We start from the raw sequence: 55,288 nt of genomic DNA, 5'->3' as shown, positions 1-55,288 counted from the left end.
GTGTCTCTACGGCCAACTCATCAAGTAACTTGTCGGGCAGGTAATTTAATAACTTCTTTACCCGGATACCTTTTGTGTCCATAGCAGTAACTAATTGATAACTATAGAATATACGGCAGGTTTCGGACAACAATGTTTTGTAAACCTACCGGGTTTTTTTATTTCGCTACAAACGAATAGGTACCGGAACCTACTTCAAACACCGCTCTGTCACCCTCCATGCGCAGGAACTTGACGCCAGAGGCAGATGCTGCTGCTTTACCGCCTTCTGTCACGCTTTTCTCAGAGCTGGCCGGGATGTACACAACAGCTTTGGTATTGCCGGGCACGGTGATGTTCCAGGTAAACCGCTTCTTCTCTTTTTTCCAGTCGCTTTTGATTTCACCGTGGATGGAATGGTAGCTGGCGTTTACAAAATCCAGTCCGTCTACCACCTGAGGCTTCATTTCCAGCTGCTTGAATCCGGTCTGTTCCCTGCTTGATTTGATGCCCGCCAGGTCTTCGAAATACCAGATTACCAGGTCGCCCAGCATCATGACATGGTTGTAGGAATTCATGTTGGGTGCTGCTGTATTGCCATTCCATAATTCCCAGATGGTGGTGGCTCCGTTGGCCACCATATAGCCCCAGCTGGGATAGGTGTTGGTGGTGGCAAGCTTGTAGGCGAGGTCAGGCCGCCCGTAATCGGTCAGGCTGCGCATCATCCACTGGGTTCCTACCACGCCGGTGCTTAAATGGCCTTTGTTCTGCACTTCAATTATGTTCACGATGTTGTTGAACAGGGCTTTCTCCTGCTCCTTCGGCACCAACCCGAAATAAAGGGCCAGCAGGTTATCCGTTAACAGATTTTCGCCATAGAAGCCTCCTTCGGCATTGTAGAATTCATCGTTAAAGCCTTCTTTCACCTTTGCTGCCAGGGCCTGATATTCTTTAATGTCTCCCTCATTGCCCGTGAGGCGGGCGAAGCGCTGCATCATCTGCAGATAGTGGTAATGATAGGCAGTAGAAATTAACTGGCTGGGGTTTTTCACATTCGCGTTCATGCCCCTGCCTTCTTCAATCGTAGCCGGAGGCGGACACCAGTCGCCATAGCTATCTTTCGTCATGATGTAATCCTCCGTCATGTACAGGTTCTGCATGTACTGCAGCCACTTCTTCATGGAAGGATAATGCTTCTCGATGGGCTTTACATAGCCGTATTGCTGGTACAGCATATCGGCAATCATGAGGTAAGTTCCCGCCCAGGACATGTTGTCGCTGTAGTAGCGCCAGAAGGCAGGGGCCACATCCGGAATAGAGCCGTCGGCTTTCTGGGCAAACTGGATATCATCCAGCCACTTGGCATACAGCTTCCCGTTATCAAAGATAAAGCTTTCACCGTAGGCCACGGTTGGTCGGTCGCCCAGCCAAGGCTGCCGCTCATTTCGCTGCGGACAATCTACCGGCATGCCTTTGTAATTTCCCCTGATGCCCCAGTAGGCATTTTTGTACACCTGGTTGATGATGGGATTGGAAGTCTTAAAGCTACCGACTGTTTTCAAGGCATCGTACACCACCCGGCCATCAAAATCGTTGACGGTAGGCTTGCCCGGATAGCCGCTCACTTCCACATAACGGAACCCGTGGTAAACGAATGACGGCTCCCACACTTCTTCTCCGTCCCCTTTCAGGGTGTACACATCGGTTACTTTTGCATCGCGGATGTTTTCCATGGCCAGTTCGCCTTTTTCGTTCAGGACCTCCGCATACCGCAGCGTTACCTGGTCGCCCCGCTTGCCATTTACTTTCATTCTCACCCAGCCCACCATGTTCTGGCCCATATCCACAATATGAGTTCCAGGCTTCAGCTGCTTCACGGAAACCGGTTTGATGGTTTCCATTACTTTCATGTTCTCATTCATCTGGGCTTCAATCTCGCCGGTAGGCTCCTGCACATACTCCGCCTGCTGCCACTGCTTGTCGTTAAAGCCTACCGTGTTCCAGCCGGGCATTTCTTTGCGGGCATCGTATTCTTCGCCGTCATACTCGTTGTTGGCACGGATGGGACCATCGGCCGTCATTTTCCAGCTTTCATCGGTACGGATGGTTTCCTTCGTACCGTCTTTGTATTCGATTACCAGGTTGAGCAGCATTTTAGGGTAGCCGAAGGTTTTGTTCTTATAAGGCTTGTACTGCCGCATGGTAAAAAACCGGCCGTTGCCTAGCACGGTACCAATGGCATTTTTGCCGGACTTCAGCTGCTTCGTTACATCGTAGGTGTTGTATTTAACATTTTCAGAATAGTCGGTAGGTGCCGGCGCCAGTACCTGGTCGCCGATGCGCTGTCCGTTCAGGTACAGCTCGTATAAGCCAAGGCCGATGATGTAGACTTTGGCCTTTTTAATTTCTTTAGGCGCTTCAAATTCCTTCCGGAAGTAGCGGGCAGAGAGGCGCGAAAACCTGTCTTCCTCATCACCTTCGGACAATTTATCCATCCCAATCCAGCGGCCTGCCCAGTCACCATAATACAACAGGCCCATGCTCCAGTAAGCGGGTTCACTCCAGGAGCTTTCGCCGTGGTTTGTCCAGGTTTTTACTTTCCAGTAGGCTTCTTTGCGGCTTTTAAGCGGAGCACCTGCATAGACTACATGTACAGACTGGTCTGATTGCACCTTACCCGAGTTCCAAAGGTCACCTTCGTTCTTCGCCAGCTTTTCCGGCGACGAGGCCACCAGCACCTGGTAGTGCGTCTGCATAAGCCCCCGCTGGTTGCCGGTGATTTCCCAGCTCAGGCGCGGCTTCACCACGTCGATACCTTCAGGGTTCTGCAGCATCTCGGTACGCAGGTTCTGCAGCTGCACCTGTGCCGCTACTTTTCCTTTGGATGAGGAAAGCAGTACCGCAGACAGGATAGTCAGGGTAAATAAGATGATACTGTTTTTCATGTATGATGAACTATGTTGTTAAACCCGGTAGGTTTTAAAAACCTACCGGGTTTTGTGTTTCTGTTTTGTCCCCCTTTAAGGACAGTCATATCATTCTCCAAAATTATCCCCTTGAGGGGATTATAGGGGTGTAAAGCTCGCAGGTACCATGCCTGTACTAAGTTTAAAAACGTTACTCGCAGGTGTAAACATCCCCCCAACCCCCTTCAAAGGGGGACTTTTCCTGCTACTGTACTTTTACTTCCTCTTCCACACCTCCGCATCGGTTCGGAACGGACGTGCCGGCAGGCCTTCTTTGTTGTAAAAGTTCGATTGTGCTGCCTCGTCCCACGCGAAGCGAACTGCCACCGGCTTTTTTACACCGGGTGCCGATACGATTAGTTTATCTCCTTTTATCACGGCGTTTGCAGGTACAAACTTTCCGTCGGCTCCGGCGATGGTGAACCAGGTAAGGGGTTTACCGTCGTTGCTCACGAGGCCGCTGCCGGTGTGTTCGAATTCTAGCACGGCTTTTTTGCCTTTCACCTTCATCTCCCTGAACACCGGGCCGGAATATACGAGGTTTTTGTCATAGCTTTTGCCCAGCGCCAGTCGTGCCAGCCTGCGCCCGATTTCCCACTTGTAGAGAGGGTGCAGTTCGTCCATGCTGTCTGTTAAATCCGTTGTCACAATCATGCCGGTATTCGGGATCTGCAGCGCCGCTGTCTGTGCCTCCCAGAAACGGGGCAGCGTTTCTTCGTTCAGCGGGAATTGGTTTTTGCTTTTTGAATACTCGAATGGCACAATTTGAACGAAGTAAAACGGAGCCTCCTTGTCGCGCCAGATGTGGCGCCAGGTGTTGATAAGCGCCTGCATTTTATTCGTGTATTCGAAGTGCTCGTTCTGGAAAGCGTTCGTTTCGCCCTGGTACCACAAAAAGCCGCGCAACGCAAAAGGCGCCAGCGGCTGAATCATGCCATAATAAAATTTGCCCTGGTTCAGGTCACCTACTGCTTCTTTGTCCAGGGTAGCCTGCACGTTGAAATCCGGAACACCTTTAAATACCTCCTCCGGCGCCCAACGCTCGATGTGGGTACCCGATACAGCTGCTGCAATCACACCCACCGGGATGCTCAGTTCTCCTTGCAATTTCTCTGCAAAGTAATAAGCCGGGGCAGAAAAGTCTTTTACCGACTCGAAAGTTGCTTCTTCCCAACCGGTTTGAAAACCGTTGTTCTTGTAGAGGTCCTTGCGCACGAGCAGCACCCGGATGTTCGGGTTGTTCACCTTTTGCAGTTCTTCCTCCGACATCCCTTTGCTGCGCTTGCCTACATTATATTTCGCGCTCTTGCTCACGGTAAATTCCATGTTCGACTGCCCCGAGCAAAGCCACACCTCCCCTACCAGGATGTTCTCCAGTTTCAGGGTGTTGGTACCGGCAATGGTCATTACCTGCGGCGTCGCGTTGGCGGTCAACGGCTCGAGTGTAACTTCCCAGCGGCCAAGGTTATTCGTGGTGGCGGTTTTCGACTGCTTGCCAAAGGTTACGGTTACCTTTTCACCCGGTGCAGCATAACCCCAGATGGGCACAGGCTTCTCACGCTGTAACACCATGTTGCTCGTCAGCACCTTCGGTAGCGTTACTTCCGCCTGCAGGTTAAGAGCCGCGAGCAGCAGGAATGCGGCCAGGAATATCCGTTTTATACTTTTGTTCATGCTCTGTTTTATCGAAACATCTTTCTGCACCTGCCACCACTACCTCTCCTGATGTGGTGAGGGTATGGTGGCAGGTGCAGAAGAATTTTAAGGTTAACTGCCGCAGGTTTAGCGTTAGCGTAACCTGTGGCTTTACATCAGGCAAGCTTTCAGCGAAAGTTGCCCTTTTGTACTACGCAAGCTGAAAGCTTGCAGGATAGTAACAACAAGCTGAAAGCTTGCGGTAGTAATGCATTTACTTGGCAGAAGTAGCCATACTTTGGTGGTCCTGTGTTTTAAGCGACTTGATGTAAAACTCCGCCCGCTCGTCCTGCTCGCCTGCCTGCGGCACATCGTAGTCCTGGTCGGTTGGTGTGTCGGCATCCGGGAAGCGGCGCACTTCGCCCGTACGGAACATGATGCGTTCAATAGAAGGAACCGGTGCAAAGAAGATGCGGGTAGTTACTTTTTTATCATCCACGAATACATGGTACATTCTTTTCGGCACATCCAGTTCCACACGCACCTTGTACTCCTTGTTCGGCTCGTACTTCATCATGCCGGACAAACGGTAGCCGGCTTTGTTCTTGAACATGCCGTCTTTATCAAAAATCAGGCGTACGGCTGGCGTTCCTTTGGCATCCTGAAACTCGATGTGCATCATGCCTTTGTTGTTTTGCGCAGGTACAATCACAAACTCGGCGGTCATTACTTTAGAAGCAGGCACCACTCTTTCAGCTTTGGCATAATCGAATTTGTCCCAGTCTTTCATGGCGAGGGCTTTGGTGCCATCGGCCATCTTCTCGATTCCAACCGGTGCCCATAACGGGCTGTATATATTCCACTTGTCCAGCTCATCGCCGGCAGGCATCTGCGCAAATACCTCATTGGCAGATGCGTCAGCCTTCGCTGTAATCGAAACCGGAATTTTCGATACCCACATATCTTCTTTGTTCATGCTGTAGCTTACCCACATATCGCCACCCGGAGGCGTACCGTTGCCAGGAAGGATACCGCGCACATACTGCGGGCCATAAGATTTGTAGTTACCGCCATAGCGCATGGTGGTAATTTCGCCGTTTATCAGCAGCAGGTCTTTGTACACCAGGCCATCGTCGCTTGTAGAAACAGCCAGCGGCCAGCGGAATTCGGACGGGTTATACACGGTGGCATAGCGGCCGTCGGAGGTGCGCTGTCCCCAGATTTTGGCGTTGCTGTTTACAAAACCGGGCGCCCTGGTTGGCGAGTACTCCCAGGTTTTGCCGCCATCTTTGCTGATGGAAGTCAGGGCGTGTTTCCACAAACCTACCACGCGGTTGTCAGGCAGAGAATAATAACTGAATGCTTTGTATTCACCTTTCAGGTTGATAAGCGGGTCGTTGCGGTCAGCTTCTTCCACCCACTGCTGCATCATGAGCGGGTCGGCCAGCAGTTCGTTGCAGGCCTTTACAAAGCCTTTGTCTTTGCTCTTGGTGTAGAACTTGTAAGCAGATTTTTTCTGGTCCCAGGAGGAGTTGTAGCGGATAAAGTAGATGGGGCCGAACTTGCCGTTTGGCAGAATTTCGCGCACCACGCGGCCTATGCCTTTGCCATCGTTCGGGTCGTCTTTCGCATCGAGGGCGATGCCGTAATACCCCAGCGCCAGCAGTCGGTTCGACTTGGATACATAAAAGCCCATGCGCTGGTGCATGATAGCATCGAGGTCTTTGGCTACACCTGGGTGACCTTCTTTGCGGGTGCCATCCGGAATGCGGTAGGGCGGAAAAAGGATTTCGGGTTTAGACCAGCTATAGCCGTCTTTCGAAGTTTGCAGGAAGGTCTGACTTGGCGGAATGTGCTCCCCCACCGGGTCGCTCAGGTAATGTAAATAGAAGCTCCCGTTCCAGTAAGCCAGGTTCGGTGCGTGGTTGTAGGTCCAGCCGTAAGCGTTTTCCTGTGTCGGATTTTCGCGATTCGCCCGCATTACCTGGATGTTGTGCACGCCCACCGCCGGGCTCAGCTGCCCGTGATGGTAATCAACATTTGACAACGTGTTACCGACATAGCGAATTGTATCCTGTGCCTGCACTTGCGACAGGCCTAGTCCTAACAGGGCAACGACAGTTACCTTCGAAAAAAATTTATGCATCGTAATCTAAGTTTTTTCAGATTCAGGTGTTACATGCAGTTGCACGACAGTAGCTTTTCCAGTTACTCCTCTTCCTCCTCTAAAAGCCTGCCTTTCCGGTTTTGCAACAACCTCAACAGCGTGTAACTAACATTTGTTTCAGCAGGAAAACAGGCTATTCCAGGCAAGACGACTTCAGGTTAATCCGGTTTTCTATCTCTGCAATACTCCGAAAGCGCAGCTGTTTTTTCTGTTCTATCAAGCTAATTTCCTGCCAGCATTCGGTTTTCCTACTAAAATACCTAAAAGTAGGCATTTTTAATCAAATATAAAATTATTATTCATATTTAAATAAACAACTGCTTATTTGCGAACATCCCGTAAGTTTTGCTTTGTTCCCTTTCTGGCCCTGAGGTAGGAAGAGCAGTGGCTGTGGTGGCAGGTGCAGCAAACATTTTTGGTGGCACTTTTCAGGATATGAACAAAAAAACTTGCCCCCATTGTGACAGTTTGTGTCGCAACGGGGGCAAAGTATAAAATCTGCAGACCTGTATTTTAACTGAAGTTAAACATAATCTACTTTAGCAGAGAAAGTCCCCCTTTGAAGCTAATCTTGTAGGGAAAATTTTGTACTATTTTAAATGCCTATTGGCTTTTTTATCTTTATATACCGCAAGTTTGAGCGCAGCGGTAACTTGTGGTTATTTATGGTGCCAGTTTGTAACTGGCGTGGCTGAATATTTGTGCTTTTGTGCACACGCCAGTTACAAACTGGCCCTATTTAGTACCACAAGTTACCGCTGCGCTCAAACTTGCGGCAGAAATCGATTAATAGTACCTTTTTTTCCCTACAAGATTAGCTTTGAAGGGGGTAAGAGGGATGAAGCAGGGGCTGTGTAAAAAGCAGCTTCCACTTCCGGTACAGGAATAGTTTATTCGCAGGTGTAAATCATCCCCCAACCCCCTTCAAAGGGGGACAAAACATTCTGCGTTACATCAGTTATCAACTGCAGCAAGGCATGTAATAATCACTGCACCTGCCACCATTGCCACTGCACCTCAGAAAGAAAAAGCTTCTATCCTTTCACCGTCTCCAGCCAGGCATTGGCCATCAGGCGGTTCCCGGCGATGGTCGGGTGCACGCCGTCGTAGGTCCAGTAGCTGCCGGGGGCATCTTTCTGGGCTTTGTCGAAAATGCTCTGATACGGGATAAAAGCCGCATCGTATTTATCGGCTATCTCGCGGGCGGCTTTCTGGTAGTCGTTGAAGGCCGGAAACCAGCTCTCGTCTACTGACTTGATTCCTTTCACCGCAAAAGGCTCTCCGATGATGAACTTCACCTCCGGGAACTTCTGCTTGGTGCGGTCGAGCAGGGTGGTGTAGTCTTCTTTATAGGTTTTGATGGTCCCTTTGTAGTCGCGCACCAGCGTGTGCCAGAAGTCGTTTACCCCAATCAGGACGCTGAGTACGTTTGGCTTCAGTTCCAGCGCATCGGTCTCCCAGCGTTCTGCCAGTTGGTATACTTTGTTGCCGCTGATGCCTTTGTTGTAGATGTTCAGGCTTTTGCCGGCATATTTGCACAGTAAGTCCGAAGCGGCCATAAATGCATAGCCGGTTCCTAAAGCTGAAGCACCGTTTACCGTCAGGTCGTCGCGTTTGCGGCGTGCATCGGTAATGGAATCGCCCTGGAACAGGATAACATCGTTTTGCTGCAGCTTTACTGTTTTTCCCTTATGAGCAGCCAGGGCATCGGTGACAATGGCAGGAATGCTGAGCGCTGCTAATCCGCTTATCGACGCTTTCCTGATAAACCCTCTGCGGCTGTTGTTTTCTTCGTGCATTTTCTGGTGTTGTTGCTTATGTTCTTGTTTTAGCTGCTGGTTGCGTTCTTCTGCTGCTGGTAATGTCGGATTGCAAATCCGACGGCCCAGTTAAGACGGGATTGCAAATCCCGTCAAGCTATGTTACATCAAGCAGCATTAAATTCACTGTCTCCGGTTATTGTGCGTTTGATTTAGTCGCTTGCTGCTGCGCTGCGTGCTTCTTCACGCCTTCCAGCACTTTTTCATTAGACTTAAAAATCGTGCCATGCTTGTGCCCCACCGGGAACGACATCTGGTCGGTTACGTCCGTGAACGTTTTAAAGTCTTTGGTTTTGGAAGCACCGTAGATTTTCTTCTCGTACACATCGTAGTAAATATGATACTCATCTCCCAGCTTCAGCACCGTTGGCCCTTCCACAAAGTTACCGGTAAACGGCTCCGACACATTTTTCCAGGGACCGAGCGGAGTATCTCCATAAGCTACTTTCAGGTTCCGGTTAGGCCGGGTGTTGTCTTTCAGCACCAGCACATAATCGTCTTTCTCCCGCTTCACAATCACGGCATCGATGATGCTGAACCCGGGATCTGAGAAAAGTTTTGTTTCGGTAAAGGTATTAAAATCCTTGGTGGTGGTGTAGTACATGCGGTGGTTGTTCTTCTCGTCTTCCACGCCACGTTCAAAACGATTTGGAATGGTAGAGGCCCAGATGATGATGTACCGCTCGTTTTCTTCGTCGTAAAACAGCTCCGGCGCCCACACATTCACGGTTTCCGGCTCGTGTGCCATTACCTCCACAAACTTCTGGTCCGACCAGTTGATCAGATCTTTGGAGCTGGCATAGCCAAAGCCTTTGTCGCCGCGCCAGGCGGTTGTCCAGACCAGGTGGTAGGTACCATCCGGTCCCTGCACCATCGAGGGATCGCGCATCAGTTTGCCTTCGCCGGCATTTGGTTTCAGGAAAACACCGCCTACGGAATCCCATTTGTAGCCATCGTAGCTGTAAAGCAGGCGGAGTCCTTCATCGGCAGGTTCGTGAAAGGAAGTAAACATGTATACTTCTTTTGACTCCGCACCTTCAACGGCTACACCTGTGTTATCTGCATTGCTGTCGCTGGTTGTGGAACTGCACGAAGCCAGGAGTACCAGGCTCAGCAGTAGCAGGGAGAATTGTTTGATCATATCGGTTGTTTGGTTCTTTCGTTTTTTCAGCGTTTCTACCGGAAGACGCTGCGAGGTCAGGGCCGTCAGAAACTCGCAGGAGCTGCGCACACTGCGAGGTCACGGCCTCAACCTGCACTCTTAACTCTTAACTAACATTAGGTTTTGTCCAGTACCAGCACCCAATCGTTGCCGTTTTCTTTTTCGCCTGGTGGGTTAAACTCCTGCACGCCTTTGTTCGGGAAAGTGCCAATTTCGGTATAGGTTCCGTTGCGCGGGTTGTACCAGGAGGCTTTTACATTTTCGCCTTCTATTTTGCCCATATTTATCTTCATGTCACGGCCGGTGTAGGTGTAGATAAAGGCGTAGTCTTTGCCGCGGGTAGCCATGAGTCTGTCGTACTTCTCGCCCTGTTCGCCGGCTATCAGCGACTGGTCCGGCACCCGCTCGAAGTATGGTCGGGAAAGCATCAGTTTTTTCAGGTGTACCATTTGTGCTGCTCCCGGGTGGTCGATAGCATCGTTCCAGACGCCTTTGGCTCCGAAGGCGCTGCCTTTGTCGGATGGCTTGAGCATCTGCATCACGGTGTTGTGCCCATACGTGTAGCCGCTGCCACCTGCAAACACAGACCAGTAGCCATAACGGCGCACGTCGCTGGCGTTCCAGTAAGGCTGTTCCGGGTCGTGCAGCCCCTGCGGAATCATTTCATAAGAAGGCTCGCCGTCCAGGATCGGCTTAACAGGCTTCATGCTATAAGCTGCATTAATGAATTTCCAGTTGTCTTCGCCATAGTGACGTTCTTCGCCTGCGGAGGTGTCCTGGGCGTAGTTGCGGTGGCCTGACTGGAACATGTTAAAGTCCAGCCATTCTTCATTGTGGAACCAGTCCGTGGAGGATGTCCTGCCACGCGGGTGGAACGTTATTAAATGGTTAGAATCATGCTGGCGCAATGTTTTACCGATCGTATTCCACACCTGCAGCGAATCAGAGCCTTTGATATCGCCGCCATTCAGCCAGATGATGTTTTCACGGTCTTTGTACCTGTTGGCCAGGAAAGTAGCATACTGCTCGGCCTGTTCCTGCGTAACCATACCGCCTTTCACGTCGGTTCCCCAGATAGGTACCATGGCCATGTAGATACCTCTTTTGGCTGCATTGTCTACGATGTAATCCACGTGATCCCAGAAATCGTATTGCGTGGAATCTTCGGGGTTGTTGCCTTCTGTAACTTTCGGCTGGCCCAGGTTTTTGTTTACCAAAGCCGTATCGCCATACGCGTTCACGGCGCCAACGGTATGCAGCGTCATGACCTGCACCACGTTAAAGCCTTTCTGCTGCCTGTTTTCCAGGTAAGTGTCTGCTTCCTGGCGGGTTAGTTTGGAGAACAGCAGCCAGCCGGTATCGCCCAGCCAGAAAAAAGGTTCGCCATCGGCCTTCATGAAGTAACGGCCGTTTTCCGATATCTTCAGTTTGCCAACCTCACCCCCGTTTTCATTTTCAGCCGTTTCTGTTTTTTTCTGTGTGTCGCAGGCCGTAAAGAGCAAAGCCAGCAGCAAAAAAGAGCAAATGCTTTTAAACATGTTGTTAAGATTCATCTAAGGAATATATGCTTATTAAATTTTTAAATTTATTTCGTCACCCACACAACGGCAGCACCTGCTTTCGGGCTTTGCAGTTGCAGCACTTTGCCAGCCTTTACACGCTCCGCTTTATCAAGAAGCTTTCCGGTTTCGGCATCAAACCACTGCACTTTGTAATTACCTGAATTTCCTGATAAATCGAGTTGCACCGGCTTACCGGAAGCACTGTACACAATGTAACCTTTGCCTCCGTTTTGCAAGGCCCACTGCCCTTCCGGTTTGCCCGGCAGGTCGGCAGGTTTCATGGTAGCGGCATCGGCCAGGAGAGCGGCAGGAACATCTGCTGCAATTGTCGCCAGGGAGCCGCCGGCCATAAACACAGGCCAGCCATACGCATCGTAATTGCCTTCGGAGAAGATAACCGGTTTGTCCGGATGCTTGTCGCGGTACTCCCGCACCGCCCGGTACACCTGCTCCGCAGAACGCTTACCTGGTTTTACCTGGCGTGCGTGCTGCCTTGGCGCCAGGTTTACCCCTCCGGCAGGTGCATACAGGCTGCCATCTTCGCGGTAGCTCCAGTACCGGATGTCAATCAAATCCACTACAGCAGCACGTGCCGGGTCGGCTAAAATGGCATCCTGCACATCTTTGGTCGTGCTCAGGCAAACCAGCGCATTCTTGCCGGTTTCCTTCTCCCATTCTTTGATGGTATCGAGCCAGAATTCCACGAAATGCAAAGGCCCTGTATATTCGGCACTGATGAGTTGCAGCACGCCTGTGTTACCTGAAAAATTATCGAGGCATTGGCGGATGTAAGCTTTGTGCAGCGCGCGGCGTGTCGGGTGTGAAATGTCGTAAAACTGCTCGGCCAGGAAAATGCGTTTGTCGCCGGCATAGGGCGGCGGTTCCGGGAAACCGGTTTCGTTTACGTTGTTGGCTGGTCGCCAGGGAGAGTCGGCCCAGTGTGCGCCTGCTTCCAGGATGTTGTGCTGGAAATAGTTCTGATGCACCAGCAACAGCCCCTTCTGGTCAGCCAGGTTGGCAAACTCTTTCAGGCGGCTCCAGTACCAGTGGTTATACTTGGTGAGGTCGTAGCGGCTCAGTCCATCCCAGGCGGTGCCTTGTCCGCTGCGGGCAAAGGGCTGCTCATAAAAGGGCGCCCACACTTCGCCGTCCATTCTGCGCACGCGTTCGTGGTCGTCGCGGCGCCGTTCGTACCACAGGCCGTAATTATGCTCCAGCGCCACTACCTGCTGCTGTTGCATGAGGTCGGTTACTTCTTCCAGGTCGTCGGTAAGCCCGGTACCAGTGCGGCCCGGCACATAGCGGGTAACGGCAGGCTTAGCCTTTGGCAACTCATAATAGCGCACATCGCCCCGCCACCAGGGCACATCAATTCTCTTGCCTGTCAGGATGGTATTGCCACGTACCAGCCAGCCATTTTCGATGTGCAACGGTGCACCTGGTTTAGCCGGAACCGGCGCTTTGTATTTTATCTTATCAATGGATTTCACGTTGGAAGTCTGCACCGGAATGGGATGGCGTTTAGGGGCCTCCATAATCCAGTCGGGGAGCAAAGGCAGCGCACTTGCTGCCAGGGCCGTAAGTGCCATCGCCTGGTCTACCGTCGGGCTGCTGGTGGCTTCGGAATCTACGGGCAGCAGGAAATGGCGCGGCGCTACCTTTTTCTCGCCGATGCGGTCGCTCAGTTGGGCATAGTACAGGCTGCGGGGTTTTACGTGGCTGTTCACGCTGCCCCAGTAACCGTTGCCGCCAAACTGCGACCAGGCGCCAATGGCCCAGTTCATGGCACCAGGCGGTGCGTAATTTTCAATTAATGCGGCAGAACATTGCCAGAACATGCTGTTGGCGGCACTCCAGCCTGCCCCCTGTGCATCCTGCGACCTGTTCCGGAAACGGAGGGCATTGCCATCTACATTCACAATATCAAACAGCACACCGGAAGCCCAGCTGTCGATAGCGCCGCTGAAGCTGTAAGGCAGCGACGATTCGCACTGCACAAAAGCATTGGGTCCGGCAGCCATAAAGCCTACGGCAAAATCGTGGTAGCCATTCTCGGCAAAAAGCCGTTCAAACAGCGTTTGCTGCCCGTTCGTCAGGAAGGTGTAGCGGCGGTGTCCGCCAATTTCGGAAACCGGATTAATCGATTTGCAATCTTCTACCGTTACACGTTTGGCTGTGGCGAAAGCTGCAACTGCCGAACCTGCAAAATGCTCGAACACCACCTGGCGCACCCAGGCGTCGCTTACATTTTCCAGCGTAATCGCCATCCAGCGGTGGGCTTCGTCTTTCGGATTGTTTTTGTTGTAGGTTGACTCAAGTTTCAAATTTTCAACCCCGACCTGCGAAATACGGCCCGGCCAGGTGTACGTGGCAACGTTCCCGCCGCCATAGTTGGCATCGAGGGCCGTGGTGATGGGCGCATCGAGCGTGATGGTGTTCCCGTTAACAGCTACCACCGTTCTGTCCCAGAAGATGTCGCGCTCACCGGGCTTCCAGCCGATGTAGCCAGTCTCGCCGCCAAACTCCTCCATCTGCAGCAGCTTGATCCACTCTTTGGTACTCGGGCGCTGCACCAGCACTTTGTCGCCTGCTTTAAATGAACCCGGCGAAGCGACGTTCATTTTCATGGCGTTGACCGGCACATAGGTATCTGTAACCTTTACAGAGGGCTTTACCTGCCTGTCGTTCTTCCCTTTAATGGTGATGAGCGTGTGGCGGTCGAGGCCGCTGCCCAGCAATACGGTACCGCCTTCGCCCATGCCGCTGCCGCGCAGCACCACACCGGAGGTGTTGATGAAGAGATTTCCGTTAACCTCATAGGTACCTTTCTCCAGTTGTACAGCACCTCTTATGCCACTTGCATCTGCAGGCAATGAGCCCACATAATCGAGGGCAGCCTGGATGCGGAGGGTGGCATCGCCTTTGGTAAGCGGCACCACCACCTTTACCGGCGCATCCGGAATGGGCTGTTCGCCTGCCATGTAGCCGCTGTAAGAGAAATCCGGCACGCGGTTGCCCTGTGCATCGGGAACATAAACCAGCTTTCCTTCTTTGTTCAGCGAAACGGGCGGCGGAGCTTCCTGTGCCCGGGCAGCCACATTTATCACCATAAACGCAGCAAAAAAGCATGCTGCTACACAAAAATGGAATTTTAACCTTAAGTCACTAATCACGGAACGGTTACTTTTCAGCACTTTTTAGAGGGTATGTTTCAGGAAGCCCTGCTGCAGGTTTTACCTCACAGCAGGGCTTGTTTAAATTTTACTGATTCGGAAACCGGCGCTGCGCTTATTTTCTGGCGCTGGCCAGTGTATCAAAATTGTTTTTCGGATCTTTCCAGTCTACTTTTTTAGTTGGGTCGATGCCGTTGATGTATTTCTCGATGTTGGTATAACCGTCGCCGTTAATGTCGCCGTTGGCGTCGGAAGCATCGTTCGGGTTCAGGTTGTATTTCTTTTCCCAGTCGTCGGGCATGCCGTCGTTGTCGGAATCTTTGTAGGGTTTGCCTTTGTATTGCGGATAACCGCCCACCTGGCTGACGTGCGTGATAATGCCTTTCTTATAGGAATCTTCCGGCAAACGACGCTTGATAAATTCTTTGCCAACACCGGTCTGAATGTTTTTCTCCTTGTACTCTATCTTCCCGGTTCGCACCTGCCGCACAATCCGCTCGTCTACCGGGTCGCGCTTCGGCAAGGTGGCACCTGCGTTGGCCAGCACATACTCGTAGGCATCTTTGGTGGGCACAATGGTTACCGGAGCCATCGGGAAAGGCTTCTTCATCCGGATAAGCTCTGTGTATTTACCGGCATTGGCCTGGTCGCCTACCTGCACGCCGCCATCCCAGTTATCTTTGGTCACACGTTCGTTGCCTTCCATAATGTTGCCTGTTACATACGCGCGCCCGTATTCCTGCACACCTTTTGCTGCCCTGTTCGACTCCGGCTTCAGGATACGGAAGCCTTCGGGCTCGTTGGTTGGCGTGATCGGACCCGGCTTGTAGTAGTTGTTGATAAAGTTGAACTGTGAGCGGTGGTCGCCGCCGTCGGCAGAACGGTTCCACCAGTTAAACACCACGTTGTTCACAAAGTTAAAGCTGCCATACATCCCGATAGACGGGTTGCGGGAAATATTGCTGGCCCACAGGTTTCGGGCAAAGGTGCTGTTCAAGCCACCAATGGTGCTGCCAAAGGCGTGGTTGTAGGTATCGAGGCACTCGGAGGAGATGCAGTTCTGGAACGTAACGTTTACCGTCGGCAGCTTCTGCAGCTTCCCGTCGCCGGCATCGTACTGGTGGCGGTACATCGAAATATTTTCATCCAGTCCCCAGCTGGCCGACACGTGGTCCACCATCAGGTTGCCGATCGGGTTGCCGCCCAGAGCATCGTCGCGGCGGGTAACGTCTGTTCCGCCTCTGCGGAAGCGCATGTGGCGGATCACCACATCGTGTGTGTCAATCCACACTGTCTCCCCGGCAATACACACCCCGTCGCCAGGAGCCGTTTGTCCGGCAATGGTAATATAAGGCGCCCGCACAATAACCGGGCTTTTCAGGTTGATAATACCGGCTACGTTAAACACCACAATGCGCGCGCCGCCCTGCTCGCAGGCTTCCCGGAAAGAGCCGGGACCGCTGTCGTTGAGGTTGGTTACGACAAACACTTTACCGCCACGGCCACCAAAGGAGTACATGCCCCCGCCTTCCGCTCCCGGGAACGCCGGAATATCAGCCTGTGGCAGGTCGGATGGCACAGCAGCCCATGGAATATACGGTTTGCCTTCCAGCGCTTCTTTTTGAATGATGGGCAGCGCTTTTTTCCAGGCCTCGTCGGAACGGCGTTTTACTGCGTCCAGGTCAGCTTCTGCTTTCGCCTCCATTTCCGGCGGAATGGTGGGATATTGGGCAGTGGCTGCAGGAGCAGCACCCAAGATGGCGGCAATGCTTAAAAAGGGAATGAAATACTTTTTCATATATGACTTTTTACTGATGATCAGTTGTATTGCTCAACTTAAAACATTCAATTACAGCTGCTGCACTACCCGGTGAACAGCAGCGGCTGTGGTGGCAGGAGCAGTGGCATAATTTCGGTGCGATGCAGGCACTTTTTTTTCTGCTGCCCCTGCCACCACAGCCGCTGCACCTCTGCTAAAGCTGTTAGGCGCTTGCTGCCAGCTAGTACAGTTTAAATACTGTACCGTGAAACTGATAACGGAGAAACCTCACTGCAAAACAGCGAGGCATCTCCCAACACTTCAAAACAGCTAAATTAAAGTAGTGTTATCAGTAGTAACTATTGGCTTACTTGCGGGCCAGTGTATCGAAATTATTTTTCGGATCTTTCCAGTCTACTTTTTTAGTTGGGTCGATTCCGTGGATATATTTCTCGATGTTGGTATAACCATCGCCGTTGATGTCGCCGTTTGCATCGGAAGCATCGTTCGGGTTCAGGTTGTATTTCTTTTCCCAATCATCCGGCATACCGTCTTTGTCAGCATCTTTGTAAGGCTTGCCTTTGTATTCCGGGTAACCGCCCACCTGGCTGATGTCGGTAATAATACCGATTTTGTAAGAATCTACCGGCAGTCGGCGGTGCTTGAAGTTCGTTTCAGGCAGTTTCACTTTCTTTTTAGGATCGATCTCACCGGTTCGCACCTGCTCAACCACGCGGGCATCTACCGGGTCGCGCTTCGGATGCGTGGCGCCTGCATTGGCCAGCACATAATCATACGCTTCTTTGGTTGGCATAATGGTCACATTGGACGGCATCGGAAGCGGGCTGGTGGTACGCATCTTATCGCGGTATTCGCCGGTGTTTGGCAGATCTTCTACCTGCACGCCACCGTTCCAGTTGTCTTTGGTTATCTCCGGATAGCCTTCCATGATGTTGCCATTCACATAAGCACGACCGAACACCAGGTAACCCAGCTTGCTGCGTCCCGACTCCGGCTTCAGGATACGATGTCCTACCGGAGAATCTTTCGGAGTAGCAGGTCCCGGTTTGTAATAGTTATTGATGACATTATAAAGGGCTGTATAGTCGCCGCCGTCAACGGAACGATGCACCCAGTTAAACACAATATTATTCACGAAGTTAAAGATACCGTTCCAGCCGATAGAAGGGTTACGGCCGGCATTGTTGGCCCACATGTTGCGCATGAAGGTACAGTTCTCCCCGCCCAGCGTGCTGCCGAAGGCGTGGTTCCAGGTATCGAGCGCTTCCGAGAAAATGCTGTTCTGGATGGTGATGTTCACCGTAGGAAGTTTCAATTCTTTGCTGCCATCACCCGGATCGTACATATGGCGGTACATCGACATGTTCTCATCCAGTCCCCAGCTGGCAGACACGTGGTCGATCATGATGTTGCCCACCGGATTGCCCCCAATGGCGTCATCGCGACGACCCACATTTTTTTCGCCACGGCGGAAGCGCATATGGCGGATCACCACATCGTGCGTATTGATCCAGAACGATTCACCAGCCACGCAAACACCGTCGCCAGGAGCAGTCTGTCCGGCAATGGTAATGTACGGCGCACGCACGATCAGCGGGCTTTTCAGACGGATAATCCCGGCTACGTTAAACACCACGATACGCGCGCCACCCTTTTCACATGCTTCGCGCAAGGTACCCGGACCGCTGTCTTCGAGGCTTGTTACTACATATACTTTACCACCACGGCCACCGAAGGAGTAAGAACCACCACCCTCAGCTCCCGGGAAAGCCGGGATATCCGCCTGCGGCAGATCGGTTGGCCTGGCAGCCCACGGAATGTAAGGCTTGCCTTCGCGTGCTTCTTTTTCAACGACAGGAAGCGCTTTCGCCCAAGCCTCGTCAGAGTGACGCATGGCTTCTTCCATCATTTTGTTCGTTGCTTCCTGCACTTCTTTAGGCACGTTCGGATATTGTGCCGAAGCTGTTGGAGCAGCCCCCAACAGCGCAGCTAATGCCACAACCGGGATAAAGTATTTATTCATATCATGAAGGTTAATTAATACAAACAGCGGCGATTCAGAAACACACTTCCGGAACCAGCTCAACTAAATTCCTGACAAGAAGCGAACAGAACTGCATAAATCACCGAAAACATCGCAGCCTGACCTGCTCCATAACGTGTCTCAAAATCGTGTTACCGCAAAAACACCCATCATCAACACGCCCTAACAGTGGCTGTTTATTTAAATATAAATATGATTTTCAAATATACAAAAATAAATTCACAATCATTTGTTAGCGCACCAGAAATTTTCCATTTTTTCAGGTGGCAAGGCTGTGGTGGAAGCAGCAAAAAAGCTGCCACGCCCAAACAATATCTTTATATTATAATATTTACACCAAAATACGCAAATCGGAGAGGTGCAAAAAAATAGGAGGAACAGTTACATTCCCCCTATCAGTATTTTCCAGGATACAGGATAGCACCTGCAGCTAACAGCATACAGCTGTTTATTCCTTTGGACACTTACCTGTTTAAGTGACCCTGTTGTTCCCGGGTCGTTTGTGCGCAGCGGCTCATTTATTTACAAATAACCGGCCGCTTTACGTCATGTTTTATATTCCTGATACAGAGCCTCCTGTAAAAGGCTTGCAGATGTATTCTGGTTATTCTCATATGTTACACCAGGCAGCAACCTTCTATTTTTTGGCGGCTTCTTTCGCAGCAGCTTCCGCTTTGATGCGCTCCTGCCACTCATCGCCTGCTTTTTTCAGGTCGTAACCGGCAGCAGAGAGGTAGTTGTTGATGCGGCCTTTGTACTTACCAAACCAGCCATGCTTTTCGTGCGACGAACCGGCATCCATGGCATGCTCACGTGCCTCTACCAGCCAGTCCCAGATCTGCTTTTTCTGCTCCTCGGTCAGGTTGGGCAGCATATCCTGGTAACCTTTGTAGGTGATAGGAACCACACCGTAGGTCATGCCATCCTTTACCCCGTCTACCTGCTTGGGCGTCAGTTCCGCCTGCAGGTTGGCCACGTACTTTTTGTGCAGTTTTTCCAGTTCCTGATTGGTAAATGCTTCAATCTCTGTTTTGCGTTCTTCAGCTGCTTTTTTGTTTACGCCGGCACCCTCTTTGGCCGCTTTTACGCGTGCATCGCGGAATTCATGCAGGTAACTCAGGTCGCGGTACTGCTGCGCGATCAGGTTGCGCACGCGCAGGGCTTTGGCTTTATTTTTTACGCCCAGGTTGGCCACAATTTTATCGGCCCGTTCGTTTGTAACCCGAATGTACGCTGCCTCTTGTTCTTGTTTCGTTGGTTTAGCTTCTTTCTGTGCCATGGCCGGCGCAGCAGAAAACAACATCACCCCCAACAAAAGAGAGCATCCTTTTAATTTCCAGTTTACATTCAGGTTCATCATTATTACTATTATCTGGTTAAAAAATATTTTTCTAAAAAAGAAGTACGGTAAACTACCAATAGTAAGCAACAAGCTGCAACAGCAGGCTTCGCGCCCATTTGCTACCTCGCTACTAAGTTACCATATTTATATATAAAAACAATATTCAAGAGCGAAAATCATTTCTAGCGTAACAGCTGTTCCGGCAGATTAATTTCATTGGGCTGTAAATTATCCGTCATTTCCACCAAAAACTCCTGAAGAATTCATCACCGGATAGCTCGTCCGGGCATAAAGCAGCAGCAGCGGGTTTGGTGGCAGCAGCAGAACACTTTAAAAACGACAAAAGCCCGCTGCGGGATCGGGCTTTTGTATTGGCTGTACAATTTTACTTTTTACGTAAACTCGGGAATGAAAAAATTTTAAACCAAACTGTGACTGTTCATCCGGTGTCCTCTTACCTGCCTGTTTCATAGTAAGCCTTGTGCGCTCCTCGGCCGTGGGGCCGCGTTTTCGCTTCCGTCGCTGTCTATGTGAACCTGCCCTTCGCTGCGCTGCGGGCTGCTGAGCAGAGCTCAGCACCGGAACACATAGAAGGCTCCTCCTGCGAAAACTGGAAACTTTTTCCTTCGAGCATAGAACAAAGAACTACTTTATTTAACTTTCTTATTATAAGAACACTTTATACTTAGTTTAATTTCGAGTTCACATTAACTTTTTACCAACCACTTTTTCAGGAGCAGCGGCTGTGGTGGCAGGAGCAGCAGACTTTTTAGCAGCTATTTATCCAGTACTAGGGTCTTGGTTCTGCTTCCTTCCTTACTGTGCAACCTGACGATGTAAAGTCCCCTGGCTAATTTACTACCATCCACTTCTACCTGGTTGCGGGCGCCCGGTTCAGCTGTTCCATTTTTCAGCAAGGTGACCAGCCTGCCTGTTGCATCGTACAACTCCACCACATAGGCTCCGCCCTGCTGCAGCGTGAAGTTCACCGAGGCTTTTTGCACGAACGGGTTCGGGTATACCTGCAGCGCTTCCTCCGGCTCCGCTACCTGTAACTTTTGCGCTGAAACGGCTGCCGCCTCCGGGGTAACAATAAATTTCGCTTTGCTGATATCCGTGCCGTCTTTGGTGCTGATACTGATCTTGCTGCTTTTGGCGCCTTTTGGAATTATCACCAGTACGGTGTTATCATCCACTACCTTTACCTTGGCAGCCGCCACACCATTAAAGGAAACCGAGGTTGTATGCTTTAGGTTGGCCCCGATCAATGTCACCTCTGCTCCTTCCGGACCTGCGGCTGGTGTAAAGCTAACGATTGCAGGCCCCGATTTGGTGACTTTAAATTTCTTGTCACTTTTTGAGTTACCCGAAGCTGTCGCTACTACAATGTTACCGGTTTTGGCACCCATGGGCACGTAGGCTTTGATGGTGTACTTGTCTTTGACATAGAAACTGGAGGGAACTCCATTAAAAGTAACCTGCTGCACCTGGTTAAAGTTTTTCCCTTTGATGGTCACCCTGGTATCCACGATGCCTGCAGCCGGGCTAAAGGAAGAGACAACCGGGGCTGCACCAGGCGTGAGAACCGACACAGTTAATTCAGCACTTTCGGCACTGCAGCCGCCTGCAGATGCAACCAGCACTTTTATCCTGGCCTTGTCGGAGAGACCGGAGGAGGACCAGGTATTATCTTCGGAGGCTTCCTGTACCACCTCGCCGTTGAGATAAAAGGTATATGCTGTGCCGCCGCCTGCCGTAAACATCACTTCGTCTCCGGGGTTGATAACATTATCGGCATCCGAACTGACAAGGGAAGGCACCGGCGACTCCAGCACTTCTACCTGCTGCATAAAACGCTCTTCGCAGCTGCCCTGCCGGATGGTGAGCTTTGCGGTATAAGTACCTGCCGTGGCATAGGTGTGACTGATGTTGCCCCTGGTGGTGTAGTCGGTAGTGCCGTCGTTGTCTACGTCCCAGGCATAAGTTGCTCCGGCAGCTACATTAGCTGAGGCATCGGAAAAGACAGTAGCGCTACCGGCACAAAGCGGGGCGGCTGTGAAGGAAGGAGCGGGTGGTGTGCAGCTGATCGCTTTCAGCAACACAAGGCTGCCTTGCGGATTGACGCCATCTTCAGGGCTAAGGTGCCTGAGGACAGAGAACTGAGAGCCATCGGCACTGACTTTAAAAATGGTACCAAAGCCATTGCTGCCACCATTCGGCGTCATCCCGTAGAAGCTACCATCCGCACCTTCCACTAAATCACTTAACGGACCATTTCCATCTGTGGCAGCGTTGAAATGCCGGAGAATTGCAAAGTCTGTGCCGTCACTGTTAATTTTGAAGATGGTACCCCCCCAGTACGTTCCGCCTAACTGCGTCATGCCATAGAAGTAACCATCGCTGCCTTGTACCAGGCTGCCGTAGGAAGTAAAACCTTCCTTCGCAGTATCCATTTTCCTGATAACAGTATATTCCGTCCCATTGGTATTGACTCTAAAGATAATTCCGGACTGGGCCATACCATAAAGCTTGCCATCCCGACCTTGCACCAGCCCACCTTGCGGACTACCTCCGTCAGTGCCGCCTGTAAAAGCTTTAAGAACAGCGAAACCAAAGCCGTCGCCGTTTATTTTAAAGATGGTTCCATCATGAAGGTTATTGTCATCATCACTTGTATGTGTCATTCCATAGAAGCTACCATCTGCACCCTGAATCAGCCCGGCATGCGGAAAACTGCCGTCTGTTGCATTGTTAAATCTTTTCAAAACAGAAAAGCCTGTGCCATCGGCTTTAATTTTATAGATCGTCCCATGGCTGTTAGTACCACCGCTGGCTGCTGTCATACTGTAGAAATAACCGTCCGTACCCTGCACCATTTTACTGTTGGGGTAAACACCTTCTTCGGGGGTGAAGTTTTTAAGAACCGCTATCACCGTACCATCGGAACGCATTTTTAAGAACGTACCAAACCCGGACGGTCCGCCATATGTGGCCGTGCCGTAGAGGAAACCATCGGCACCCTGCATCACACTTTTATCGGGCCTTAATATATCTTCGGGAGAAGGAATAAAGTTACTGAGCAACGTAAAACCAGACCCGTCGGTGTTTATTTTAAAAACAGTTCCAAAACCTGCCCCCCCTCTGCTGGTCATCCCGAGCAGGCTACCACTTAAATCCTGCACCAGGCTACCATATGGACTAGCACCGTCGGTGGATGCATCCAGGTGTTTTAAGACTGTAAAATCATTCCCATCACTTTTAATTTTGAAAACTGTCCCACCGCCCTTAGTACCACCAATCCACGTCATGCCATAGAAGTAACCATCCGATCCTTGTAACAAATCTCCAAAAGGACTACTCCCATCTGTTGCGGAATTGAAATCCTTGAGAACGGCAAAACCTTTTCCGTCTGTCCCGATTTTAAAGATAGTACCACCTTCGTTACCCTGCAGGTTTTCACCATAGGCCCCTCCTGCTTCTCCCATGCCATAGAGGTACCCATCAGCCCCCTGAACCAGGCTACCTTGTGGATAGGCTCCTTCTGCACTGCTAAGGTTTCTGAGAACAGTAAACTCGGTGCCATCAGAGTTTACTTTGAAAACAGTACCCCGGCTCTTACTACCGCCAGCACTTGTCAGGCCGTAGAAGTAACCATCGCTAAGCTGCAACAAACTGCCATAGGGAGCCCGGCCATCTGTGAGCGATTCAAAGTCCCTGAGCACCTTATAGTCTGTGCCATCACTGCTAATTTTAAAAATAACTCCACCACTGTGCTTGCCACCGAAAGAGGTCATACCATAAAAGTAACCGTCTTTACCCTGCACCAGGCTTCCGGAAGGATAGAAACCATCAGCAGCCGGATCAAAACTTCTGAGGACTGTAAAACCCGAACCGTCGCTTTTTATTTTAAAAGCTGCCCCTCTGTCGTATTTACCTCCAGAAAAGGTTAAACCGTAGAAGTAGCCATCACTGCCCTGCACAAGGTTTCCTTTGGGACTACCGCCATCTGTTGGTGCGTTAAAGCTACGGAGCACAGTCAGGCCGGTACCGTCTGCCCCTATCCTGAACACCACACCGGCTCCTGTACCACCCGATCTCGTCATGCCATAATAATTTCCGTCCGCACCCTTTACCAGGCTTCCCTGTGGAGAAGAAGGCGGGCTTACATAGGCTTTGTGAACGGTAAAGTTTTCGCCATCACTGTTTATCGAAAAGAAGGTTCCGGCACCGCCCGGGCCTAAGCGATTCGTAAGCCCCCACAATTCATCCTGCGCAGAAGCAGAATCGGAAAACAGGCAGCCCAAGCTTACCACCAGCACCCACACCCGCAGGCAGGACACCACAGATCCGGGCACCTTAACGGGCGCTACGGGTATTTGAAGTTTTGTATCCATACAGAATAAGTTTTAAGCTTTATAGACTCTTGACAATAAAAGCGATAAGCAGGCTTTTACCGGGAAAAGGTAAAATGCAGCATTGAAAAGGCAACAGAAAACGCGTAAACAGGCGCCAGCACAGAACCAGCCAGAAGCATCAACTGAGAAAACACCAGCAGTTAAAACTAATACTATTTTTATATTTTTTTGTTATTTAAAAACACAAAATACAATATAGCAACAGCAGTAAAATCAGGGTAAGCAGCAGGAAAAGGCGGGTAACACGTCTGTAATAATTAGTAAAAAGCAGCACACCCGGTATAACAGGCAACCCCACCAAGCGGCATCCGAAACACCTGCACCCGGAAAAGGGGAAGTACTTCCATTTTTCCAACTGCCAGGCCTCTTCCACGGGATCGAGGCATGTTTTAATCTGTACCCGCACCCTCCATTGCCACAGCACCTCCTTCGCCCTGCTTTCCGCACCATTGGCTAAAAATTTCTTTCATTTTCAGAAACAATTGCTTAGCTTAATTACTGAAAACGTTTTCATAAATAATAAAAGCAGCAGAAACAGCTTTTCAGCAGCCAAAGCAGGCCAGGCCATGTAAACGTTTCCAATAATTTTCCCTTTGCCCATGACCAAACTGATTGATGTAGCCAAAGCCGCCGGCGTTTCGATAGCCACTGTTTCCAGGGTGCTCAACAACCCCGAAACGGTGAATGCCGACACGCAGCAGCGCGTGCAGCAGGCCATCAAGTCGCTCAACTTCCGTCCAAGCCGGGTGGCGCAGCGGCTGCGCAGCAAGGGGGGCAACAGCAAAATCATCGGGCTGGTGCTGCCGGATATTCAGAACCCGTTTTATGTGGATGTGATTCGCGGCATAGAAGAAGTAATGTATGAGCATGGCTACGCCGCCATTATGTGCAATTTCGCGCAGGACGAGAAACGGGAGCGGCTCTACCTCGACATCCTCAAATCTGAATCGATTGACGGTCTGATTGTGGCGCCGGTGCACGGGCGCGACCAGAAAGTGGCCGGACTGGTGCTGAGCGGTCTGCCTATCGTCTGCATCGACCGCGGCCTGACGGGCGTGGAAGCTGACGTGGTGCTGGTAGACAACCAGCAGGGCGCTTACGATGCGGTTAGTCATTTAATCAAACTGGGGCACCGGCGTATTGCCTATATCTCAGGGCTGCCGCAGATCCCAACCAGCAGAGCCCGCCTGGCCGGTTACGAAATGGCTTTCCGGGAGAACGAGCTCGTGGTGGACGAGGAACTGATAAAATACGGCGACTCGAAACACGAAAGCGGCATGAAGCTCACAGAAGAGCTATTAGCACTTCCCACCCCACCCACTGCACTTTTTACGGGTAACAACCTGATTACCCTGGGCGCGCTGGAGACGATACACCGGCAGGGTCTGAAAATTCCGGAAGAAATAGCGCTGGTAGGTTTTGACGATATGTACTGGTCCATCTCGCTCAATCCGCCGCTGACCGCTGTAAAGCAACCAGGCTTTGAGATGGGCAAACGGGCAGCCGAGCTGCTCTTCCAGCGCATCAAAGACCCGTCGCGGCCAACCGCAAAAGTAGTATTCGATGCCAAACTGCAGGTAAGAAGCTCCTGCGGGGCAACAACCATAAAAACATCCTAAAATTCCAGGTATGGACAAAACTATAACAGAACAGCAAACAGCAGCTCCCGAAGCTGCCTTCGTCAACACACTCCCCCTGACCATCGGGTTTCCGGGCAAACTGGTATTCGGCAAAGGCGTACTCTCCCAACTAACCGATGAAATCAGCAGTCTTGGTTGCACCAGCGTCTTCATCGTCACCATCACACCGCTCCTCCCGCAACTGGAGAGCCTGCTGCAGCAGCTCGGGCAGCAGGGCATCCGTGTCGGCACCGACACCAGCATCGTGCAGGAGCCGTCGTTCAGCGATTTTGAGAAGCTGATGGTGCAGGCAAAGGAGGCAAACCCGGACGCGGTGATAGGCATTGGCGGCGGCAGTGTGCTCGATGTGGCCAAACTCGTAGCCGCGCAACTCGATAACACGCAGACGCTGCAGGAGATAGTAGGCATCGGCAACCTGAAAGGCCGCAGCTGCAAACTCATCTGCCTGCCCGCCACCTCCGGCACCGGCAGCGAAGTATCGCCCAACGCCATTCTGGTAGACGATTCCGACAACCAGAAAAAAGGCATCATCAGCCCATACCTGCTGCCCGACGTGGTGTACGTAGACCCGCTGCTGACCATGAGCGTGCCGCCGCAGATTACTGCCGTTACCGGTCTCGACGCCCTCACCCACTGCCTCGAAGCGTACACCAACAAGTTTGCGCAGCCATTCATCGACATCTTCGCCCTGGAAGGCATCCGGTTAATTGCAGCACACCTCACCACTGCCGTACAGGACGGCGCAAACGAGGAAGCACGCACGCAGGTAGCCATGGGCAGCATGCTTGGCGGCTTCTGCCTCGGCCCTGTAAACACCGCCGCCGTACACGCTCTTGCCTATCCGCTGGGAACCTCCTTCCACATCGCCCACGGACTCAGCAATGCGCTGCTCCTCCCCTTCGTGATGGAGTTCAACTTGCCTGCCGCTCCCAAACGCTACGCCGAAGTGGCAGTAGCCCTGGGCTGCGAACGTGCCGCCACCGACGAGGCAACAGCCCAACGCGGCATCGAAAAAATCCGCACTATTATAAAGGAATGTGGCGCCCCGGCAAGACTCCATGAAGTAGGTATTCCGAATGAAGCGATTCCGCAAATGGCCGAAGACGCCCTGAAGATTCAGCGGCTGCTGAAGAACAACCCGCGGCCGGTTACGCTGGAAGATGCGGTGGCGATTTATTCAGCGGCTTATTAAATGTAGGAAAAAGTCCCCCGACGCTAGTGCGAGCTTGCAGCTCGTACTTTCTGACCATAGCTGCGAACAGGCAGCTTAATAAATAGAAAAGGTACGAGCTGCAAGCTCGCACCAGCAAAAGATAATGGCAACAGCAAAAACAATGAAAAGACATAGCAAATACAACGGCGTGGTAGTCCCCACTGTCACACCACTCACCGCCGACTTTAAATTCGACCAGGAGGCGTTTGAGAAGATGGTGACGAACTTCCGGCAGCACAATACCATGCCCTTCATCCTGGGCACCACCGGCGAGTCTGCCTCGCTCCCTTTCTCCCTGAAGCTGGAGTACATCAAGTTTGCCGGAAGCATCAAGCAGCCGGGCGAAGTGTATTACGCCGGCATCGCCTCCAATGTACTGGAGGAATCGGTGGCGCTGGCACACGCGGCGTTTGAGGCAGGCATCGACGTGGTGGCAGCCAACCTCCCCTCCTACTACGCCCTCACCGAAAAGCAAATGTTTACCTACTTCGAACACCTGGCTGACCAGGTGCAGGGACCGCTTATCATCTACAACATCCCCGCCACCACCCACATGTCCATTCCGCTGCACGTGCTCGACAAGCTGAGCCAGCACCTGAATATTGTGGGCGTAAAGGACTCGGAACGAAGCGAAGAGCGCCTGCAGGAGTCGCTGGAGCTGTGGGCCGACCGCGAAGATTTCTGCTACTTCCTGGGCTGGGCAGCCCAATCGGCCGAAGCGCTGTTCCGTGGCGCCGACGGCCTGATCCCCAGCACCGGCAACTTTATCCCGGGCATTTACCAGGACATGCTACGAGCCGTGGATGCAGGAGACCGGGAGAAGGCGTTCCATTACCAGCGCCTGTCGGATGCTTTTGGTGCCCTGTACCAGTCCGGCCGCACCCTGGGCGAATCGCTGTGGGGCCTGAAAAAACTGATACAGGAAACGGGACTTTGCCAGCCCTACATGATGTCGCCGCTGTCGCTGGGCACGCATGAGGAGGGGGAAATGCTAAAGCAGAATCTTCACGACCTGCTGCGGAAGGAAGGGATTCAGCTGTAGCAGAGAAGCACTGACCTCGCAGCGTCTTCAAGACCTGCGAGCGTCTAAATTGTCAGAACCAGGATTAAGCAGATTTTAGGATTAACAGGATTTGAGTTTTTGTGATTGATTAACGTTTCAGCCACCAGACACTCGCAGGAGCTGCGCACACTGCGAGGTCTTTTGTAAACCTTTTTCACAATCTCTATACTTTTGAATCAGCAAATTATTCAATCCTGTCAATCCTAAAATTCTGCAAATCGTGGTTCAGACGAAAAAGACCTCGCAGTGTGCGCAGCTCCTGCGAGTGTCTGAAGAAAAGAACCTCACCTGAAGCAGAAGACTTAATCACACCAAATCATTTAAATCAAAAAAATCACAGTTCAGACAAAAAATATATGTCACAGAAACCAATTATCGGCGTAACCATGGGCGACCCGGCGAGCATCGGCCCGGAAATCGCCGTAAAAGCATTGCTCGACAAGAATATTCACGCCATCTGCAAACCACTTATCGTAGGCGACGCAGGCGTGTTCCGGCACATCATCCAGAAGCTAAACCTCGATGCTAAAGTAAATGCGATTCATGACGTGAAAGACGCGAAGTTCCAACTCGGACTGCTGGACGTGTACGACCTGCAGAACGTGGACCTGGAGCAGCTGAAGTTCGGCGAGATTTCCGCCATGGCAGGCGAAGCTTCTTTCCGGGCAGTGGAGAAAGTGATTCAACTGGCCTTAGCGAAAGAAGTGGATGCTACGGTTACCGGACCCATCAACAAGAAATCCATCAACGAAGCGGGCCATCATTTTGCGGGCCACACCGAGATTTACGCCACCCTTACCGGCACAAACAAATACGCCATGCTGCTGGCCGAAGACAACCTGCGCGTCATTCACGTGTCTACGCACGTGTCGCTGCGCCAGGCGTGTGATAACGTAAAAAAGGCGCGAATCCTGGAAGTTACCGAGCTGCTGCACAACGGACTCAAAAGCCTGGGCGTGAAAAACCTGAAAATCGGGATTGCCGGGCTGAACCCGCATGCCGGCGACTCCGGCCTGTTTGGCACCGAAGAAGCGGATGAGATACTGCCAGCCGTAGAAGAAGCCCGTCGCCTGGGTTACGATGTGGAAGGACCGGTACCGGCCGATACGCTGTTCTCGAAGGCAGCAACCGGTTACTACGGCGGTGTGGTAGCCATGTACCACGACCAGGGCCATATTCCGTTCAAGCTCACCGGCTTTAAGTGGAACGCCGAAAAGCAGCAGATGGACAGCGTAAAAGGCGTAAATATCACGATGGGCCTGCCAATCATCCGCACTTCCGTGGACCACGGTACCGCTTTTGAAATTGCCGGAAAAGGCGTAGCCAGTCCGGATGCAATGATTCTGGCCATTGAAAATGCCGTGCAGTTGGCGCAGTATCGGTCAGTAGAAAAAGAGACTGCCTGATGATAGCCGTCATAGCAGATGATTTAACCGGGGCGGCAGAACTCGGCGGTATCGGGCTGCGGTACGGGCTAGAGGTGGAGATAAATTCGGAAGTAGACCCGCAAACAAAAGCGGACCTGCTCGTTATCTCCACCGACACCCGCTCCAGAAGCCAATCCGAAGCGGAAGCCATTATGGCCAAAGTCACCGAAGCTATAGCGAAATTACAACCGCGCCTGCTCTTTAAGAAAACGGATTCGGTGCTGCGGGGCCACGTGCTGGCCGAAATGCAGGCGCAGATGCGGGTACTCCACCTGCACCGGGCGCTGCTGGTGCCCGCCAACCCCGCCCTGGGCCGCACGCTCACCGACGGCACCTATTACCTGCACGGCACGCCGCTGCACGAAACCAGCTTTGCCTCCGATCCGGAGTTTGCTATTACATCGGCAAGTGCAGTGGCTATGGTGAGAGCTGCAGCAGGTCAGGTACAGGTCCTTAAACCTTCGGAGCCGCTGCCACCAGAAGGAATTGTGATAGGCGAAGCCAAAGACACCGCCGACCTCACGGCCTGGGCGAGTCAGTTGGATGAAACCGTGTTTGCAGCTGGTGCTTCGGGTTTCTTTACAGCCATTCTGGATACGTTGCAGGTGAAAAAAGCTACTGAAAAGTCGACTGCACCTGCCACCATAGCCTCTCCTGCTCTGTATGTGTGCGGCAGCACCTTCAGCAACAGCCGCGATATGGTTCGGGCAGAAAAAAAAGCCGGCGGACCGGTTGCCTACATGCCCGCCGCTATTGCACAGGAAGAAGCACCTTCAGAAGAAAGTTTTGCGGCGTGGCGCGAAGAGGTGGTGGGATACCTGCAGGAGCGCGGGAAAGCCATCATCGCCATCGACCCGGCCACGACTGGACCGGCAGCCACCGCCGATGCCTTACGCAAAAAAATGGCGGAGGGCGTGCAACTGATGCTCGAGAAAACGGAAGTGCGGGAAATTGTACTGGAAGGCGGCGCTACGGCAGCAGCCATTTTCGACCGGCTCGGCATGCACCAGTTCTACCCTCTCCACGAATACGCCACCGGCGTCATCCGGATGCAGGTAGCGGCCAAACCCGGCCTTTGCGTCACCCTCAAACCCGGCAGCTACACCTGGACGCCGGAGATATGGGATTTTAAGGGGACTGCTGTTTGAAGTTGGATTTGTGGGATTGATGGGATTGATTAGCCTATGCACAGGTTCAATGCCTGTCCCTGTGCATAGGCTAATCTTGTAGGTAGATAGCCTACACCTGTTACCATTGTCTTTGCTCCTCAAGAAGAGGAAAATACTGCTACTTCGGATTTCTTAATCCGGAGTATTACTGTTGCGGGTCTCCAGACCCGCGTGCCACAGCAGCTGGTCAACGGGGATTAAGAAATCCCCAACCATGTATTTCCGGATTGATAAATCCGGAAAAGCGATAGCTGGTAGCGTCAGCCACGAAAACTAAAAGCTTTCCTCATAAAATGAAGCAGGTTGAAAGTTTGAAAGAGAGGCTTGTTTAACTCCTGGAAAACTTTCTCTGTGACAATAATTTGTGCATAGATTTTTTGCAACAGTTCCAACTCTCCAATCTTATAGAAGAGTATAAGGCAGCTGGTATCAGAGACTATGACGGGAGGCGTTCCTGAAATCTTCATCTAATTCGTCTGCCGGGTAATTAAAAAGAGACACACCGTAGTCCGCTAACAATTCCATAAATGTTTCTTTAGAATAACCTGCCATCTCTGCACCCTGCCCCAGCGTCAGCTTTCCTAGCTCATACAGCTTTGAAGCCAATGCCATTCTTGCCTCTTTGTCACCTAAATCGACAGTACCGGGTATTTGTATCGTAAGCTTCCTCATATCCCTAAGTTAATCATTTTCTATAAGAACGTTAGCTTCCTGCATGCAGTTCTTTTGACATGGCTATGTTGCTGATTTAGGCTGCCAACGAGATGTCAACAAGTATGAATCCTATGTCATAACCAGATAAACTTATTCTATTTTATTATTACCTTATAGTCAAGTTGCTCCAACTCGCCAACAGTTAAATCTAACTTTTTGTATATATCACTTGGCTGTAGGGAATCCCCTGGCAATTTAGCTTCAATTTTTTCCCTCAAATACGAAGTTATTGTTAGTCCGCCATACTCGCGAGAAAATTGCCTGAAACTTGTATTGACTATACAATCGACTACTGTATCACCTACACCGAGAGCATAGGGATTATTTTCAAAATCTAAGTACTTTTCAGCGTATTTTGGGTCATTAGAAATATTATGCTTATAGGCTATATTGTAGGACCAAGAATTTTCTTTATTCAAGGGATGTACATAGAAATACAACTGGTGTTCAGTTGAATTGATAATGGTTAAATCACATTTAGTAAAGTCGCAGGAGCTAAGAATAAAAAGTACTGTAAAAAATGGCCAGTTTCTCATAATACAAATTTTGAAACACTTGAAATAAAGACTTAAAAGAACACCACAGCACCTGTCACCACAGTCATTGCTCCACCACCCCACCTATTCATAACCTCCCCAATAACCAATAACGAATAACCAATAACTAATTCACGGCACCGGATCATACCCGCTCCCGCCCCAGGGGTGGCAGCGGCCAATCCGCTTGAGTCCCATCCAGCCGCCTTTAAACGGGCCGTACTTTTTTACCGCATCCCGCGTATACTGCGAGCAAGTCGGGGTATAGCGACAACTTGCTGGGGTTAAAGGCGATAGCAGGTGCTGGTACATCCAGACTAGGCCTAATACTAATTTCTGTAGGATCCAGGTCATAATTTTATGTTTTTGTTTCTGCACCTCAATTGCATATGCTTAACAGAAGATGTGCAGTTTTTACTAAATTTGCATTACTAACCTAATCTAAACAACATCTATGCTCAAAAGAATTCTTTCACTCCTCCTTTTTGTTTCGCTGAGCCTGCCATTCGCAGCTAAAGCAGATGAAGGAATGTGGCTCCCGATGCTGATTAAGCGTCTGAACCATACCGATATGCAGAAGCAGGGACTCCAGCTGACTGCCGAAGAAATTTACAGCGTGAACAACTCCAGCCTTAAAGATGCCATCGTACAGTTCGGCGGCTTCTGTACCGGCGAATTTATTTCTTCGGAAGGTCTGCTGCTCACCAACCACCACTGCGGCTACAGTTCCATCCAGTCCCACTCCACCACCGAACACGATTACCTGACCGACGGCTTCTGGGCCATGGCCAAAGAAAAAGAACTGCCTAACCCGGAGCTATTCGTTGACATACTGGTGCGCATGGACGATGTAACCGGCCAGGTGCTTGAAGGCATCAGCAACACCACCTCCGAGCAGGAACGTGCCCAGAAAACGGCGCAGCGCATGCAGGCCATCGCCCGCGAGGCCAGCAACAACGGCCAGTATGTGAGCTATGTGCGCGACTTCTTTAACGGAAACGAATTTTACCTGTTCGTATACGAGCGTTTCTCTGATGTGCGCCTGGTAGGTGCCCCGCCTTCCTCTATCGGCAAATTCGGCGGCGACACCGACAACTGGATGTGGCCCCGCCACACCGGCGACTTCTCGCTGTTCCGCGTGTACATGAGTCCCGATGGCAAACCGGCTGACTACAGCCCGAACAACGTGCCTTACAAGCCAAAGCACCACCTGCCTGTGTCTATCAGCGGCAAAGAGCAAAGCGACTTTGCGATGGTGTTCGGATTCCCGGGCCGCACCAAGCGCTTCATGACCTCGCACGGCCTGAAACTGGAGGTGAACCAGCTGAACAAATCACGCATCAAGCTGCGCGAGAAAAAGCTGGGCCTCTGGAAAGAGGAAATGGATAAAGATCCGGCTACCCGCATCAAGTACGCTTCTAAATACGCCTCTACGGCCAACTATTACAAGTACTCCATCGGCCAGAACGAAGGCATTGAGCGCATGAAAACCATGGAAGGCAAAATAGCCGACGAAGCCAAATTCCAGACCTGGGTAACGGCCGATGCGCAACGCAAGGCGCAATACGGCGATGTGCTGAACCAGATCGGAAATGCCAATAACCAGATCGAAAAATATAACCTGGGCACCGTTTACCTCAACGAGGCTGTGCTGGGAACCGAAGTGCTCCTGCTCGCTTACCGCATGACGCCGCTCTACAATGTTCTCAAACTTAGCAATGCTGAAGCCGCCAAAAAAGCAGCAGAAGACCTGGAGTCAACGGTAGAATCGCACTTCAAAAACTACTATGCCCCTGCCGACAAAAAAGTGTTTGCTGCACTGATGAAATACTATTCTGAGGATATTCCGAAAGAGCAGCAGCCGGACGCTTTCAAAAGCATGGTGAAAAAGTATAACGGCAATTTTGAAAAACTGGCCGACTATGTGTTCAACAATTCGTTCCTGGTGTCGGAAGAAAAAACAGAAGCGTTCCTGCAAAACCCGGCGCTGAAGAAACTGGAAAACGACCCGGCTTTCCAGATCGTGAACAGCATCATCGACAACTATAGGAGCAACATTGCCCCAAGCCTCGCCGAGGCCAATGCGAAGCTGGCACAAGCGAACCGCCTGTACGTTGCAGCGCTGCGCCAGATGAACCCGGACAAAGTATATTATCCTGATGCCAACTCTACCATGCGCCTGAGCTACGGCACCGTGCAGGGCTACAGTCCGCAGGATGGCGTGCGCTACAACTACTACACCACCCTGGAGGGCATCATGGATAAAGCAGACTCGACCAACGAAGAGTTCATTGTGCCGGATAAACTCCAGCAACTGTACCGCACCAAAAACTACGGCCGCTACGCCAACGAAAAGGGCGAACTGGTCGTGAACTTCATCACCAACAACGACATCACCGGCGGCAACTCCGGCTCTCCGGTGATCAACGGCCGGGGCGAACTGATTGGCGTGGCCTTCGACGGCAACTGGGAAGCCATGACCGGCGACCTGGTGTACGACCCCGACTACAAACGTTGCATCAACATGGACTCGCGCTACCTGCTGTTCATCATCGATAAGTTTGCCGGCGCTACCAACCTGATAAACGAAATGACGATCGTGGACAACGGCAACCCCGATGCAGGCGACGCCGCATCAGCCGCCATCCCGAACGTTACCTCTGATTTGTTAGAGGCCGCCATTGAAGAAGCCAAAGCAGAGCTAAAAGAAGGCGAGTCGAAGGTGAAAGTGAAGAAGAAGGAAGGCAAGAAAAGCGTGAAACTCGAAATAAGAAATTAACTCTATCTTCATAAACAACAGTAACGGGGCAGCGGCAACAGTCGCTGCCCCGTTTTTTTTTGCTGCACCTGCCACCACAGCCTCTGCTGCTCAGGCACAACACATAAAGTAAGGACAGGTCGCGATCCAATGCCGTCAACTTAAGAGTAACATGGCGCGAGCGTCCTCGCTCGTGCCGGCTATTTTGCGGCCTCTGGCCGCCGTGAACCACGAACAGACCATTAACTGCGGCCAGAGGCCGCGGAATAGTAAACACGAGCGAGGACGCTCGCGCTATAAATTTCCTTAAATTGACGGCATTGGGTCACGACCTGTCCCTACAAAATTTTCAAAAAATAAAACAAAAACACGAACAGTCCTCCCACAGCACCGTAAACCTCTCCATAAAATGCAATTCAACTCACCACTATGCCGGGACTGCTGCGTTACACACCATTGCTCTGCCTGCTGCTTCTCCCCTGCCTGGCCACGGCACAGGCCGACGTACCTGCCGGTGCGCGTGCCGCTGCCGTTGGCAATGCCTCCGTTACCTTCCCCGGGCTATGGGCGCTGAACAACAATGTGGCAGGCGTGGCAACACTCGAAAAAGCAGCGGCAGGCGTGTATGCCGAGAACCGCTTCGGAGTCCGGGCCTTTACGACCATGGCCTTACTGGCTGCTTACCCCACTCCCAAAGCTGGCACCTTTGGCCTGAGCATCAGCCGCTTCGGCGACGAACTCTATAGCCGACAGTCGCTGGGACTGGGGTACGGGCACCGGCTGGGGCAGTTCAGCCTGGGCGCCAAAGCCGATGTGTGGCAGGTGGCAGCGCAGGGACTGGGAAGCCGGAAAGCGGTGGCCTTGTCGGTAGGCGTGCAGGCAGAGGTAACGCCGGAGTTGTTCTTTGGCGCCTATGCCTACAACCTGAACCAGGCAAAGCTGTCGGAATTTGCAGACGAGCGGCTGCCTACCGTCATGAAAGCCGGGCTGGCCTACCGCCCTTACCAGAAGCTACTCCTGAGTGCCGAAACAGAAAAGCACATCGACTTTCCTGCCGAACTAAAGGCGGGGCTGGAATACAAGCCACTGGAGAAGTTTGCCCTCCGCACCGGCTACGCCACCCAGACCAGCACCATTTCGTTTGGCACAGGCTTCCAGGCACGCCAACTGCAGGTAGATTACGCGCTGGGCACGCACACGCTGCTGGGGCTGAACCATCATCTTTCAGTTTCCTATCAACTTAACTGATCTGCATGAGAAGGCTGTTGCTACTGCTATGTATCCAGTTGCTTTGCCTCCGCCTGCAGGCACAGGACTACCAGCGCCGTACCTTCGATTTTGACTTGTTTGTACAGGAACTGTTTGCCCAGCAGGAAGACGACACTGTACCCTACGAAGACCTGTACGAAACGCTCTTCCAGTACTACCAAAACCCCATTGACCTGAACAACACCACACCCGAAAAACTGGCTTCGCTCTACATCCTGTCACGGCCGCAGATCATGGCTTTTTTTGAGCACCTGAAGCAAAACGGGAAGCTGCTGAGTATTTATGAACTTCAGTCGATCGAAGGATTTGACCTGCCTACGATTTACCGGCTCATTTACTTTGTGCGGGTGAGCGATGCGGGACTCAACGCCGACCAGCGCCCGCTCTGGCAGCGGATCGTGGGCGAAGACAACAACGCGCTCATCTTCCGTTACGAGCGCACGCTGCAGCAGCGCCGTGGCTACACCCCCTCCACCAGCAGCCGCTACCTGGGCGGCCCCGACAAACTGTTCATGCGCTACCGCGTCAGCCACACCCGCGACTACAGCCTGGGCATTACTGCCGAAAAAGATGCCGGCGAACAATTTACCTGGGACGCCCCCACCCGCCGCTACGGCTTCGACTACTACACGGCTCACCTGCAGCTTTACAACAAAGGACGCTTTAAAACCATCGCCCTCGGCGATTACCAGCTGCAGTTCGGGCAGGGGCTGCTGCTTTCGTCGGGCTACAGCGTAGGCAAAGGCAGCGAAACCATTAACACCGTCAGCCGCGCCAACCTCGGCATCCGCCCCTACAGTTCGGTATTGGAAACAAGTTTCTTTCGGGGAGCTGCCGCTACCTATGCCCTCAGCAACAGCTTCACCGCCACCGGCTTCTACTCAAACAAACGCGTGGATGCCAATCTGCAAACTGTTGCTGACACGCTTACCGAAGAAGATGTGTTTGCCGCTGTTCAGGTTTCCGGCTTCCACCGCACCCCTACCGAACTGGCCAACAAACATGCTGTGCGGGAGCAGATCGGCGGCGGGAACATCAGCTTGCAGAGCCGGAACAAGGCTTTTGCTGCAGGCATCACAGCCTTAGCTACACATTATAGTGCAGCCATGCAAAAGACAGGCGCACCCTATCAGCAGTTCGAGTTTGGCGGCACCACCAACTACAACCTCGGCGCCCACTACAGCTATACCTGGCAGAACGTTTATCTTTTCGGGGAAACAGCGGCATCCAAAAGCGGCGGCGTGGGCACGGTAAACGGCTTTATGGCCAACTTGTCGAACAAGGTGGAAGTGGCCCTGCTCTACCGCCACTACGACCGTCACTTCCACTCTTTCTACGGCAACGCCTTTGGCGAAGGAACCCGCAACCTAAACGAGGGCGGCCTGTACACGGGCATCAAAATCAAACCTTTTCCGAAGTGGGAAATTACAGCTTACTACGACCGTTTCCGGTTCCCGTGGCTGCGTTACCGCGTAGATGCCCCATCGTACGGCGACGAGTACCTGCTGCGCCTCTACTACCGCCCCAACCGGCAGACATCGCTCTACGCCCAGGTGCGCCACGAAAGCAAAGGCCTGAACGCTCCCAACAACACCACGGCACTCGATTATGTGGCGCAGGCCGAGCGGCGGCATTACCTGCTTTACTATGATTTTGCGCCCTCGCAGGTGGTGTCGCTCAAGTCGCGGGTGCAGTTCAGCAGCTTTACCCACGAGAACCCCACCACCACCGGCTACCTGATTGCCCAGGACATCAACTTCACTTTCCGGAGCTTCCGGCTGAGCACCCGCTACGCCATCTTCGACACCGACAACTACGAGAACCGGCAATATACCTTCGAGCGCGACGTGCTCTACGCCTTCTCCATTCCTGCCTTCTACGGCCGCGGCACCCGCATCTATGGACTGCTGCAACTGCGCCCCCTGCCCCGCATGGATTTGTGGGTAAAATACGGCATCACCCACTACCGCAACCAGCGCACCATCGGCTCCGGGCTCGAGACGATAGAGGGTCCACGAAGGGCGGATGTGAAGGCGCAGGTGCGGTACAGGTTTTGAAGTAACGCGGCTGAACCCGCAACAATGCGGTGCAACAAGTGTGGTGGCTGTGGCTGCAGAAAAACCGTATTGCCCGAACATGGAACCGGCCTGCACCTGGCCTGCCTTATTTCTGCAGCCACAGCCACCACTGCCTCAGAACCTCTGTAGCAGAAACAGTTAAGCAGCCGGATGCAGCCAAAGCTTCTTAAAATTAATTACTAATGAACGTTTGTAAAGTAAAAAATAAATACTAATATCGAACAATCGATTGCGCATTCAACCGATATCTTTCATTTACTTTCTAAATTTTCACCCTATGAAGAAATTCTACTTATTGCTGGGCATGGCATTCTCGTTCTGTTGCCTGCTCAATTTTTCATTTGCCCAAGGCACGCCTGCCTCCGCCACCTGGCCGCTGACCGACCCTGGCACAGGAGGCACAGGAAAGGCTGTGATAACAACCGGTCAGATGCAGGCGTCGACAGAGCGCCTGGTAAACATGAACATCAACCAGTATACCGGAACCGAGGGCAGCCAGCGTGTGCGTATAGACAATAACAACTGGCCGCTTTCGCAAACCGATACTGTTGCGGGCACTTATGTACAGTTTGCAGTAGGGCCAAGCCCAAATAGTAGACTTACTGTACGCTCCATCGCGCTTAAACTGGGAGCACACAGTACCAATGCCATGAAAGCAAATGTGTACTATTCCACTGACCGCAGATTTAAAAATGTTACCCAGATAGAATATTCTACAACCCTTACGAACAACGTGCTGAGCACATCGGCACTTACACCTGTTTCTGCAACTACTGCTATAACTTTACAGGAAGGAGACAGCCTCTATGTAAGAGTCTACCCTTGGGTAAACAACGCGACAACCACACAATCAGGCAAGTACCTTACCCTGAAGGATGTTACAATAACAGGCGAAAGCGAGGCAACTGCCGTACCATCCAGTATCGTATGGAACAGTGACCAGACTTTCTCTACTACTGGCGCAGTAGTTGGCACCGCTCCAGCCTACAGCCCTGCCATGCAATATTACGGCACAACCAACCTGCCTACAACCGATACAAACGAGAATGTAACGGTAGCCGCTATCCAGACTGTGTCGCAGGACTGGCAGGCGGAGCCGAACCCGGTGGAGTCGCTTTATTTCCAGTATGCCGTTTCGCCTAAAACCGGCGCTACACTTAACATTACCAACGTTTCGCTTTATATTGGCGGATGGTTTTCTTCCAACCTGAGAGCAGCTATCTATTATTCTAAAGACCCGACTTTTGCCGAGCGTACGCTGCTGGTGGAAGACATGGACCTGGTGGGTAATAAAGTGGCGCCTGTTAGCGCTACCTTAAATGCTACTATTAATTCAGGCGAAACATTCTACCTGCGCATTTACCCGCACAATAAAAATGCAGAGGGCTGGGCCAAGTTAGTGGCAGTATATAATGTTACCCTCTCCGGTTCTGCTATCGGCGTTACATTTGATCCTCCAGCTGTAACTACTGTTACGCCTGCATCAGACATCTCCACAACTTTTGCTACTGTAAAAGGCAATATTTCTTCTGACGGCGGTGCTGCCGTTACAGCCAGAGGTATTGCTTACGGTACCAGCGAGAATCCGACAGTAGACGGCACCAAGACAACTGCAGGCGAAGGTTCAGGCGCTTTCTCCAGCCAGCTAACCGGCTTAACCCCGGGCACTACCTATTATGCGCGTGCCTACGCCACCAACACCGCCGGCACTTCGTACGGCGAGCAGGTAAGCTTTAGCACCCTGGCCGAACTGGCCGTTCCTACGGTAACCACAACAGCTGCTTCCGGTATCCTTGCCACATCGGCACAAAGCGGCGGTAACGTAACGGCATGGGGCGGCGTAGATGTAACTGCCCGTGGCCTTGTGTGGAACACCACCGGCAACCCAACGCTTGCGGATAATAAGTCGGTAGACGGTGCCGGTCTGGGAAGCTTCAGCAGTCAGCTGCACAGCCTGACGGCAAACACCACCTACTACGTGCGCGCCTATGCCACCAACAGCCAGGGAACAGGCTACGGACCTGAAGTTACGTTTACTACCCAGCAACAGGCTCCTGATGTAACCAAGGTGGTTGCCAAAGACGGCTCCGGCGATTATACGACGGTACAGGCTGCCTTCAATGCTGTTCCTGATTTCTACACCGGCAAGTGGACAATTCTGGTGAAGCCCGGAACGTATAAGGAGAAGCTTATTTTGGAACGTAACAAAGTAAATGTAATTCTGCGTGGCGAAAATCCTTTAAACACCATTCTTACCTACGACGATTACGCCGGTAAAAACAACCTCGGCACCTCCGGCTCTTACAGTGTAGCCATAGAGGCTGACGATTTTATTGCCGCCAACATCACATTCCAGAACACCAAGAGAAATGACAACACGGCACAAAACGAGCAGGCTGTAGCCCTCCGCGTAAACGGCGACCGCCAGGCTTACTACAACTGCCGCATCCTGGGGTACCAGGACACATTCTACGCCTGGGGCGGACGCGTGGTAGGCCGTATCTACATGAAAGACTGCTACATCGAAGGTTCTGTCGACTTCATCTTTGGCAGAGACATTGTAGTGTTCGACAACTGTACCATTAATGTAAACAGAAACGGCGGCATGCTGACAGCAGCTTCTACAGAAGCGAACACCAGGCACGGATTTGTGTTCCTGAACTCTACTGTTACGGCTGATGAGGTTGGTTTCGACGGAGTTCCGATTACAAGCTTCCACCTGGGCAGGCCATGGCAGGCAGCCCCGCGCACAGTCTTCATGAATACATTCCTTCCTGCTTCACTTAATGCAGCCGGCTGGCAAACCTGGAATGTGACACCTGCGCTCTACGGCGAATACAACAATTCAGGTCCGGGTGCGGCTACAGCCAGCAGGATTTCTATTTCAAGAGTATTAACGGCACAGGAAGCTGCTGAGCACACCATTGCCAATATCTTCTCCAAAGAAACGCACCCTGCCTTCAGTTTCGACTGGATGCCGGAGAATGTAAGCTTCCCTGTAACCGGCCTTGCTGCTGATAAAAGGAATTCCAGCTTTAGCCTGGAGCAGAATTACCCGAATCCGTTCCATACTGCTACTACCATTGCGTTTGAGCTGAAAAAAGCAAGCCATGTTACATTAGAAGTGTATGACATCACCGGCAAGCGCGTAGCGCTGCTGGCCGAAGGCTTAAAAACGGCCGGTGTACACGAGGTAAAGCTAGACAGCAACACGCTGCAAAACGGTATTTACTTCTATAAGTTAAGTGCCGGTGGCGCTACAGCTACCCGCAAAATGGTGATAACCAGGTAAACAGTTCAGGTAAACCAACATCAAAAAAACGGGTCCGGGAAAAAATTCCGGACCCGTTTTTTTGTGCTCCAGCAGTCTCTGAGCACAGAAAAATATGCTTTTTTTAGTAACAATCAGCCAACTCAGCAGAGCACTTAATTTAAATTTAACTTACAAATATTTGTTTTTTTAAATATTCATACCCATATTTAATCAATCGATTGCATTAGTATCTGTATTTCATTTTTCAATTAAATTAAAACATTATGAAAAAAATTTACCTTTTACTCGGTACCGTGTTTTTCGTTTGCGGTTTGTTCCATGTAGCATTGGCCCAGACTTCTGCATCGGCCAGATGGTCATTGGTTAATCCTGACAACGGGGGCACAGGTGAAGAAGTGGCCATAACTGGAGAAGTCCAGAATGCGGTAATGACTTTAACCACTATGGAAAAACAAGGTTATTTAGCTAGTGCTGAAAATACCCTTCGCATGCGCATGGAGGGTAATGCAATGCCTGCCAGCCAATTAGACACAATCACGAATACTTACGTTCAATTTGCTGTTTCACCTACTGCAGGTAAAAGCCTGAATGTTACCAGTCTCAGTTATGACCTCGTTGCTTCAGGTACAGGAAATATGAAGGCCAAAGTTTTTTATTCCACTACCCCGAGTTTCAAAAATGCTACGCTGCTTGAGGAGGGTACTGGACTGGCTGATAATGCAGTTAGCAGGGTTACAGGAGAGACAGGCGGCACTGGTTTTACTGCAGTTAACAAAACAATCAGTGCCATGGTAAATAGTGGACAGACTTTTTATTTAAGATTCTATCCCTGGGTACATAACGCGAGTAGCACCCAGTCTGGCAAATATATCGCTATCCGCAATTTAACAATCTCCGGTACAACAACCGCGGGCGGTGGTGCAGTTACCCCTAAAAAAGTGGGTTATGTGATGTCAAACAAAACTATGGCTGAGAATACAGCTGACCCCATAGTTGCAATGTTACAGGCCGATCCGAATATTGATGTAACTGTACATGCCGTTGCAGGTGATGCGACAGTAGATTTATCAGGTTATGACGTTGTGGTGGTTCAGGAAGGCTTTGGCTCTGGTGATAATATTTACAAGCCTGCTGGCTCACTTGGTTTAGCCAATATCACGGTTCCTTTCCTTTACAACAAAACCTATGCCTTGCGAAATGGCAGAGCTGTGGTAACAGGAGGCGGTACTAGCGCTGATATTGGAGACACGGCTATTGTAGTATCGGAAGCCAATCGGAGCAACGATTTGTTTAAAGGAATCACTTTCACAAATGGTGCCTTTCCTGTGTTTAAAACGCGTGCCACAGATCTTGGTGGTAGTGGTGCTGAAGCAGTTAAGACTTTCAACTACACACACGGCCTCACCATTTCTGCCGAAAACACTCTTCTGGGAACAGTGCCTGCTATAGACGCAATCGAAAATAAAAACCAAGTGATGTTCCTAAACGACATACCTGCCGGCACAACTATTGGCGACCAGGTATTAAGGGCAAGAATGATTGCCGTAGGGTTAAATACAGGAGCTATGATGAAAGATAACGGCACCAATATGACTGCTGAAGGCCTCACATTAATGCGAAATGCCATTTATAGCCTGGCAGGTCTTACTATACCAAATACAGGTATTGTAACCAGCTTAGCTGCCGAAACTAAGAATGCCAGCTTCAACCTGGGCCAGAACTATCCAAACCCGTTCCATGCTGCTACTACCATAGCGTTTGAGTTGAAAAAAGCAGGTCATGTAACGTTAGAAGTGTATGACATTACCGGCAAGCGCGTAGCTATGCTGGCTGAAGGTTTAAAAACTGCCGGTGTACACGAGGTGAAGTTAAACAACAGCAACCTCAAAAACGGTATCTACTTTTACAAACTAAGCGCTAACGGAGCAACAGCAACCCGTAAAATGCTGATTTCCAAATAAGAACTAACATAACAAAGTACAATCAACGAAGCGGGTTCAGGAGGTTATAACTTCTGAACCCGCTTTTTTATTTACTCCTCCTTAAGCAAGCTTTACCACTCCCTCCGAAGCATCTCCTCCGTAGCAAAAATTAGTTGAGGCGCAAAAAAACATGGTGGCTATCGCAGTAACGATCACGTAAAGTGAAGCCGCTAAGAACATTAACAAAATTTACTTTTTTCAGGATTACCACTTCCGTAAATATTACGGAAATTTCCGTAATATTTACATTAAATCTTCTAAATATTTATTTTATGCACCTATTGTTTAATAGTTGCCAATTCACCATCTTTCGCCCCGATTACACTTTAATAACCATAACTTAACTCAAAATCCTTTATGAAAAAATTTTACACATTAGCTGCTGCAGCAGTGTTAACCTGCAGTACGTTTAACTTTGCTTTTGCCCAGGCAAAGAAGGTACTTTACATTACACAAGACAAAGGAACGGGCTGGGATGCTACTGCAGCACCACAGAACAATGATGCTGTTATTCAACTGTTGAAGAGAGATTCCAATTTTGATGTAACAGTAAGGGTATTGACTTCTGACGAAGCAAATGCAGCTGCAACAGCCGTTGATATGGCCCCTTATGACGTTGTTGTTATACAGGAATCCCTTGGTAGTTCTTCAGCAATTTTATCGCCTACAGGAACATTAGGCTTATCAAGGTTCACAAAACCTACACTTTATAATAAGCCCTATTCGCTAAGAGCAGGCAGAGCCTTAGCAGCAGGCACCGCTGGTGAGGGAATTGATGCATCCATGAATAGCACTGTTGTAGACGGCACCCAGGTTCCTGGATTTACAGTTTTATCTATGACAGTACCTACTGCCAACAGGACGAACGAACTTTTCAAAGGCATTTCCTTTACTGACGAAGCTGGCACTCTTCCTGTATTCAAAACTGGCTCAACAGATAATGGTGGCGCTCCAACAGGCACACAAGCATATAAGGGCTTTAGCTATAATAACGCTATTGTGTTAACTCCTGCAAACAGGACGCTTGCAGAATTTGCCGGTAATGCAGACAGAAGTATCGCAGCAACCGGAACACCTATTTTCTTTAATGATATACCAGCAAATACTCAGATTGGATCTGAAACAACTCAAGCCAGAATCATCATGATGGGTATGAACTATGGTGCACTCAACAAAGACGCAGGTTCTAACCTTACCAGGGAAGGTCTTACGCTGTGGAGAAATGCAATCTACAGCTTGGCTGGTCTTACTGTTCCGACCACACTTGCAAATCCTTTAGTAACTAATCTGGCAACTGAGAAGAGTAACGCCTTGTTCAGCCTGGGCCAGAACTACCCTAACCCAACCAACGGTTCTACTACCATCCAGTTTGAGCTGAAAAAAGCAGGTGCTATCGCGCTGGAGGTTTTTGATATTACTGGCAGAAAAGTAGCTACCCTGGCTGAAGGTAACAAGGCTGCTGGTGCGCACGAAGTTAGATTTGTAAACACCTTGAACAGCGGTGTTTACTTCTACAAATTAAGCGCTAATGGCGTAAGTGCTACACGCAAAATGGTAGTTGCTAACTAGTATCTACTAGCTAGCTAGCGTCTAAATCAAAAGAGGGTCCGGGAGCTGCATGTTCCCGGACCCTCTTTTTTTGTACAGCTTTGTACACACAACTCCTTTCTTTCCTGCAACCTTGGTCCACACATCAAGCACTCCCTGTCGCAAAGCACTGGAGCAGAGGGAGTGGTGGCAGGTACAGCAGAACTACAGGACAAACAACGGGTGCATAAAACTTACTGCACGTTCTTAACAAACACGACCTGCTTGTTATCGGCTTTCACGATGTTGTTGATAAACTCGATCAGGGCAGGGTATGTATCACGCCCGTAGCGGCCCTTCTGCATCTGCAAAGTCCTGATGTAGGTTACTTTGTCGCCATCTACTTTAATGGTGACGTTGTATTCCCCGAAAACAGATTTGTGGGTAACGTCATCCGGTTTGAACTCCAGTGAATAGCCGGCAGGCATCTGGTATACCACCGTGTCCACATCCAGGAACGACATGGTTCTTACCACCTCCCACTGCCTGTTTTCAACAGCAGGCGGCGTACTAGACCATTTGTTCAGCAGGTTCGGAGTCAGGAACATGCGTTTTCCGCTTATATTTACGCACTTGCGCATACTCAGGTCCACCTTCTCCGTTACCGTTGGCACACGGTCTTTTTTCAGATCGAAGGTAAAGGTGCTGATATCAAAAGAAGGAAGGCTGATAAACTTGTACAGCCATTTACGCTGCTCCTCCACGCTCATGTTATTGATAACTCCCTCGTGCGTATCGTGCTGAATACCTGAATACAGGGTAACAATGTTGGCGGCACCATCGCCTTTTTCATCCAGCTTCACGGTAATTGTGCGTTTCTGGGCATTATCCAGCGCCGAGTAATCGGGCGTTTTCACTACTTTGCCTCCTTCGGGCGTGATGAGCAACGCATGCCTGCCGCCGGTAAACTCACCAGCGTATCCTGCCGATCGGCTCTGGCTCGTACACTCCAGCCAAACCGTATCCTGCTGCATGGGCACACACAGCACCACATGGTTAAACTGCTGGCTCGGAAAGTCTGTCTGAATATCCGGCATGTCATCTCCAGCCAAAACCAGCGCATGATACGACTCAATGCCTACCGCTTTCAGCATGGACTGGGTATAATTGGTCAGGGCTTTACAGTCGCCGTAGCCTTTGGCATCCACAAACGACGCCTCGAAAGGTTGCCAGCCACCAATACCCAACTGGATAGACACATAGCGGGTATTCGCCTGCAAATAGCTGTAGATTTTCTTAACCTTTTCCGCCGGATCGGTGATGCCGGCTACCAGCGCCTGCAGCTTCTGTTTTGTAGCTTCGGGCAGTACCCCGCGGCCTTCGTTCAGTTTATTTACCCATTGCCCGTAAGAAGCCCAGGAATCCATGTTGCCTTTGTAGCCTTCCACCTCAAACGCTGAGGGCGCCGTATACACAACTGGCACCATTTCTCTGAACAACGGACCATACGGCTCCCGCTCTACAGGTGTCAGGTTTTCCACTTTCCAGGTATACACATCGTGGGTAGGCGTGGCGCCAATGCTTACCTTTTCTTTCAGGTTGAGCTCCTTGTAACGCAGCTTCATTTCTTTGGGCAGTTTTACCTGGAAACTGGCTTGCTTTACCGACAGCTTCTCGTCATCAAGAGGTTGCCATACCGGGTAAAACAGCATGTTATTCGAGATTGTCTGGTACTCAAACTCCACTATGTACGGGTAAGAAAGATGCGACAGATCTGCTATTTTGGCACGATGGTCGTCGAACAGGTTACCACTTACGGCACTCACGTCTTTGATATCCTTGTTTTTGATACTCTTTATTTTCTTCCCGAAAAGGTCGTAAGAGGTTCCGTTGATAAAATCAACCTTTTCTAGCTTGTTATACGGCACGTAAAGCTTCGCCTTGTGCTGCCCGTTCTGGTTCAGAATTTTAATCCTGGTCTTAACCAACATTGTACCGTTGCTGACAGAATTTACGGTAAAAACAACCTCTTCCGAAAGCACTACCACATTGGCATCTTTCTCCAGGTCTTCTGCCACTGCCACCATAGCCTTAGCCGCAACTGCTTCTGCCTGCATTACCGCCAGGACAAGCACCACATAAATCAGTCTGTAAATTTTTAACATAAAGTAAGTATTTGAGAATTGCTACCGGATACGCAGAGGCGAACCGGGAATGTTTACAAATATTTTGCGGGCACTAAAACAGCAAAGGTAGCTGCCGCTCTCCTGGTCCGGAGCAAAACAACATGCCTTTGCGTCAGATGCCCATCATTTTATATTGCTGATGCTATTAGTTCGTTAACTTGGCTTTGAGCACAATCTGTTCTGCGTGCTTGGCCACAATGTGGTTGTAAAACTCTTTCAGGTTCGGGTATTCCTGGGCATAGAATACAGGCTTGTTCAGGGATATTTTACTTAGCACCTGGATCACACTGCCCTGCACACTTATCATATAAGTAAACTTGCCACCGTTATCCGGCAGGCTCAACACCATATTCTTTGGAATTTCGTCCAGTTCGTAACCCGCCGGAATGTTAAATTTTACCATATAGGTTTCGTCGTGGTTAAAGCCAAAGTCTACCGGGTAGAGGCGTTTTTCCAGTTTAAAAGGATTTTCCTTTTCGCCGTGGCCCAGCATGGGGTTCAGGTACAGGACACTGTTCTGCTGGTCGTTGCCGCTGGCCGTAATGTTATAGCCAATCTTAAGTATACCAGCCAGGTCTTTCAGGTTGTCCAGCGTGGGCTGATCTATTTTAAACTCGCCGACTTCCTTTGTGAAGTTTTCAAGGTACTTTGCTTCGCCTTCATCCGTAATCTCCTCACGCTTGAAGAGCGCACTGTAGCCTGAATGCGATTCGGTGGCTTTACCTGTCATTTCTCCTTTCTCGTTGAGCGTCACTTCGCCGTTAAAGAAAGTGGCATACCCGCCGCTTGGTTTAAGCGGCACCCAGCCACCGCCTGTTTCTTTTGATTTCACAAGGTAACCTTCGCCATTCAGCACCCTGTAAGGCAACATGCCCATCGGTAAGAGCGGCGAAGTGGCATCGAGCAGGTAGGTTTTGCCATCCAGGTTCACATGAGCGATCACGTAATTGAATTTTGTAATGAGGGCTGCCCCTTTAAAGGCACGGCCATGCTCCCGGGTGCTTACCAGTACCGGGGTGGCGTCGAAGCCTGCCTCGAGCAGCATCGAGGTCAGCAGCAGGTTGATGTCGGCTACATTCCCGGTGCCATTGTCGTAGGCTTTCCGGATAGAACTGGTGGTATACAGGCCGTTCTTCCCGTTCCACTTCACCGTCTTTTTAACCAGCTCATGTATCGCCTCCAGCTTTTGCTCCGGTGTGCTGTATTTGGCTGCAACGGCGGCCAGTTCATTTTTAAAGAAGTTGTTCCGGTTTAGCTGTACCCCGAACTGGTCCTCTTTTAGCAGGTCTTTCACAATATCATCCCAGCTTCCGGAAATAGTCCTGGGTAATTCGCCCGGGAACTTTACCTGCTGCAGCTCAAACTCAATTTTAGATCTGTAGTCATCTATTGTCGTTATAAACCTTTCTTCCCGCAGGGCCGGAACATCTTTCATCACCCAACGGTAAGAGTTGTTCATCATATTCGACTGAGCTGCGGCCTGCCGTTCGGAGTTGTTGTCGTGCAGGCTGTGGTAGCCCATGAACTGGAACTTGTAATCGAAATATTCGGGTATCTGGGCACGGTACTCGCTCCACACCGTCGGGATGCTGGTCTGGAACTCCCAATCCTGGAGCGTCTCAAAAAAATCGGAGGTGACGGTATAGGTGTATTCGATCACGGAACCTTCTTTCACGTTTGGCATCGTAAACTTTTTCACCGCTACGTTCTCGTTCATCTTCTCATCGAAAACAGCTTTAGACTCCAGCTTGTCCTTTACAATCTTGCCGTCGACCAGGTTATAGGTATACCCTTTTATGCCGGATGCAACTTCTTTCCTGGTGCCGTTCCGGTAAAGCGGAATTTGAACATCCGCCCAATCGTAGCCCGATTTTTTAAGGATCTTGATGCGGATATGGCGCTCAAATACCAGCTTGATATTGTTGGCAAACAGGAAGCGGGAGTACCCGAAATCGGATAACACGACGGCAGCTGCGCTGGTATCCTGATCGTACACCTTCATCAGCAACTCCGATTCTTCGATTTTACCAAACTTGGCGGCTTCGTTTTGTGCCAGGGCGGTGGAATAAGCTCCCCAAAAGAGCATAGCAATAACCAGGACCTTAGTAAAAGTCTTTGCTTTCATAGGCAGTAAGAAAATCTGTAAAAAAGAAAATATTTAAATTGTGTAAAGTCTAAGGCAAGCCATCCTGTTGAACAAGTATATTACTATTTCTTGCCCTGGTTGAATGCAGCTGGAATCCGGATATAAATAAAGGAAGATTTTTAAATAGAACCAATCCAAATTATAAATTATATTTCATTTTTAAATTAAATAAGCCAACGAAACCGAATTTATACATCCGTATGAGCAATTTAAGGGGGGCTTCAACAGTTTCTAACGCTTTAGAAAGCTGTAGCATTACGGGATACAGGAAGGAGAATAGTGTTGCGGAAGGATTTAAAAAACTAATTGGCCTTACAACAGCCTTTGTTATCGTTACCGGGTACGAAGCTGGTGCTGCACAAACGAACAGATGCAGCAGACACCACTGTTACTGCACTCACTATCAGGCAGGTAGACAACAGTAGCGCTTAAAAAAAAGCGGCAGCCCTTGCAAAGAAAGCAAAGCCTGCCGCTCCATCATATGTTATTCCGGAAGTACTAGAGGTACGATGTAAAGTTGCTGCTGTCCTGCCAGAACTGCCTGCAGGCCTCGCGTTGTGCTTCTAAAAATTCGCGGTTTTTTTTCAGCGTTCTCCAGTCGCCATAGCCAAGCCGCTCACATAGCCTGAAGAAACTGTCGCCCTGGTTACGGGTTCCTTTTACCTGTACAAGTGCACTGAGCAAAGGACGACCGGCAGCGTGTTCTTCCTCCGATATTTCGTCTATTACTTCGGAGAGCTGCGATTTTTCGTTTGCATTTTCTAAATTGAGGCCAAGTTCAGCTTCAATGATAAGGTTTTGTAAAGTCATGAGGTAAGCTCTTCCACGAGCTACCTGGATGAGTTTTTTTCTTACGCGGACGTTCATAGTGAAAAAAGGTTTGGTACAGCAGCGGGCACATACACTTGTACAATTCCTTCAGAGGCAATGTATCGGCTGCAAAATTTGATTGAATAAAAGTCTATATAGTTTTATACGTATTTAGCTGCTTTTGGTTACCCTGCTGCTCCCGACGGAACTAACTCCCTCTTAGTCAACTAAAACACAACTACTTTTACCCAAAACCACCATTCTCTTTTTACTACAATTGCAGTATCCTTTTTTCCTGCTCCACCAGGTCAGGCAAAGGAGGGAAATTTCAATATTGAACAAAAGCCGCCAGCTATCCATTCCAGCCTATTCTGCTCCTGCCTTAGCACCAGCCACCACAGCCACTGCACAACCACCAGGAGCGGCAGACCGGTTTCCGGCTTCCGGGAATATTTGCTGCATCAGCCACCATTGCCACTGCTCCGCTTAACAAGCCCAGGTCCGGCACTCCCTACCCCTGCAGGCAACCGTTTTTCCTTCAGCCCCCGCTGCTGGCTGCCGCCTCCACCAGCTCCGCTTTCCGAAGCATTCGCAACAAGATCTATTGAAGGGCACAAAGCCGGATGCCCCGCAGGCTTTACTTTACGTTATAGCTTGTCCTGGCTTTATCGCCTGTTGTTTCGGCCTGCATTCTGGCAGAAAGTGTTTTAAGGTGCGGCACCAGCATGTTCAGTTTGCAGTAGCAGGATACACGGGCAACTTTTGTGGTCTTTCTCATGTCGGTTTCTTTTTTTAATTGTTCTGGTACTGGATAAATTTTATCGTTTCGAATTTTTACTTCCTGGTTAGCCGAAGCCATGGTACTGCAACTTTAAAAAATAACTCATCTGCAGCATCTGCAGAATACTCCGCCGCTATCCGCTGCTGCAGCACTCCCGCCACACCTGCTAATTTTATTAGCCCACAAGCTATCATTCTTATCACCTGTGTTTTATGCAGCGTTTCAACACTCTAAAAGTAGAGAACTTTCAAAACTAAAACTATTAAAATTAGCAAAAGTTATAAACAAGCTTATCCACACCTGTGGAAACACTAATTTTATTAGCAACCATTTTACCCCCGGCATCAGGCATACCTGTCCACAACCAAAAAAAGTTTACTGCACCTGCCACCACTCCCGCTGCTTTTCCTTAGCCTGCCAATTTCAACCCAATCCTGCAGTTGCAGTATAAACCGTTTTAATTGAGAGGAATTGCCGGTTCTGCCGGAACGGGCAGCACATCTGCTAAAAGAAATCGTTATACTTGAAAGATAGTTAAACAAGCACCACAACAACCTACATGTTTGCCCTACACCACTGTTTTATCCGCAGCAGCTTTTTCTGCCTTCTGAGCATGTTGCTTGTGGTGGGGTTTTGCCAGGCACAGGAAACGCCGCCAACCAGTACAGACACTATCCGCAACGCTACCCTGCAGGACACGGCAAGGCAAAAGTTCGATGAACGCATTATCGAAAACCTGCGCCAGCTGTCGGAGCGGCAAACCATTATGGGCAAACTCCTGAAAGCTATGCTGGTGTTCGACAGGCATGAAGAGGAAGTCCAGGGGCTCGACGCCGAACTGATTGCCCGGGAATACGCCAAACACAATTACAAAATTGTGCGCCGTATCGAAATCCGCACCCTCGACGCCTTCGGCTATTCCATCAACGATACCAGCCGGGCACCACGAAACTTTGCAGAAAAAGCGGCCAACTCGCTGCACGTAAAAACCCGCCAGAGCCTGATCCGGAATATACTGCTTTTTGAACAAAACGAACCGCTGGAGCCGCTGGCTCTGATCGAATCGGAACGTTTGCTACGCCAGACCAGCTACCTGCTCGATGCCCGCATTACCATCAACGAAGCCACTACTACCAACGACAGCGTAGACGTGTTCGTGCTCACGAAAGACGTATTCAGCCTGGGCGGCTCCGCCTCCTACAGGCTCTCCTCCCGGTCGGGCCGGATTGCCCCGCGCGAGCTCAACTTCCTCGGTCTAGGGCACCAGGTACGCACCTCCTACCGTTTTAACACCCCGGATCCCCGCCCCTGGGACTTTTCAGCAGCCTATGCCATCGAGAATATCAGCAATACCTACGTTTCTGCCGACCTCATCTACACCAACGAGAATTTCCGGAAAGAGAAAAGCGCCTACCTGCGGCGCGATTTTTTCTCGCTGAACACCAAGTATGCCGGCGCCTTAGGGTTGAGCTGGAAAGACGAATTGTTTTTGCTGCCACCAGAGCCAAAAGATACAGCGGCACGCTTCACAAACATCAGCTACAACCGCCGCGATGCCTGGATAGGCCGCTCCTTTAAATTTAAGTCGTACAACTTGGGCTACGAACCACGTTCCCGCACCATTGTAGCCCTTCGGCTTATCGACACAGAATACGATACGCCACCTACCGAAAACATCCAAAGCAACACCCTCTTGCTGGCAAGTGTTGGCTACAGCATCAGGCGTTACTACAAAGACAGGTTTTTGTTTGGTTTTGGCCGCACCGAAGATATTCCGGCGGGCATGTTGCTGACCCTGACCACCGGTGTTGAAAAAGGCGATCTCCGGAACCGGCGTTATTTCGCAACCGAAGCCTCCTTTGCCAAATACAGCCCGAACTTTGGCTACCTGTTTGGCAGAGCCGGCTACAGCTCCTTTATTCACAACAGCAACTGGGAGCAGGGAACGCTCAACCTCGAAACGCTCTATTTTACAAAGCTAAGCGAGTGGGGCAACTGGAAGCTCCGCAACTTTTTTATTGGCCGGGCCACCCTGGGCATCAACCGCAACCCCGAAGATCTGCTTTCTATCAACAACGAACTGGGGCTCCGCGGCTTCAGCTCCGACCTGTTGCGGGGCAACAAACGCATTGTGCTTAACTACGAAGCCAACCTCTACACGCCCTTCTCGCTCTTCGGCTTTAAACTGGCTACCGTCGTGTTTACCGATTTCGCCTGGCTTTCTGCCCTCAACAGTCCTTCTCCTTTTAAAACAAAACCGTACAGCGGCTTTGGCGCAGGCTTTCGGTTCCGCAACGAGTATCTTTCGTTCAGCACCATCCAGATCCTGCTCAGTTATTACCCCAACATGCCCCCCAACCAAGACCCGCAGAACTTCCGCTTCCTGCAGGCAACACGCCCCTACTACGACTTCGCCGATTTCCGGTTCACGCAGCCCGACATAGCCCGGTTCCGCTAAAGAAGCAGCTGATATTCAGCAAAGAAACCACCTGAGATCAAATTTCCAGAACCTTTCCGGGCTAAATCACGCTATCAATCCTGAAATCACGGTTACAGAAGCAAAAATTATATATATCTGCTATGAAAAAATTAAGAGAAAAATCAGAATACGAAGGCAATCCTGTCGGTCTTCCAAAAGACACCGCTACCACCATGGCACGTGAGCTGGACCGCCACCTGGCTTCCTTCATCATTATGCACAGCCAGTACCACAAGCATCACTGGCTGGTAGAAGGCCCGCAGTTCCGCGACCTGCACCTGTTCTTCGAAGAGCACTACACCGAGATACACGAGCAGTACGATGCGCTGGCAGAGCGCCTGACGGTAATGGGCTGCTGCCCTACCTGCCACCCCCTGAAGCAGGCCGAGCTGGCCTACATCGAGCACGAGGAGGAAGGCGTGTTCCGGGTGCGCGACATGCTGAAAAAAGACATGGAAGATGAGCAGACGATAGCCGTGGAGCTGCGCAAATCCATTAAACTAGCCTTCGAACACGGCGACTTTGCCACAAAAGCACTCCTGGAAGGCATCCTGATCAAAACAGAAGACCGATGCCACCACATCGAGCACTTCCTCGGCGAAGACGGCCTGTCCATCGGCCTGATCGCAAAGCCCGAGGACATTATGGAGGATAGCGATGACGGCCGGGAAACCAAAAAGCCGAAGACCGGATTGAGAACGGCCAAAACGACGAAAGCAAAAGCGAAATCATAAGCACAAAAAAACAGCAGCACCCGGCGGACCTTAACATTCGCCGGGTGTTGCTGTTTTATAATAGGCCTGTAACCCGCCTGCCGCAAAATGTGTTACGCAGAAATACGTTGTTCTTGCGCCAAGGCAGGCGCTGTTCTTGTTTCCAGGGGCAACGCCAACAGCGGCACCAGGGTCCTGGCGGCCATTTTCCCGGTAATGCTCTTGTTGCGCAACCTGCTCAGGAAGGTATGCTTCTGCGGCACCAGCACCAGCAGGTCGGCCTGCTGTTTCTCCAGGAATAGCTGAATGCCGGCGGCCACATCATCGCCCAGGCTGGTGTGAAGCTGGTACTCCGTATGCTGAAAACATGTGGCAAGCAAGTTAGCCGCCGTTAGGTTACCTGCCTGTGCCTCCAGGTCCGTTTTACCGGTAAACATCTGCAGCACCGCCAGTTTGCTATGATAGGTTTGCGCTAAACAGCGCAGCGGTTCGAGCGTATCCGCACCGGGTAGTTTTAGCGGGTCTATCGCCAGCACCACAGACGAAAGCCCGTTGAAGCGCACCTGCAAAGGAACAGCCAGTACCGGCACCTCACTTTCCTGCATCACGGCGATGGTGGTGCTCCCTAAAAGCGCCTGGCTTATCGCGCCTGCTCCCCGCATTCCCATCACGAGTACATCTGCCGCATGCACACGGGCCGCCTGGTTAATTTCAACTTCCGTAGGGCCGTACTTGCAGGCAAATGTAACGGAAACAGCTTTTTCTTCATCCAGGCAAACAAAGAGCGAACTGAGTCCGCCGTCTGTTACCTCCTCCTTCACCTGCGCCCTGACTGCCGTACCCGAAAGCAACGTGAAGTAGGTACAGAAACTATCCACAGCCTCTCTGGCATAGCACTTCAGCTTTTCCAGCTTCTGCTGCTCCAGTTCCTCTTTCAGTCGCTCCTCGTCAAAAAGATAAGGCGAAAAAATCGGGCTCTGAAACGCGTGAAACAGCACAACATCGGCCTTGCATACCAACGCCATATCCAGGGCATACCACAGGGCGCTCTTCGCTTCTTTCGAGTAATCAGTAGGAACAAGTATCGTTTTCATGATCGCTGACTTTGATGTGACACTTCGGTTTTATTTCAATCATTAAAAAATAACAAGTCTGGTTTAGCACCAGAGCAACAAAAAATACTGCTGCACCAGCCACCACTCCCGCTGCTGCACTGCACGCATACATGCACGCACCGCTGACTGGCAAAAAGGAATGAACTAGTGCCTGTTGCACCCGTGCAAGTTATACCACAACCTTTGCAGCAGCTATGCCCTGTGTTCGTCCAAAACATGATAGATATCAGCAACTTCCGGGATCAAAAACAGGTACCCTAGTAAGCCGGCAACATTAACGCCGGCGCTTACGTCAAAAAAACAGACACCCTTTCGCGACAGGTCTTAAGCCGGGAAGCAGATGAGCAAACTGTTACCCTTGCA

Annotated in this window: 32 protein-coding genes; 13 read left to right on the top strand and 19 right to left on the bottom strand. The window is 50.8% G+C overall.

The features are described from left to right. Positions 1–158: 158 nt before the first annotated feature. From DCW36_RS00670 to DCW36_RS00620, 11 genes are all read right to left on the bottom strand, one after another. Positions 159–2,924, bottom strand: coding sequence for a glycoside hydrolase family 78 protein (locus DCW36_RS00670; protein ID WP_114782522.1), 2,766 nt, complete (start codon positions 2,922–2,924; stop codon positions 159–161). Positions 2,925–3,161: 237 nt separating this feature from the next. After that, a complete protein-coding gene (locus DCW36_RS00665; RefSeq protein WP_205702844.1) occupies positions 3,162–4,619 on the bottom strand; it encodes a sialate O-acetylesterase in 1,458 nt (485 codons plus the stop codon). 235 nt (positions 4,620–4,854) lie between these two features. Next, positions 4,855–6,726, bottom strand: coding sequence for an exo-alpha-sialidase (locus DCW36_RS00660; protein WP_114782521.1), 1,872 nt, complete (start codon positions 6,724–6,726; stop codon positions 4,855–4,857). 1,055 nt (positions 6,727–7,781) lie between these two features. Beyond that, positions 7,782–8,546 carry an SGNH/GDSL hydrolase family protein gene (locus DCW36_RS00655; RefSeq protein ID WP_114782520.1) on the bottom strand — a complete coding sequence of 255 codons (765 nt, stop codon included), beginning with the start codon at positions 8,544–8,546 and terminating at the stop codon, positions 7,782–7,784. A gap of 157 nt (positions 8,547–8,703) precedes the next feature. After that, complete coding sequence (locus DCW36_RS00650) at positions 8,704–9,708, bottom strand: glycoside hydrolase family 43 protein (protein ID WP_114782532.1); 1,005 nt, start codon at positions 9,706–9,708, stop codon at positions 8,704–8,706. 137 nt (positions 9,709–9,845) lie between these two features. Then, on the bottom strand, positions 9,846–11,267 hold the full coding sequence (locus DCW36_RS00645) for a glycoside hydrolase family 140 protein (protein ID WP_114782519.1): 1,422 nt from the start codon (positions 11,265–11,267) through the stop codon (positions 9,846–9,848). Positions 11,268–11,314: 47 nt separating this feature from the next. Continuing rightward, the gene (locus DCW36_RS00640; RefSeq protein WP_114782518.1) at positions 11,315–14,401 is read right to left on the bottom strand and encodes a DUF6298 domain-containing protein; all 3,087 of its coding nucleotides are present in this window, start codon (positions 14,399–14,401) and stop codon (positions 11,315–11,317) included. 178 nt (positions 14,402–14,579) lie between these two features. Next, positions 14,580–16,262, bottom strand: coding sequence for a polysaccharide lyase (locus tag DCW36_RS00635; protein ID WP_114782517.1), 1,683 nt, complete (start codon positions 16,260–16,262; stop codon positions 14,580–14,582). 328 nt (positions 16,263–16,590) lie between these two features. Next, complete coding sequence (locus tag DCW36_RS00630; protein WP_114782516.1) at positions 16,591–18,267, bottom strand: pectate lyase family protein; 1,677 nt, start codon at positions 18,265–18,267, stop codon at positions 16,591–16,593. Between the two features lie 658 nt (positions 18,268–18,925). Then, entirely contained in the window at positions 18,926–19,648 is a 723-nt protein-coding gene (locus DCW36_RS00625; protein ID WP_240675988.1) for a DUF3826 domain-containing protein, read from the bottom strand. A gap of 758 nt (positions 19,649–20,406) precedes the next feature. Then, on the bottom strand, positions 20,407–24,024 hold the full coding sequence (locus DCW36_RS00620) for a choice-of-anchor tandem repeat GloVer-containing protein (protein ID WP_114782515.1): 3,618 nt from the start codon (positions 24,022–24,024) through the stop codon (positions 20,407–20,409). Positions 24,025–24,644: 620 nt separating this feature from the next. On the opposite strand from DCW36_RS00620, the gene DCW36_RS00615 reads away from it, so the two are divergent. The 5 genes from DCW36_RS00615 (at position 24,645) to DCW36_RS00595 (ending at position 30,536) form a co-directional block, all read left to right on the top strand. Next, positions 24,645–25,664, top strand: coding sequence for a LacI family DNA-binding transcriptional regulator (locus DCW36_RS00615; protein WP_114782514.1), 1,020 nt, complete (start codon positions 24,645–24,647; stop codon positions 25,662–25,664). A 10-nt stretch (positions 25,665–25,674) separates the two neighbouring features. Beyond that, entirely contained in the window at positions 25,675–26,877 is a 1,203-nt protein-coding gene (locus DCW36_RS00610; protein ID WP_114782513.1) for an iron-containing alcohol dehydrogenase, read from the top strand. A gap of 142 nt (positions 26,878–27,019) precedes the next feature. Further along, positions 27,020–27,940, top strand: a complete 921-nt coding sequence (locus tag DCW36_RS00605; RefSeq protein ID WP_114782512.1) for a dihydrodipicolinate synthase family protein — start codon at positions 27,020–27,022, stop codon at positions 27,938–27,940. A gap of 377 nt (positions 27,941–28,317) precedes the next feature. Continuing rightward, entirely contained in the window at positions 28,318–29,367 is a 1,050-nt protein-coding gene (gene pdxA / locus DCW36_RS00600) for a 4-hydroxythreonine-4-phosphate dehydrogenase PdxA (RefSeq protein ID WP_114782511.1), read from the top strand. Continuing rightward, positions 29,367–30,536 carry a four-carbon acid sugar kinase family protein gene (locus DCW36_RS00595; protein WP_114782510.1) on the top strand — a complete coding sequence of 390 codons (1,170 nt, stop codon included), beginning with the start codon at positions 29,367–29,369 and terminating at the stop codon, positions 30,534–30,536. Before pdxA ends, DCW36_RS00595 begins: the two co-directional genes overlap by 1 nt. Before the next feature lie 450 nt (positions 30,537–30,986). Here the strand turns inward: DCW36_RS00595 and DCW36_RS00590 are convergent, their stop codons facing one another. The 3 genes from DCW36_RS00590 to yidD all read right to left on the bottom strand — a co-directional run bounded on the left by DCW36_RS00590 (position 30,987) and on the right by yidD (position 32,161). Beyond that, on the bottom strand, positions 30,987–31,229 hold the full coding sequence (locus tag DCW36_RS00590) for a UPF0175 family protein (protein WP_114782509.1): 243 nt from the start codon (positions 31,227–31,229) through the stop codon (positions 30,987–30,989). Positions 31,230–31,366: 137 nt separating this feature from the next. Further along, positions 31,367–31,690, bottom strand: a complete 324-nt coding sequence (locus tag DCW36_RS00585) for a hypothetical protein (protein ID WP_128396928.1) — start codon at positions 31,688–31,690, stop codon at positions 31,367–31,369. 249 nt (positions 31,691–31,939) lie between these two features. After that, a complete protein-coding gene (yidD, locus tag DCW36_RS00580) occupies positions 31,940–32,161 on the bottom strand; it encodes a membrane protein insertion efficiency factor YidD (protein WP_114782530.1) in 222 nt (73 codons plus the stop codon). Positions 32,162–32,261: 100 nt separating this feature from the next. Between yidD and DCW36_RS00575 the strand changes: the two genes are divergently transcribed. The 6 genes from DCW36_RS00575 (at position 32,262) to DCW36_RS00550 (ending at position 44,737) form a co-directional block, all read left to right on the top strand. Continuing rightward, positions 32,262–34,586: a S46 family peptidase gene (locus tag DCW36_RS00575; RefSeq protein ID WP_164890992.1), complete on the top strand. Its 2,325-nt coding sequence runs from the start codon at positions 32,262–32,264 to the stop codon at positions 34,584–34,586. A gap of 408 nt (positions 34,587–34,994) precedes the next feature. After that, positions 34,995–35,813: a PorV/PorQ family protein gene (locus DCW36_RS00570; protein ID WP_125185407.1), complete on the top strand. Its 819-nt coding sequence runs from the start codon at positions 34,995–34,997 to the stop codon at positions 35,811–35,813. Positions 35,814–35,818: 5 nt separating this feature from the next. Continuing rightward, positions 35,819–37,891, top strand: a complete 2,073-nt coding sequence (locus tag DCW36_RS00565) for a hypothetical protein (protein WP_114782506.1) — start codon at positions 35,819–35,821, stop codon at positions 37,889–37,891. A gap of 298 nt (positions 37,892–38,189) precedes the next feature. Beyond that, positions 38,190–41,204, top strand: coding sequence for a pectinesterase family protein (locus DCW36_RS00560; RefSeq protein WP_125185406.1), 3,015 nt, complete (start codon positions 38,190–38,192; stop codon positions 41,202–41,204). Positions 41,205–41,449: 245 nt separating this feature from the next. Further along, entirely contained in the window at positions 41,450–43,147 is a 1,698-nt protein-coding gene (locus DCW36_RS00555) for a T9SS type A sorting domain-containing protein (RefSeq protein ID WP_114782504.1), read from the top strand. Between the two features lie 378 nt (positions 43,148–43,525). Next, complete coding sequence (locus DCW36_RS00550) at positions 43,526–44,737, top strand: T9SS type A sorting domain-containing protein (RefSeq protein WP_114782503.1); 1,212 nt, start codon at positions 43,526–43,528, stop codon at positions 44,735–44,737. Positions 44,738–44,949: 212 nt separating this feature from the next. On the opposite strand, the gene DCW36_RS00545 is transcribed toward DCW36_RS00550, so the two are convergent. The 4 genes from DCW36_RS00545 to DCW36_RS22410 all read right to left on the bottom strand — a co-directional run bounded on the left by DCW36_RS00545 (position 44,950) and on the right by DCW36_RS22410 (position 50,615). Next, positions 44,950–46,860: a DUF3857 domain-containing protein gene (locus DCW36_RS00545; RefSeq protein WP_114782502.1), complete on the bottom strand. Its 1,911-nt coding sequence runs from the start codon at positions 46,858–46,860 to the stop codon at positions 44,950–44,952. 166 nt (positions 46,861–47,026) lie between these two features. Continuing rightward, positions 47,027–49,006, bottom strand: a complete 1,980-nt coding sequence (locus tag DCW36_RS00540) for a DUF3857 domain-containing protein (protein WP_114782501.1) — start codon at positions 49,004–49,006, stop codon at positions 47,027–47,029. Positions 49,007–49,525: 519 nt separating this feature from the next. After that, the gene (locus DCW36_RS00535; protein ID WP_240675987.1) at positions 49,526–49,894 is read right to left on the bottom strand and encodes a hypothetical protein; all 369 of its coding nucleotides are present in this window, start codon (positions 49,892–49,894) and stop codon (positions 49,526–49,528) included. A gap of 580 nt (positions 49,895–50,474) precedes the next feature. Then, a complete protein-coding gene (locus tag DCW36_RS22410; protein ID WP_164890991.1) occupies positions 50,475–50,615 on the bottom strand; it encodes a hypothetical protein in 141 nt (46 codons plus the stop codon). A 562-nt stretch (positions 50,616–51,177) separates the two neighbouring features. Here DCW36_RS22410 and DCW36_RS00530 point away from each other — a divergent pair. Further along, positions 51,178–53,076, top strand: coding sequence for a BamA/TamA family outer membrane protein (locus tag DCW36_RS00530; protein ID WP_114782499.1), 1,899 nt, complete (start codon positions 51,178–51,180; stop codon positions 53,074–53,076). Positions 53,077–53,198: 122 nt separating this feature from the next. After that, positions 53,199–53,831 (top strand): Dps family protein, encoded by a 633-nt coding sequence (locus DCW36_RS00525; RefSeq protein WP_114782498.1) that lies wholly within the window; start codon positions 53,199–53,201, stop codon positions 53,829–53,831. 92 nt (positions 53,832–53,923) lie between these two features. Here the strand turns inward: DCW36_RS00525 and DCW36_RS00520 are convergent, their stop codons facing one another. After that, the gene (locus DCW36_RS00520) at positions 53,924–54,904 is read right to left on the bottom strand and encodes a universal stress protein (protein ID WP_114782497.1); all 981 of its coding nucleotides are present in this window, start codon (positions 54,902–54,904) and stop codon (positions 53,924–53,926) included. Positions 54,905–55,288 lie beyond the last annotated feature (384 nt).

The sequence above is a fragment of the Botryobacter ruber genome, from assembly GCF_003347595.2.
GTDB lineage: Bacteria > Bacteroidota > Bacteroidia > Cytophagales > Hymenobacteraceae > Pontibacter > Pontibacter ruber_A.
The sequence above is the reverse complement of the archived record's forward strand: the minus strand, read 5'-3'. Positions and strand labels throughout refer to the sequence as shown.

Bases quoted from the DNA above. Each gene is read 5' to 3' on its own strand.
- DCW36_RS00670 (WP_114782522.1), bottom strand. From the start codon at position 2,924: ATGAAAAACAGTATCATCTTATTTACCCTGACTATCCTGTCTGCGGTA.
- DCW36_RS00665 (WP_205702844.1), bottom strand. From the start codon at position 4,619: ATGAACAAAAGTATAAAACGGATATTCCTGGCCGCATTCCTGCTGCTC.
- DCW36_RS00660 (WP_114782521.1), bottom strand. From the start codon at position 6,726: ATGCATAAATTTTTTTCGAAGGTAACTGTCGTTGCCCTGTTAGGACTA.
- DCW36_RS00655 (WP_114782520.1), bottom strand. From the start codon at position 8,546: ATGCACGAAGAAAACAACAGCCGCAGAGGGTTTATCAGGAAAGCGTCG.
- DCW36_RS00650 (WP_114782532.1), bottom strand. From the start codon at position 9,708: ATGATCAAACAATTCTCCCTGCTACTGCTGAGCCTGGTACTCCTGGCT.
- DCW36_RS00645 (WP_114782519.1), bottom strand. From the start codon at position 11,267: ATGTTTAAAAGCATTTGCTCTTTTTTGCTGCTGGCTTTGCTCTTTACG.
- DCW36_RS00640 (WP_114782518.1), bottom strand. From the start codon at position 14,401: ATGGTGATAAATGTGGCTGCCCGGGCACAGGAAGCTCCGCCGCCCGTT.
- DCW36_RS00635 (WP_114782517.1), bottom strand. From the start codon at position 16,262: ATGAAAAAGTATTTCATTCCCTTTTTAAGCATTGCCGCCATCTTGGGT.
- DCW36_RS00630 (WP_114782516.1), bottom strand. From the start codon at position 18,267: ATGAATAAATACTTTATCCCGGTTGTGGCATTAGCTGCGCTGTTGGGG.
- DCW36_RS00625 (WP_240675988.1), bottom strand. From the start codon at position 19,648: ATGATGAACCTGAATGTAAACTGGAAATTAAAAGGATGCTCTCTTTTG.
- DCW36_RS00620 (WP_114782515.1), bottom strand. From the start codon at position 24,024: ATGGATACAAAACTTCAAATACCCGTAGCGCCCGTTAAGGTGCCCGGA.
- DCW36_RS00615 (WP_114782514.1), top strand. From the start codon at position 24,645: ATGACCAAACTGATTGATGTAGCCAAAGCCGCCGGCGTTTCGATAGCC.
- DCW36_RS00610 (WP_114782513.1), top strand. From the start codon at position 25,675: ATGGACAAAACTATAACAGAACAGCAAACAGCAGCTCCCGAAGCTGCC.
- DCW36_RS00605 (WP_114782512.1), top strand. From the start codon at position 27,020: ATGAAAAGACATAGCAAATACAACGGCGTGGTAGTCCCCACTGTCACA.
- pdxA (WP_114782511.1), top strand. From the start codon at position 28,318: ATGTCACAGAAACCAATTATCGGCGTAACCATGGGCGACCCGGCGAGC.
- DCW36_RS00595 (WP_114782510.1), top strand. From the start codon at position 29,367: ATGATAGCCGTCATAGCAGATGATTTAACCGGGGCGGCAGAACTCGGC.
- DCW36_RS00590 (WP_114782509.1), bottom strand. From the start codon at position 31,229: ATGAGGAAGCTTACGATACAAATACCCGGTACTGTCGATTTAGGTGAC.
- yidD (WP_114782530.1), bottom strand. From the start codon at position 32,161: ATGACCTGGATCCTACAGAAATTAGTATTAGGCCTAGTCTGGATGTAC.
- DCW36_RS00575 (WP_164890992.1), top strand. From the start codon at position 32,262: ATGCTCAAAAGAATTCTTTCACTCCTCCTTTTTGTTTCGCTGAGCCTG.
- DCW36_RS00570 (WP_125185407.1), top strand. From the start codon at position 34,995: ATGCCGGGACTGCTGCGTTACACACCATTGCTCTGCCTGCTGCTTCTC.
- DCW36_RS00565 (WP_114782506.1), top strand. From the start codon at position 35,819: ATGAGAAGGCTGTTGCTACTGCTATGTATCCAGTTGCTTTGCCTCCGC.
- DCW36_RS00560 (WP_125185406.1), top strand. From the start codon at position 38,190: ATGAAGAAATTCTACTTATTGCTGGGCATGGCATTCTCGTTCTGTTGC.
- DCW36_RS00555 (WP_114782504.1), top strand. From the start codon at position 41,450: ATGAAAAAAATTTACCTTTTACTCGGTACCGTGTTTTTCGTTTGCGGT.
- DCW36_RS00550 (WP_114782503.1), top strand. From the start codon at position 43,526: ATGAAAAAATTTTACACATTAGCTGCTGCAGCAGTGTTAACCTGCAGT.
- DCW36_RS00545 (WP_114782502.1), bottom strand. From the start codon at position 46,860: ATGTTAAAAATTTACAGACTGATTTATGTGGTGCTTGTCCTGGCGGTA.
- DCW36_RS00540 (WP_114782501.1), bottom strand. From the start codon at position 49,006: ATGAAAGCAAAGACTTTTACTAAGGTCCTGGTTATTGCTATGCTCTTT.
- DCW36_RS00535 (WP_240675987.1), bottom strand. From the start codon at position 49,894: ATGAACGTCCGCGTAAGAAAAAAACTCATCCAGGTAGCTCGTGGAAGA.
- DCW36_RS22410 (WP_164890991.1), bottom strand. From the start codon at position 50,615: ATGAGAAAGACCACAAAAGTTGCCCGTGTATCCTGCTACTGCAAACTG.
- DCW36_RS00530 (WP_114782499.1), top strand. From the start codon at position 51,178: ATGTTTGCCCTACACCACTGTTTTATCCGCAGCAGCTTTTTCTGCCTT.
- DCW36_RS00525 (WP_114782498.1), top strand. From the start codon at position 53,199: ATGAAAAAATTAAGAGAAAAATCAGAATACGAAGGCAATCCTGTCGGT.
- DCW36_RS00520 (WP_114782497.1), bottom strand. From the start codon at position 54,904: ATGAAAACGATACTTGTTCCTACTGATTACTCGAAAGAAGCGAAGAGC.